Source organism: Paraburkholderia elongata (assembly GCF_013177735.1).
GTDB lineage: Bacteria > Pseudomonadota > Gammaproteobacteria > Burkholderiales > Burkholderiaceae > Paraburkholderia > Paraburkholderia elongata.
Genome location: NZ_WOEZ01000210.1, coordinates 172,454 through 214,949, shown reverse-complemented (window position 1 = coordinate 214,949; position 42,496 = coordinate 172,454). Strand labels below are relative to the sequence as shown.

The following is a 42,496-nucleotide window of genomic DNA, read 5'->3' as shown; positions in this document are numbered from 1 at the left end:
TGCCGTACGAACCGTCGTTCTTCAGGAACACCTGCTTGTTCGCCCAGTCGTGACGGTATTCCACCTTGACCGTGATCTGCTGGGTCGGGTAGAACAACAGGTCGAGCGAAACGTCCTGACGGGTGGCGCCCTTGCACTCGAAGCCGAGGCCACCGTTCGCCTTCGAATTGGCGAGGCAGTCCGCGCCGATGCCGAAGCCGTCAGCCGTGTCCATGCCGTTCGCGTTCAGCGCGATGCCGCCGCCGCCGCCACCGTTCTTGCTGTCGACGAGCACGTCATAACGCACCGTCGCGCCCATACGGCCCACCATCGGCAGACTGAACTTGCGGTGCGCGAGCAGCGAGAGGCCGTACCACTGCGCCTGGCCACCGTTGAACGCGCCGTTCTGCTGCTGGCCGTAGTCGAGTTCGGCGTTGTACTGCACGTCGGCGAGGGTGTAGGTCAGGTCGGCTTCGCCGAAGAAGAACGTACCGCCTGCGCTAGGCGAGTTGCCGCCTACGCCGTAAGAGACCGTGCCGGTGGCCGGATTGATTGCGCTAGCCAGCGTCTGACGCCCGATATTGAACGAACCGCCGATATCCAGTGCGCTCGACCACGTGTAGTCGGTACGCGCGGTGAACGTCGGGATCTTGTTGCTGGTCGTGATCGGATCGCCCAGCGCGTTGGTGCCGATCTGCGTCGTCGCGCCGTACGTGCGGTACTGCTCGTTGCCGAGGAAGAACTTCCACGCCCAGTTGCCCGACGTGTAGTTCGCACCGGCCCCGATGTAGCTGCCCGGATCCGAGAAGTCATACAGCAGGTTGTGCGTGAGCGTGAGCATCTGGTTCGACTGCTGCACTTCGTAGCCGCCGAAGCTCGGAATCAAACCGGCCACGAACGTCGTGGTCGCCGTGATCGGCACATTGACGACCGCCGTGTTCAGGATGTTGTTGCCGATGCTGCCATGCTCGTTCGTCAGCAGCGTAATACCGTTGCCGCGGTTCGGCATCAGGGTGATTTCGGCCGACGGCGCCATCGGGCCGACACCGAAGGTCTTCTTGATGTCGAGGTAGAGATCGCCGAACGTGCTGTTGAAGTAGTTGTAGCTGCTTTCGTGGTTCGCGAACAGGAACGACGAACTGCTTTGCGCGCGGTTATAGATGTAGGTCGGATCGATATAGCCCGTCACCGACAGGCCCGCGATCGGCCCCGTGTTCGCCGCGTCCACCAACGAATCGACCTTCAACTGCTGATTGGCGATCTGCTGCTTCATCGAATCGACCTGATCGTTGGTCAGCGTCGCTTGCGCCTTGCCGTAATCCGGCGAGGAAATGTCGACCGGCGCGGCAACCACTGCCGGGGCAGGGGCCGCCGTCGCCGCAGCCGCCGCTTTAGGCTTGCTGGCGACTTCCGAGCGCAACTGCTTCACCTCCTTTTGCAGCGCGTTGAGCTGGGCCTGGAGCGCCTTGATCTGGTCGCTGGTGGCATCTGCCATGGCAAAGCCTGGCAAACTCCCCGCCACCAACAGACAGATGAGCTTCTTTCTCATGCAAATTCTCCTTATTGGTCGTATTGCAAAAGGACTTCTTATGCGCTTGCCGTATCGAGCGATTTCCGTACGGCGGCTTGTTGTGGTGCTAATGGCAAGGGGTCGGCGGCTTCGGCGAGTGCGAAAGCCATTTGCATATCGCGGTTACGCTTGCGTTCACGCACCTGCATCCAGCGGTTGACGGCGATCACACCGATCGTCACCGTGGTGATGAAGATAGTGGCGAGCGCATTCATTTCCGGATTCAAACCGAGACGCACACGCGAGAACACGACGAGCGGCAGCGTGGTGGAGCCCGGACCCGACAGGAACGCGGATAGCACGAGGTCGTCGAAAGACAGCGTGAACGACAGCAGCCAGCCGGACATCAGTGCCTGCGAGATCAGCGGCAGCGTGATCAGGAAGAACACCTTGAGAGGCGTGGCGCCGAGATCGAGCGCGGCCTCTTCGAGCGACTTATTGAGCTCCTTCACCCGCGATTGCACGATGATCGCCACGTACGAGACGCACAGCATCACGTGACCGATCCAGATCGTGAAGAGACCACGGCCCTTCGGCCAGCCGAGCATCTGTTCGAGCGCGACGAACAGCAACAGCAGCGAGATGCCCTGAATCACTTCAGGAATCACGAGCGGCGCGTTGACCATGCCGGCGAACAGCGTGAAGCCGCGAAAGCGTCCGAAGCGGGCGAGCACAAAGCCTGCCCATGTACCGATCACGACGGATGCGCATGCGGTCAACAGACCGATCTTCAGTGACAACCACGCTGCACTGAGCAGTTCGCCGTCTTGCAGCAGCGCGCCATACCACTTGAGCGAGAAGCCGGACCAGACCGTGACGAGCTTCGACTCGTTGAACGAATACACCACCAGGCTGATGATCGGGATATACAGAAACAGAAATCCGAACGTCAGCACGCTATTGGAAAGCGTTCTATTAGGCTTGATCATTTCGCACCTTCCAGTTCCTTGACCTGGTAGTACTGGAACACGGCCATCGGCACGAGCAGCAGTAGAACCATCGCGACGGTGACAGCGGATGCCATCGGCCAGTCCATATCGTTGAAGAATTCATCCCACATCACGCGGCCGATCATCAGCGTGTCGGCGCCGCCAAGCAGTTCAGGAATCACGTACTCGCCCACCGCCGGAATGAACACCAGCAGACTGCCGGCGATAATGCCGTTCTTCGACAGCGGCAAGGTGATACGCGTGAACGCCGTCCACGGTTTGCAACCGAGGTCGTAGGCCGCTTCGAGCAGTGTCAGATCCATCTTCACCAGGTGGGCATACAGCGGCATCACCATGAACGGCAAGTACGAATAAACCATGCCGATATAGACGCCAATATCTGTGTGGTAGAGGCGCAACGGCGAATGAATCATGCCGATTGCCATCAGCGTGTGATTGAGCAGGCCGTCGTCCTTCAGAATGCCGATCCACGCGTAGACGCGAATCAGGAACGACGTCCAGAACGGCAGCATCACGCCCATCATCAGCAGGTTGCGCTTGGTGGGCTCCGAGCGGGCGATATAGTACGCAATCGGATAGCCGATCAGCAGGCAGAAGAAGGTCGAGACCCCGGCCATCTTCAGCGAGCTGATATACGTCGCGACGTACAGATCGTCTTGCAGCAGGAACGCGTAGTGACTGAGTTGCATCGCGAAGTGCACCATGCCGTCCTTGACCGTCACGAGATCCGTGTACGGCGGAATGCCAAGGCGCAGATCGGCGAAGCTGATTTTCAGCACCAGCACGAACGGCAACGCGAAGAACACGAAGAGCCATAGGAACGGCACGCCGATTACGGTCGTGCGGCCCGACGGCACCAGTACCGAGAGGCGTTTTTTCAGCGAGCCGAGCAATCGGCTGCCGGACGGCGCGCCGAGCGCCGCGGGGGAGGAGGTAGTGGGATTGCTCATTGCGTCAGCACCACGCCGCTAGCCGGCGACCAGTAGACGAACACGTCGTCGTTATAGGAAGGGGCACCTTCGCTCATCAGGTGCGAGCTGGAGAGATTCGATACGACCGTCTTGCCGCTTGGCAGGCGCACGTGATACAGCGAATAGCTGCCCATGTACGCGACGTCCGAGACCACGCCGCGCGCCCAGTTGTGCGGCGTGGAGGGTTTGTCGAGCGAGACCTTCACGCGTTCCGGGCGCACCGAGATGCCCACCGGCATGCCGAGCGGGCCGGTAATGCCGTGGCTCACGTAGATGCGCGATTCGAGGTCTTCGCTTTCGACGAAGATATGGTCCGGTTCGTCCGCGACCACGGTGCCTTCGAACAGGTTGGTCGAGCCGATGAACTCCGCCGAGAAGCGGCTATTCGGAAACTCGTACACCTGGCTGGGCGAGCCGATCTGCACGATGCGGCCTTCGCTCATAACAGCGAGGCGCCCGGCCATCGTCATGGCTTCTTCCTGATCGTGGGTGACCATCACGCAGGTCACGTCAACTTTCTCGATGATGTTCACAAGCTCGAGCTGGGTCTTCTGGCGGATCTTTTTATCGAGCGCCGACATCGGTTCGTCGAGCAGCAGCAGCTTGGGGCGCTTGACGAGCGAGCGGGCCAGCGCCACACGCTGCTGCTGTCCACCGGACAACTGATGCGGCTTGCGTTGCGCGTATTTGCTCATCTGCACGAGATGGAGCGCGTCGGCAACACGTTCCTTGATCTCGTTCTTCGGCGTGCCTTCCTGCTTGAGGCCGAAGGCGATATTCGCTTCCACGCTCATGTGCGGGAACAGCGCATACGACTGGAACATCATGTTGACCGGCCGCTTGTACGGCGGCATCGCGGCGAGATCTTCGCCGTCGACGAAAATGCGCCCGGAGGTGACCGACTCGAGCCCTGCGAGCATGCGCAGCAGCGTGGATTTACCGCAGCCGGAGCTGCCGAGCAGTGCGAACAGTTCGTTCTTCGCAATGCTCAGATTGACGTTGTCGACAGCGGTGCTGTCGCCGAATTTCTTCACGACATTTTCGATGCGAACGAATTCGTCCGATTTCGATTTTGTCGTCGGGGCGGGGCGGGCCATCTGGGTGGCGCCGGCTACGCTATTTAATGTCGTCGAGTTCATGATGTAACCATTCCTTGCGGATCGCGAGCGCAAGTGTCTCCATACGAGCCGCTGGGAGCGGCTCGCAAGATGCGCTGCGATCGGAAAACATGGGACTGCGCGCGGGCAGATGGGATCCTGAAAACGCGCAGGCTGACTACCGTTACTGCTATTCATGCGCTCAGGGTTCGAGCGATCCCTGAGCGCGGAATCGATTCTTTTTAGTTTGGCTTAATCAATGGCCGGTTTTAAGCTGCGCCCAAAGACGGTTTTCAAGGCGCAGAATGTCGGTGGGCATCGGCTTCATGAGCGTCATCTTGCTCAACACTTCGTCGCCCGGATAAACGGTCGTATCCTGTGCGACGCCCGGCGTGACGAACTGGCGCGCGGCCTTGTTCGCGGTCGGGTAGAACACTTCATTTGTGATCGCAGCGTTGACTTTCGGGTCTTCGATGTAATTGATCCACTTCAGCGCGGCTTCCGGATGCGGTGCGTCTTTCGGAATCACCATCACGTCGAACCACAGCAGACCGCCTTCCTTGACGTTCGAGAATTTCACCTGATACGAACGCTTGGCTTCAGCGGTCCGGCGGCTGGCGATGCCTACGTCGCCTGACCATGCAACCGCGACGCACACGTCGTTGTTGGCGAGGTCGTTGATGTAGCCGGAAGAATTGAATTGGGTGATATACGGGCGGACTTTCTTCAGCACTTCAAAGGCGGCCTGATAATCGGCGGGGTTCGTGCTGTTCGGATCCTTATGCATGTATTGCAGCGTGGCGGCGAACACGTCGACAGCCTGATCGAGGAACGACACGCCGCAGCCTTTCAGCTTCGACAAATTGGCCGGGTCGAACACGAGTGCCCAGCTATCGACCGGCGCATTCGCACCGAGTGCCTTCTGCACGGCCTGCACGTTGTAGCCGATACCGTCGGTGCCGTAGGCCCAAGGCACCCCGTACTGGTTGCCCGGATCGGCGTCCGAGATCATCTTCATCAGCACAGGGTCGAGGTTCGTGAGGTTCGGCAGCTTCGACTTGTCGAGCTTCTGATACACGCCGGCCTGAATCTGCTTGGCCATGTAGTTCGACGTCGGGACCACGATATCGTAACCGGAGCTGCCCGCGAGCAGTTTGGCCTGCAACGTATCGTCGCTATCGTAGTTGTCGTACTTGACGTGGATGCTGCTCTGCTTCTCGAAGTTCGGAATCGTGTCCTTCGCGATGTAGTCCGACCAGTTGTAGACATTCAGTTCCGTGTCGGCCGCAAGGGCCGGCGTAACCGACAACGCCGCAAAACCCGTGAAGGCGAGAAGCGCGGCCCCCGCGACCGCATGACGAAGATGACAAACGCTCATGGTTTTTTCCCTTGATGTGAAGAACCGGCATGAGCATGTATCGTGGGTGTGCCCATGCCGGAACGAACTGCCGTTACGAAATTCCAAGTTGTTGTGCAGTCGCGTCGATGGCTTTCTTGGCCTTCGAAACGATTTCGTCGATTTCCAGCTTGTTGATCACGAGCGGCGGCGAGAGCAGCATCCGGTCGCCGGTGGCGCGCATGATCAGGTTGCCGTTGAAGCAGAAGTCACGGCAGATCGTGCCGACGTCACCGCCATTGGCGAAGCGCTTGCGAGCTTTCGGGTCTTCCGCGAGTTGCAGGCCGGCCACCAGACCCGCGCCGGATATTTCACCGATGATCGGGTGATTGGCGAAGGTGTCGCGTAACTTCTTCTGGAAGTACGGACCCGTGTCGGTCTTGACGCGTTCGACGATCTTCTCGTCGCGCAGCAGCTTCAGATTGGCGAGCGCCACCGCCGCGGCCACCGGGTGGCCGGAGTAGGTGAGGCCGTGATTGAAGTCGCCGTGCTCGATGATTGCCTTGGCCACCCGATCATGCAGGCCGACCGCGCCCATCGGCACATAGCCGCTCGTCAGGCCCTTGGCCAGCGTGATCAGATCGGGCTCGAAACCGAAGTGCTGATGCGCGAACCATTCGCCGGTCCGGCCGAAGCCGCCGATCACTTCGTCGGCGACCAGCAGGATGTCGTACTTGCGGCAAATGCGCTGGATTTCCGGCCAGTAGGTCGAGGCCGGGAAGATCACGCCGCCCGCGCCCTGGAAAGGCTCACCGATAAACGCGGCGACATTGTCCGCGCCGATTTCGAGGATCTTCGCTTCGAGTTGTTGCGCACGGGCCAGCGCGAATTCTTCCGGCGTCAGATTACCTTCTGCTTCACCGAAGAAATACGGCTGGTCGATATGAACGATGTTCTCGACCTTCGAGGGCATCTGGTCATGCATGTAGCCCATGCCGCCCAGCGTGCCGCCGGCGATCGTCGAACCGTGATAGCCGTTCTTGCGCGAGATGACGAACTTCTTCGAATGCTTGCCTTGCGTCGCCCAGTATTGATGGACGATGCGCAGCACGGTGTCGTTGCCTTCCGAACCGCTGTTGCAATAGAAGAAGTGATTGAACGGTTCCGGCGCCAGCTCCGCGAGCAAGGCCGACAGTTCGATCACCGGCGGGTGCGTCGTCTTGAAGAAGGTGTTGTAGAAAGGCAGTTCCTGCATCTGCCGGTACGCGGCGTCAGCCAGTTCCTTGCGGCCATAACCGACGTTCACGCACCACAAACCGGCCATGCCGTCGATGATCTTGTTGCCTTCCGAATCCCACAGATACACGCCTTGGGCTTTGACGATCACGCGGCTACCGGCGCGATTGAGCGAACCCATGTCCGAGAACGGATGGATGTGGTGTGCCGCGTCGAGCGCGCGGTATTCGGCGGTGCCGCGTTGTTGCGTGGCTTGTGCGGTGGCGCTGGGTTGTGCCGGTTGCACGTAAGCGACTTCTTCTGTTCTGTAGCTCATACTGCCTCCAATTTTTTCGCGTTTGCGGGCGACGTCATGAATCAAGACCCTGAATCCGGTCTTAAACGTGCAGCAGCAAATGCCGGCGTTCCCACGAGCTGATCACGCGGAAAAATGCTTCATATTCGGTTTCTTTCAGTGCCAGGTAGGCTTTGACGAATTTCTCGCCGAGAATCTCGGCCATCGGTTCGCACGCGCCCATCAGCGTCAGCCCCTCTTCCAGATTGCGCGGCAACTGGTAGGGCAGTTCGTAACCGTCGCTGAGCAGCGGCTCGGTCGGCTCCAGATTTTGCGTCATGCCAAGATACCCGGCAGCCAGCGTTGCTGCGATCGCCAGATACGGATTGCAGTCCACGCCCGGGATGCGGTTCTCGATACGGCGCGCAGCCGGCCCCGAATGCGGAATCCGGAAACCCACCGTGCGGTTGTCGTAACCCCATGCCACATTGATCGGCGCAGCCATGAAACGCGACAGGCGGCGATACGAGTTGATGTACGGCGCGAAGATTGGCATCAGCGCCGGCGTGTATTTCTGCAGGCCCGCGATATAGCCGGTGAACATTGACGTTGGCTTGCCGTCCGGACCGGTGAACAGGTTCTGGCCGGTTTCTTCGTCCACGAGGCTCTGGTGCATGTGCATCGCCGAGCCCGGTTCGCCTTCCATCGGCTTGGCCATGAAGGTCGCGTACATCTTGTGACGCAGCGCGGCTTCACGCACCGTGCGCTTGAACAGGAACACGCTGTCGGCGAGCTTCAGCGGATCGCCGTGCATGAAGTTGATTTCCATCTGCGCGGCGCCGACTTCGTGAATCAGCGTGTCGACTTCCAGTTCCTGCACTTCGCAGTATTCATAGATGTCTTCGAACAGCGGATCGAATTCGTTGACCGCTTCGATCGAATATGCCTGACGTCCGGTCTCGGGACGGCCCGTACGACCGATAGGCGGTTGCAGCGGCAGATCGGGGTCCTTGTTCATGTCGACCAGGTAGAACTCGAGCTCGGGCGCGATAACCGGCTTCCACCCCTTGGCCTTGTAGAGTTCGAGTACGCGGCGCAGCACACGGCGCGGCGAGATCGCGACGGGCGTGCCGTCGAAGTGAACGCAATCGTGAATGACCTGGGCGGTCGGATCGACGGCCCACGGAATCATGCGGATGGTGCTGGCGTCAGGAACGCATACCATGTCCGGGTCGGTGACGCCGGTGAGCGTGCCGTCTTCCGGATAGTCCCCTGTGACGGTCTGGATCATCACCGCCTGCGGCAAGCGCATGGACTCGCCGGATTCGAATTTGCTGCGCGGAATGATCTTGCCGCGTGCGATCCCGGCCATATCCGGAATGATCGCTTCGATTTCGGTGACGCGGTTCTGCTTCAGGAAGTCGTCGATTTCATGCATGGTTATTCTCTCAGTTTTGGTGCGCGACCGGCTCAGGCATGCGTGGCGGCGGCGGATGCCGCGCCATAGCCGGCCTTGGTGCGCATTCGATCGCGGCAGGCGTCGCCGAAGGCACGAAAGATCGCGGTGGAAAGCGCGTCGCTGGCATGCTTCCATTCCGGGTGCCACTGCACACCCAGCGCGAAGGCACGCGCATCTTTCACACTCACCGCTTCGATCAATCCGTCCGGCGCGGTGGCTTCAGCCACCAGACCCACGCCCAACCGCTCGACGCCCTGACCGTGCAATGAATTCACACGCGCTTCATTCGTGCCGCCCGCGAGGCGCTGCAACAAGCCGCCCTGCGTCAGCGTGATCGAATGCGACGGTGCGTACTGCACGTCGAGGTCGTCTTCCTTGTTCTCGCGATGGTCGTTCAAGCCGGCCACCGCGTGAACGCTTTGATGCAACGTCCCGCCGAACACCACGTTCATTTCCTGGAAGCCCCGGCATACCGCCAGCACCGGCACGCCTGCGGCGATCGCCGCGCGTAGAAGCGGCAGCGTCGTCGCATCGCGTGCGGCGTCGTGCAGCGTGCCCGGCGCGCTGGGATGACCACCGTAGCGGTGCGGCTCGACATTCGAATAGCTGCCGGTAAACATTAAGCCGTCGACGGCGTCCAGCACGTCCTCGGTGGACTGACGCTCGCCGAGCGCCGGCAACAACATGGCCAGCGCCTGCGAGCCGTCCACGATCGCGGCGATGTACTTTTCGCCGGTGACGTGCGATGGGTGGACTCCCATCATCGTTCTGTCGGCGCTGATGCCGACCAGGGGTTTGTTTCGCATAACAGGTAGACGTGTGTGTTCTCCGCGGGACGCGGCATGAACAACGTTAAACACAGCGCGGCACAATTCCGCAACCGGACGCAGGGCGTCAGGCCACCGGGTAGTGCTGGCGGTCGTCGTCAACGGAACGCGCCGCGCGTGATAGTCAGGGTGGCCGTTCGATTCGATCCGCTGCGGTGCGCAACTGATCTGATCCGCATGAAGTGCGTAGGCGGCAGACGGCGCCGCACATACACGAACGCATGACTCAAGAGAGCGCGCGCTCACGCAAACGGACAAATCGAACGGCAAAAAACGGGGGGAGGCGCTACGGCAGCAGCGAGGCGACTTCGTCCGTGCGCACGGCAATGAAGGCGCGCGCGGAGATGGAGTTGTGACGTCGAACTGAACGGCGGGACAGGATCGTGAAGACGGACAGAAAGCGGCGGAACGCAAGGCTGCCGTTGCTGCCGTCGGCGATGGCGCCGTCAGCGCGAGGACAACTCGCCTGACTTCGATTCCATCTCACCAAAGGGCCTCGGACTCTCACGATTACACTCGACTAGCGGCGTTGAAAGTATTGAACGCTTGCTCGAAAAACGCACAGGGCGTTTAAAGAAACATCACGCTGGGTTGATCGACTCTGACCGATGCGAACTGGGTTCGCTGCATCAAAAACACACTTTCGTGTTTCGTGACGTCGGCATGACGATCGCCTGAGAACCATCGTATACGAGCCAATAATGCCGTCAAATCATTTTTATAAAAGATTTATCAGGGCTTTCCCGGGGGTGTCGCTAGAATCCCTGCCCGTGGGAACATTCGTTGCGCACGTCATATTTCGGAATCCTTTCAGGGTTTTCCCCAGCGGCGCAACGATTAAAGTGATTAGAATATTCAACACTCGCGGGCACAGGTTGCCCGAGCCCACGCGCCCAGATCGTTTCCCATGTCAGAGAACCTAGCGATGTCCATAGAAGTAGCGACCCGCCTGCAGTACATCCGTAAGAAGAATGGCCTGTCCCAGCGTGAACTGGCCAAACGGGCGGGGGTGACCAACGGCACGATCTCGTTGATTGAACAGAACCGGGTGAGTCCGTCAGTTGGGTCACTGAAGAAACTGCTCGAATGCATACCGATGAGTCTCGCCGAGTTCTTCACCTTTGAAGTCGAGGTGGAACGCTCGGTCGTGTCGCGCCGCGCCGACATGCCGAATCTCGGCAATGAGTCGATCGAGTTCTATCTCGCGGGCTCCAGTGTGAAAGACCGCAACATGGGCATTCTGCGCGAGGTCTATCAGCCTCTGTCGGATACGGGGCCGGAAATGCTGGAGCACGAGGGGCACGAGGGTGGGGTGGTAGTCAGCGGTCAGATCGAACTGACGGTGGACGGCGTCACGTGGCTGCTCGACCCAGGGGACAGCTACTACTTCGAAAGCCGTCTACCGCATCGTTTTCGCAATCCCAGCGCGGAGCATCTCTGCGAGATCGTGTCGGCCAATTCGCCGCCCACGTTCTAAAGACTCCGCGCCAACGCGCCGCGACGCAGTTCCAAGCCGCCTGAAGTCGATGCCGGCGTGCGTCGAGCGCATAACATTGAGGCATCCTGATGGACAAGAAATCTCTCGCTTTCTGGCAAGACAAAGCCGCTACGCTTTCGATCGAAGGCCGTGCGTTTATCGACGGCGAGTACCGTGACGCCGCAGGCGGCCGCACCTTCGACTGCCTGAGCCCGATCGACGGCAAGTTGCTCGTCAAGGTTGCCGACAGCGGCGCGGCGGATGTCGACGCCGCCGTGGCAGCCGCACGCCGCGCGTTCGATTCCGGCGTGTGGTCCGGCCTCAATCCACGCAAGCGCAAGGCGATTCTCCTGCGCTGGGCTGCGTCGATCCGCGAGCACATGGACGAACTCGCGCTACTGGAAACGCTGGACGCAGGCAAGCCGATCGCCGACACCACCTCGGTGGATGTGCCTGGCGCGGCCTATTGCGTCGAGTGGTTCGCTGAAGCGATCGACAAGGTCGGCGGCGAAGTCGCGCCGGCCGATCATCATCTGGTGGGCCTCGTGACGCGCGAGCCGATCGGCGTGGTCGCCGCGGTGGTGCCGTGGAATTTCCCGATCCTGATGGCGTCGTGGAAGTTCGGCCCGGCGCTCGCCGCGGGTAACAGCGTCGTGCTCAAGCCTTCGGAGAAGTCGCCGCTCACCGCGATTCGGCTCGCGCAGCTCGCGCTGGACGCGGGCATCCCCGCCGGTGTGTTCAACGTGGTGCCGGGCGCGGGCGAACCGGGCAAACTGCTGGCGCTGCATCAGGACGTGGACTGCCTCGCCTTCACCGGCTCGACCAACGTCGGCAAGCTGATCATGCAATACGCCGGCCAGTCGAACCTGAAGCGCGTCTGGCTCGAACTCGGCGGCAAGTCGCCGAACATCGTGATGCCCGATTGCCCCGACCTCGACCGTGCAGCCAATGCGGCGGCCGGCGCGATCTTCTACAACATGGGCGAAATGTGCACCGCCGGTTCGCGCCTGCTCGTGCATCGCGACATCAAGGACGTGTTCCTCGACAAGCTGATCGCCGCCGCACGCAGCTACACGCCGGGCAACCCGCTCGATCCGCAAACCTCGATGGGCGCGATCGTCGATAACGTGCAACTCGAACGCGTGCTCGGTTATATCGAAGCGGGCCGCGCCGAAGCGAAGCTGCTGCTGGGTGGGTCGCGCGTCAAGCAGGAGACCGGCGGCTTCTATATCGAACCGACCATCTTCGAGATCCCGGCTTCCGGCGCGAAGGTTGCGCGCGAGGAAATCTTTGGGCCGGTGTTGTCGGTGATTACGTTCGACACGGTTGAAGAAGCGATCAAGATCGCTAACGATAGCGAATACGGTCTTGCCGCTGCCGTGTGGACCTCGAACCTGACCACCGCGCACGAAGTGTCGCGCAAGCTGCGTGCCGGTACGGTTTGGGTCAATTGCTACGACGAAGGCGGGGACATGAACTTCCCGTTCGGCGGCTACAAGCAATCGGGCAACGGCCGCGACAAGTCGTTGCACGCGTTGGAGAAGTACACCGAGCTGAAGTCCACGCTCGTTCGGCTGCGCTAAAGGATTCGCAAGCCAGCGCGGCGGCGTGCCTCATAGGCGCCGCTGCGTTCCCAATGAATCCGAGGCCGGACGTCGCACGCATCACCTGGAAGCCCCGCGTGCGGCTCCGGCATGTTTATCAGGTATCAGGTCATCCATGACTGAACTCGTTTATGGCGACGGCGCGATCCGTCGTTCGTCGCTCTATGGCTCGTCGATCGAAAACACCTATGCGGGTGTGTTGTCGTTCATGCGCCGCAAATACACTCGCGAACTCGACGGTGTCGACGTCGTGGTTTCCGGCGTGCCGCTCGATCTGGCCACCACGTTCCGCTCAGGCGCGCGTCTTGGCCCCGCGGCGGTGCGCGCGGCGAGCGTGCAGTTGTCGGAGTTGCATCCCTATCCGTGGGGCTTCAATCCGTTCGACGATCTCGCAGTGACGGACTACGGCGACTGCTGGTTCGACGCGCACAATCCCATGACGATCAAGGAGTCGATCGTCGACCATGCACGCACGATCCTGCGCTCGGATGCGAAGATGCTGACGCTCGGCGGCGATCACTACATTACGTATCCGCTGCTGATTGCGCATGCGGAGAAGTATGGCAAGCCGCTCTCGCTGATCCATTTCGACGCCCACTGCGATACCTGGGCCGACGACAGCCCGGACAGCCTGAATCACGGCTCGATGTTTTACAAGGCGGTGAAAGACGGGTTGATCGATCCGAAGACCTCGGTTCAGGTCGGCATTCGCACGTGGAACGATGATTTCATGGGGATCAATATCCTCGACGCCGCATGGGTCCACGAACACGGCACGCGGGCGGCGGTAGAGCGGATCACGTCGATTGTCGGCGAGCGGCCCGCGTATCTGACCTTCGATATCGACTGTCTCGATCCGGCGTTCGCGCCAGGCACGGGTACGCCGGTGGCGGGCGGTTTGTCGTCGGCACAGGGGCTGGCCATAGTGCGTGGGCTCGGTGCGTTGAATCTGGTGGGCGCGGATGTGGTGGAAGTGGCGCCCGCTTATGACCAGAGCGAGATCACGGCGATTGCCGCCGCGCATATTGCGTGCGATCTGTTGTGTCTTTGGCGGCAGAGGAAAGTGGCTGAACGCTAGGCGCTTCAATCGGCTAAAAACATAACCGGCTTGAAACACAGCCGGCTAGGTCCAGGCTCAGCCCATCGACGACGATCGATCGGGTTGACGCCGGCCTTCGCGTAAGCCGAGCGTGTAGGCAACGAGCGCGCCGCTCATGATCGCCAGTTGCCACATCAGCATATCGCTGCCGCGCGCTTTCATGGCGAAACCGGCGATGAGCGGCCCCACAATCGAACTTGCAGTGAAGGTGAGCGACACGAGCCGCATGTTGCGCGTGAGCGCGGCCTTGTCGCTGCATGCCGCCGCGACCATGCCGAGTGTGATGTACGCGCTGTTCATGCCGCCGAGCAGCAACGCGCTCGCGTCAGCGAGCCATGAGGCGGGCGCGGCAAGCGCGAAACCGCAGATGGCCAGCGTGCTGAGCGCGGCGCAGACGATCACCGTGGCGGCCAGGCCCGCGCGATCGGCGAACCAGCCGACCGGAAATTGCAGCGCCATGCCGCCGATACCGAATAGCGTGAGTAGTGTGGCCGTCTGTGTGGTGCTGAGGCCGTGGGCGTCGGCAAAGAGCGGGAAAAGGCCGTAGAGCGCGCCATCGCCGATGCCGCCTGCCGCGACGACCACCATGCCGAGGCTGACCAATGGGCCGATCGGGGCGCTTTTTTGAGCACGGGTTTTTGGCGCAGGCCGTGCTGCTTTAACAGCAGTGCGCCGATCGTCCGACGCGGTCAGCCACAGTGGAAGGGCCGCCGCAAACGTGAAGGCCGCGCCGGCTGCGAACGTGATGCGTCCGTCGACTGCGCACCACACCGCCAATGCCGGGCCAATTACGCCTGCGGTGGCAATCAGCGCTTCGTGCACGCCCACCACACGTCCGCTCGACTCAGGCGGCACGAGCCGGTAGAGCCACGTTTCATTAGCGATCCAGCGCAAACCGATGCCGAGCCCGGTCAACAGGCCGGGCACGAGCCACAACGGCCACCACAGCGCGTTCATCGTGGCGAACGCAACAACCGTGGCGGCGAGACCCAGCGATACCGTGCGCTTCGCGCCGATACGCTCCACCAGCCACGGCGCGAGCAACAGGCCGGCCAGCATGCCGGTCCATTGCGAAGCGGAGAAGAGGCCGGCGCGCGGTGCGTCGAGACCGTGATGAGCCAACCACACGGGCAGCACCATGAAGCCGATGCCGAACTGGCCGATCTGCGAGAGCGCCGAGACCGCGGTCAACGCGGCGATCGCCGGCCAGCGCACCGGCGCGGCGGCATTCATGTGCTGCTCCGCGCGGGCATGGGCAGACCCTGTTCGCGGCATTCGACCGGGCAGCCGGCTTTCAGGCAGGGACCGTCGTCGCAGAGGCGGCATAGTTGCATGGCGTGCGCTGGATCGCGGGTCTCATTCCACAGGATCTTGATCAGCAGGCTTTCGAGCACGTCGCGTTCGCGCTCGTCGAGCTGCCCGACGATGCGTTGGAGCATCCGGTCGCGTGCCGTTTGGAGGCGCTTGGCTTCGCGCTTGCCGGACGCGGTCAAGGCGAGCGCGACGGAACGTTTATCCGTGCCGGATTTCTTCTCGACGAGACCCGCCTCCACCAGACCCGCAACGGCGCGGACCGCGGCCGGATGCGAAAGATCGACCGCCTCGCGCAATACTTCAATGGATGAATCGGGATATTGACCGACCGCGTTGAGCATGGCGCGGGCAGTGGGGCCCGCGAGCGCTGCCACGGCAGGCTGCGCGTTCATCTCGTCCGTGACTAGCAGGGCGAGCACGCCAAGCAGGTTCTCTGTGCGCTGCGTCATAGGGGCACCTCAATGTGTGCAACATGCATATATGCATGTTGCACACATTGAGGGTGATGCGCAAGCGGTTTTTAATGCGGCCCCATGGTGTTCGAGGCGTGGGTTCAAGCGCCTGCGGTTCCCATCGTCATTTCGCCAATCTCGCCCGCACGGTGTACTCGCCCTCGTCGACTTCGTCTTCTAGCATATGGGCCATCGCCGTCTCGAAGTCGGGCGGCAGCGGCTCGACCGGATAACCGCGTTTTTCCCACGCGTCAAGGCCGCCCTTGAGCGCTTTGACGTGATGGATATTCTTTCGATGCAGCTGATTGACGATCCGCTTGGCCGTCGCTTCGTTAGGACAGACGCAGTAGACGACAATCGGCCGCTTCAGCAACTCGGGACGCAGCGGCTCCGGCGAATCGAGATCCAGCAACTGCGCGCCCGCAATCCGGTGCGATTCTTTCGCGCGTATGCTGCGTGGCCGCGCATCGAGGATCAGCGGCGGCTCATTGGATTTCATCAATTCGTCGAGTTGCTCCGGCGAGATGCGTACATGCGCGAGCCAGCGGCGAAACTGCCAACGGCGCACCCAGCGATACAGAAGCGCGGCAATGAAAATCGCCGCGAACGCGTCGAAAATCGTGCCGCCGTTATGGCGCACGAGCAGAACGAGCTGCACGATCTGATCGTGAAGCGCCGCGCCACCGATCACCCATACGCTGGCCCACAGCGCCGCGCCGACAAAATCCCACAGCAGAAACACGCCGACGTTGATTGGCGTGGTGCCGAGCAGCGGCGCCGAGATCAGACCGAGGCCGGGCAGGAACTTCGCGACGGTGAGAATCGGCGCGCCGTACCGTTCATAGGTATTGCGTGCGACGCGCACGGTGGTGTCGAGCGACAGCGAGAAGCGCACCAGATGATTCAGCAACCGCCGGCCGTACGTCCGTCCCGTGAAAAACCATAGCGAGTCTGCAATCAGCGTGGCGCAGACGGCGGCGCCAATGACGCTGGCGTAAGAGGTCTGTCCCATGGCGGCCATGGTTCCGCCGAGGATCAGCATCGGCGCCGCTGGAATTGGCAGGCCGAGTTGAGTGACGAGCACGCTCATGAATACGGCCCACACGCCCAGCGAGGGTGGAATAGCAACCGGAAAATGCCACACAACCACGCTCCTCTTGATGCTATGAAGGGATTTGAAACAGTCGGCGCCCGGTCCACCCAGCCTGCCCAGCCTGCCCAGCCGACGTGCGTTGCGAACATGTCACGCATGGCCGGTTCCTGCCGGACGGTGGGAGAGCGCACCGCTCGTTCAGCCATCCGGTACAAACGCAGCAGCACGAAGTGCGGATTTAAGCACAGGTTTGTGAAAGGGCGCTGCGGGGAGGGCCGAAAGCCTGCAAAGATTCAAGGGGGCGGGACGGCTACGCGCGCCGCGCTGCCTCCGTGCAGCCTGTCCTTGTCGCTGCTCAGCGCAGCGCGCAAGCGCGGCACCGCGAAGTCGATGAAGCTGCGCGTTTTCAGCGGCAATGGCCCTTGTCCCGCGTGCATCAGGCTGACCGGTATCGGTTCGGGTTCGAAGTCCCGTAGCACCAGTTGCAGCTTGCCTTCTTCGACGGCCCGCGCGGCCTGGTATGAGAGCACGTGCGTGAGGCCGACGCCTGCGATAGCCGCGTCGATGGCGGCTTCCACGGTATTGACGGACAGGCGCGGACGGATCGGCACGGCTTGCTGTTTCGCGCCACGCGGCGCGAAGGTCCAGATCGGCCCGGACGGCAACGAGTCGGCAATCACGCAAGCGAAGCGGGCGAGATCGGCGGGCGTGTCCGGCTTGCCGGCTTGCGCGAGGTAACGCGGACTGGCGCAGACCACCCGGCCCACCGTGCCGACCTGGGTCGCGACCATGCTGCTGTCGGGCAGTTTGCCGATGCGCAACGCAACGTCGATATGTTCGTCGAGCAGATGCAGCGTACGGTCAGCAAGCACCAGACGCACGGCGATTTCGGGGAACGTCGCGAGGAAGTCGTTGATGATGGGCAGCAGATGCAGGCGTCCGAACACCATCGGCGCCGTGACGACGAGTTCGCCGCGCGGCGTGCTGTACTCGCCTGCGGCCGCGCTTTCGGCTTCGCTCACCTGTTCGAGGATCTGCTTGCAGGCGGCGAGGTAGGCCGCGCCTGCGTCGGTCAAGGTCAGCTTGCGCGTGGAGCGCACCAGCAGTCGCGCGTTCAGATGCGCTTCGAGCTCCGCGACTTTACGGCTGACGGTGGGCAGCGGCGTGCCCAGTTTGCGGCTCGCGGCCGAAAAACTGCCGGTTTCCGCCGCGGCCACCAGAATTGACATTGCCTCCAGGCGATCCATGGACCCTCTCGGTCTGCGAGAACTGATCCATTGAAAATACAGCATTACGTGTGCTTCTGGAAGGCGGGTTACGGGTATCCGCATACCGCATGCCGTGTTCCGCAGCACGGTTGCTACAATCGTCGTGCACATACAGATACAACGGAGACACCCCATGGCAACCCTTCAACCGATCAGCCGCTACCCCGTGCCCGAGCCGGGCGAATGGCCGGATGACATCCGCGCCCGCATCCTCGAAGTGCAGGAGAAAGCCGGTTTTGTCCCGAACGTGTTCTTGACACTGGCGCATCGACCGGATGAATTCCGCGCGTTTTTTGCGTACCACGACGCGTTGATGCTGAAGGAGGGCGGCTTAACCAAAGGTGAGCGCGAGATGATCGTCGTCGCCACGAGCGCGGTGAATCAGTGCCTGTATTGTGTGGTCGCGCACGGCGCGATTCTGCGCATTTACGAAAAGGCGCCGTTGCTTGCGGATCAGGTGGCCGTCAATCATCGCAAGGCGGATATCACGGCGCGCCAGAAGGCGATGCTCGACTTCGCGCTGAAGGTCTGCCGCGAATCCGGCACGGTCGACGATGCCGATTTCCAGACGCTGCGCGAGCATGGCTTTTCGGATGAAGACGTGTGGGACATCGCGGCTATCACGGCATTTTTCGGTTTGTCGAACCGGATGGCCAACGTCATTTCAATGCGCCCGAACGACGAGTTCTACCTGATGGGGCGTGTGCCGAAAGCGGCGGCGGACGCGCCGCGGAAATAGTTCATGCACCCGCCGGCTCGGAGCGAATTGCGGGCGTGCTGACGGCCTTGTCGTCGATCGGGAAGTGCAGCATCGCGGCAATGAGTCCGGAGACGACCGTGGCTTCCCACAGCAGCGAATAGGAGCCGGTCAGATCGAACACCAATCCGCCTAGCCACGCGCCGAGAAACGAGCCGATCTGGTGGCTCAGAAAGCAGACCCCAAAGAGGCTGCCGAGGTGCCGTGTGCCGAACACTTTTGCCACGACTCCGCTCGTGAGTGGGACGGTCCCGAGCCAGGTCAGACCCATCATGGCCGCGAAGATGACGACCGACGTGGAGCTCTTCGGCAGCAGAAAGAAGGCGCCGATCGTCACGCTTCGAATCAGATAAAGCCAGCCGAGCACATGGTGCTGCCGGAACCGGCCGCCGAGCCAGCCGCATCCCCAACTGCCCGCCATGTTGAACAGGCCGATCAGCGCGAGCGCCGTGGCGCCCAGCCCGATAGGCATATGACAGAGCGTGAGATATTCAGGCAGATGGGTGGAGATGAACGCGAGTTGAAATCCACAGGTAAAGAAGCCGAGTGTCAGGAGTCGATAGCCGCGATGCCGGACCGCTTGAGCCAGTACCTTGCGAAGCGGCACAGCGGGTGGCTCCTGGACCTGCGTGCCGACACTCGCGCGCCGGTCGAGCACCATGCCGAGCGGCGCGATCAGCAGCATCAGGAAGGCCAGCGCGAAAAGCGAGGCGGCGATGCCCGAGCTGAGCCGGATACTCTGCACGAGCGGGATCAGTAGCACCTGTCCTGCCGAGCCGCCCGCGCTGACAAGACCCATCGCCATGCTGCGTTTTTCCGGGGAAGCGATGCGGCCGACCGCCGGCAACACCACGCCGAACGTCGTGCAACTGACACCGATGCCGACCAGCAGACCCATGCCGACGATCAGCATCGGGCCCGACGGTGCGACCGCCGCGACGCCCAGGCCCGCTGCGAATGTCGTCCCGCCGAACGCGACTACCGGCGCCGAACCATAGCGGTCCGCGGCGGCACCCGCGAATGGTTGCGCGAAGCCCCACACCAGGTTGTGCAGCGCGATGGCGAAAGCGATCAGCGTGACGGGCAGGCCGCGGTCGAATGAGAACGGCCCGATGAAGAGGCCGAAGGTCTGCCGGATGCCCATTGCGGCGCTCAGAATCAGCGCGCCGGCGATGATCACGAGCGTCGTTTGACTCAACGGGAAGGCGAGGCGTTTGTTACTTGTCGTGGACATGGTTCTGATCTCCTTCGACACCATGGTCGCAGCGAGCGTCAGAAGCGGCAAAAGAAAAGATTTTGACGACAGGTGAGTGCGGCTCACCTGTTCAGGTTGAGTGCTTGGTTCAGTGCCTGGCGCGGTGCAATCCCGCGGCGTCGCCATCAGATGGATTGGCGAACGGCTCAGCCTCGCTGAGCAGCCACTGTTTGAAGTCGAGCAGTTCCGGACGATGCGCCGCGCTATCCGCGTTTTGTGCGCTCACCAGCCAATAAGCCGTGGAGGAGGCGATCGTTTGTGGAGAGGCTTCGACGAGAGCACCGCTCGCGAGGTCGCGGTCCACCAGCGGCCGCCTGCCGAGCGCGACGCCGAGGCCCATGCTCGCGGCTTCGAAAGCGAGCTGGATCGTGTCGACGCGCAACCCATCGTTCAAGTCGATACCATCGATGGGGACCCCGTCTGTGGCGACCCCGTCGATCGCGACCCGGTCGATGGCGACCCCGTCGATCGCGACCCGGTCGAACCACGCCTGCCAGTCCTCGCTTGCCGAGTTCACGTGAATGAGCGTCGCGTGGCGCAGATCGACTTTGCCGTGCTCGTCGCGCAGCGTGTCTACGTAAGCGGGGCTGCACACCGGCACCAGGCGTTCGCCGAACAGACGCGTCCAGGCGGTTCCCGCGACCGGGGCGCGGCTCAGGCGAATGGCGAAATCGAAACCGTCCACGGGAAAGCCGACCTGACGGTGCGATGTATCGACCGTAACGTTCGCATTCGGCCAGCGCGAGCGAAAGGCGGCGAGGCGCGGTAGCAGCCAACGCGAGGCTAGCGTGGGCGCGCAACTCAGCGCGATCGGGCGATTCGTGCGGTGGTTCGGCAGGCGTTGCGTGCCGATCGCGATCAGCGAAAAGGCTTCGGATACGTACGATAGATAATCGGCGCCCGCTGCCGTGAGCGAAATGCCGCGCGGCTCGCGCACGAACAGTTCGACGCCGAGCGACTGCTCCAAGCCAACGATCCCGTGACTAATCGCGCTCGGCGTGACGTTCAGTTCCGCGGCGGCGAGCTTGAAACTCTGATGCCTGCCGGCCGCCTCGAAGAAGCGAAGCGCTGGCAGGGGTGGCAGACGAAGCGGCATGGTGCATCCCCAAGGTCGGCGTGGCGGGCGCCGTGACGGTGCAATAGCGCGCCGGCGCGCGCATGCTGTTTCGCGAAAGGATACCTTGCAATGCGGTTTCGATCGTTGTCCGCGGGTTGTTCACGGGATGTCCATGTTTCGGCCACGCGTTGCTAACGGCTTGTCCGCGTCTCGTCCACATGCGGAACGGAGGCGTTCGAATGCCGTCGCGACGGGCTGCAAAAAAATTCACCGGCGTTGTCGATTTGCCGGCACGCCGTTCGTCGTGGCTGTATAGGGGCGAAAATGTGCTCGTGCTCGTGCTCGCGGTTGCGGTTGCGACGCGTGCCGCTATCGCGCCCCTTATCCTTTTTACCGCAAGAGGAGGTGGCTGATGACCGAAGCAGACCCATCCACACAAACGCTGAAACCGGCCCGGCTGCTGGCCGACTCGCCTCGCCGGTTTCCGCGCGAGAGCGCTGAATATCGCAGCGCGCGCAACGACCTGCTGGCTGAGGAAATCGAGTTGCGCCGTCATATCGAACGCGTGGCCGTACAGCGTCGCGCGCTGCCGCCTGGCGGCGTCGTACCGCAGGACTATCGCTTCGAGGGTGAAGCTGGCCCGGTAACGCTTTCGGAAATGTTCGGCGCGCACGACACCCTCGTCACCTACAACTGGATGTTCGGCCCGCAGCGCGCGCGGCCCTGCTCGATGTGCACCTCGCTCCTGAGCGCGTACGACGGTGAGATGCCCGACATATTGCAGCGCGTCGCATTTGCCGTGATCGGCCGCTCGCCGATCGACAAGCTGGTGGCATTCAAGAAAGAGCGCGGCTGGCGGCATCTGCGGTTGTATTCCTCGGGCGGCAACACCTTCAACCGCGACTATGCCGCCGAAAATCCGGACGGCGACGATCAGCCTGCCTTCAACGTATTCACGCGTTCAGGCGGCACGGTGCGGCACTTCTGGGCCGATGAAATGGGGCCGTCGACAGCGGACCCAGGTCAGGATCCGCGCGGCGCACCCGACGTGATGCCGATCTGGACGGTGCTCGACATGACGCCCGGCGGCCGTGCGAGCGACTGGTATCCGAAGCTGGAATATGGTGCTGTGCCGGGTTAGTCGTGCCGTGTCATGCACGTGTGTTTTGAGCGCGGGTTTTGCACGTGTCGTGCTGATTCGCGCGAGGCACGAGGATGAGAGTACCTACGTCGCTACGACGTGACCCTGCCCGAGCGCAGCCTGCAAATAGGTCGGGACGGCGCTCGCCCGCATCGGTCTGCCGAACAGATAGCCTTGTACCGCGCGAGCGCCCAGCGCCTTGACAACGTCGGCTTGCGACGACGTTTCGAGTGAGGGCAGACGATGCACATAGCTGAGGCTCGAATAACCGGTGCCGAAATCGTCGAGCGAGACGCGGCAGCCGGCTTGCTTGATCATCGTGAGTGAGCTGCGAGCCTGCTCGAAATCGCGCGTGACCGCGGTTTCCGTGACCTCGAAGTGGACATGATGCGCGGGCACGCCGCTGTCCAGCACAATATCGACCAGGCGGCGAGCGCGCGGCGAAGTCGAAATATCGATCGCGGAGAGATTGAACGACAGGTAAAGGTCGGACGGCCAGCGCGATACTTCCTCGAGCGCTTTGCGCAGCAGCACTTCAGTGACGCGCAGAATCAGTTCGGTACGCTCGGCAATCCGGATGAATTCCTCCGGCCTGACCGCGCCTAGCCGCTCATTGTGCCATCGCCCGAGCGCCTCCATGCCGATGATGCGTTGTGTGAGCACGTCGTAAATCGGCTGAAACTCGAGGAACAGTTCGGACTCCAGGTCCGCATGGCGGAGTTCCTGGGCGACGAGACTCGAGCGCCGGATCCGCGTCTCATGTTCCGTCGAAAAGATCACCGGCGTGCCGCGGCGGCCTTCCTTGCCGACGTACAAGGCCGCGTCGGCGCGTTCGAAAACCTGCTGGACTGTCGTGCCAGCATCCGGAAACGCTGCCCAGCCGATCGTTCCTGTCAGTTCGGCGACATTGCCGGCCACCCGATACGGCTGGCTGAGCGCCTCGCAGATTCGCTCACCCAAGTCGACGAGCGTCTCGTTCGCCAGTTTGTGCTGGGCCAGCACGCCGAATTCGTCACCGCCCAGGCGTGCGAAGAAGATGCCCGGCTCGGCGAGCGCCAGCAGTCGCACGCCGACTTCCTGCAGCACGAGATCGCCGCTTGCATGTCCATAGATATCGTTGACCTGTTTGAAGCCGTCGAGATCGATCAACCCGACATTGAAGCCGCCACCGATTCCGCGTGCCTGTTCCGATAGCGCACGCAGCGAGGCGAAGAAGCTGCGCCGGTTGGGCAGGTCGGTCAGGCTGTCGATGCTCGCGAGCCGGAAGTTGTCGTCGCTGAGTCTTTGCGTTTTCTGCTGGCTCGCCTGCAATTCGCGCTGCGCGTGCACTACGCCGGCGAAAGTCCGGTAGTACAGTTCGATGATGAAGGCGAGTGCGATACCGACTAGCGTCATGTCGATGGCCATCGCGATGAAAACTGAAGAGTGCGTGTAAACCAGAAACGTCGCAAAGCTTAGGATGACGATCGAAAGCAGAAGCAGGGCGGCCGCCCGCAGATGCATCAGGCAGAACACGCAACCGACCAACGTCGTCGCCATGTAAAACGCGACTTGTGCCTGCTCATAGGTGGAGCCGTAGGGAAACAGCAGGATCGACCAAATGCTGAAGGCGCCGCCGAGGATGCCCGTGAGCCGGATCACCTTGCGCAGTTCGGGTACGGCCTTATCGTGTGTCAGAACCCGGTGCCGGACGCGCCACCAGCGCACACAACGGATGATGCACAGCGTGCAGAGCACCCCCGGGGAGTAGATGGACAACCATGCGGGCGCCGGTCCCAGATGCGTGACAGCCACGGCCATCGTGTTCACGATCAGGATGAAATAGAGCAGCGGTATCTGGCAGCCGAATGCCTGGAGTTGCGAGCGCACGAGCTCAGGGTCGCCTTCCGCGACCGACAGCGCTTCCCTCAATCTGGCTAACCGAACCATTCCCGTCCTTGTAACATTTGCGTCGCATTCGCAGATTGGTATATCGGCAGCGTCGGTGAGACCTTGAGGACGTTTTCAGTGGAAATCCGGCGCGCGCGTTGAGCGAGCGGTAAATACGCCCGGCGAGCGAGTCGGCTATGAGTCATTTGTGCCGCGTCGGCGTGCACGAAATCTGCTGATCCTCGACGTCGGGGCGTGGCCGGATTCGCCGTGCCGACCCGCGTTGCGCAGGCGGTATCGGTGGCCGCCGCGGTGGCGCAAGACCATACGCGAGCGTCGCGTATGTTGCAATCTGGAGAATTTTCATTGTTTTATTCTTTCCGGATTATTAATTGCTGAGCGCGGCGCGGTGCTGAATGCCGAATCTTTGCGATCCACCATAACATAGTAAAAAAGCGTGGCTGGAACCAGTTTGCCGCCGCTAAAGCACTGAAATTGCAACGGATTGTGATATGCCGCGGGCAGGCGTAAAGCGGGAGAAATGCGTAAGCGCGCGATTCTTATAGCACTTTGGGACAAAAAAACGTCAAATTGCCGCTGGGCGGGCGATACAAGGCTTACATCCAAGGTTTGCGCGAATATGCGCCTATGCGTTAGTGTGTCGGTCCCGGCGCAACAGATGTGGCGCCGGTTCCATGATTACCATACGGGAAGTGCTATGAACAAACAGGAACTGATTGATGCAGTCGCCGCAGCGACGGGCGAAAGCAAAGCGGCCACCGGCCAAACCATCGACGCTATCGTCGAAGCGGTGACCAAAGCCGTGGTGGGTGGTGATACGGTGCAACTGGTCGGTTTCGGTTCTTTCTCGACCGGCGCGCGCGCAGCACGCGTGGGTCGCAATCCGTCGACCGGTGCCGAGATCCAGATCGCGGCCGCCAAGACGGTGAAGTTCACCGCCGGCAAGGCTTTCAAGGAAGCCGTCAACGCGTCGTAATGCAACGCGCCTCGCGCCGGAGTATCCACGCGCATTGCTGTAGCGCGCGGCGCCCGATGCATCGGGTGTGAGGAATCACGCGCTGCCCAACCCCGGTGAACGTGTTTGATCGGTGGTTGGTGCGGCGCGTGGGACGCGCGTTGGTGCCGATTTTGATGCCAATTTGGCGCTTACGCCGTCGTTGTTTGCTTCTGGTTTTGCGTCATGCACGCTCGCCTCCCGGCTGTTGGTTCCGGTTGCTGGTAGAGCGAGATCGTGCAGGCCGCGTCGGCGAATTCAGCCCGCGCGTCGTTTTCGGGTCGCTTCGGCGAGAGTCTCGAGCACCGGTTCGGTTTGCGTCCAGCTCACGCAGGCGTCCGTAATCGATACGCCGTAACGCAGCGGCACACCGGCTTTCAGATCCTGACGGCCTTCTTCCAGATGACTTTCGAGCATGACGCCGATAATGCGGCGCTCGCGCTGCGAGAGTTGCTGCGCCAGATCCTGCACCACGTCCAGTTGACGCAAATGCGATTTGCCTGAGTTCGCATGCGAACAGTCGATCATGACCTGCTCGCGCAGGCCTGCCGATTTGAGCGCCGCGCAGGTTGCTTCGACGGACGCGCTGTCGTAATTCGGCCCTTTCTTGCCGCCGCGCAAGATAACGTGTGCGTCGTCATTGCCACGCGTTTCGAAGATCGCCGCCATACCCATCTTGGTCATACCCATGAACGCATGACTCGCGTGCGCCGCAACGATTGCGTCCGCGGCGATTTGCACGCCGCCGTCCGTGCCGTTCTTGAAGCCGATCGGGCAGCTCAGCCCCGATGCAAGCTGCCGGTGACTCTGGCTCTCCGTCGTGCGAGCGCCGATAGCACCCCAGGCGATCAGATCCGCGATGTATTGCGGACTGAGCAAGTCGAGAAATTCGGTGGCCGTGGGCAGGCCGAGACCGTTGATGTCGAGCAGCAGTTGCCGGGCGAGACGCAGACCTTCGTTGATGCGGAAGCTGCCGTCGAGCCGCGGGTCGTTGATATAGCCTTTCCAGCCGACCGTTGTGCGCGGTTTTTCGAAATAAACCCGCATGACGATCAGCAGATCGTCCTTGTAGGTCTGCGCCGCGACCTTGAGCTTATGGGCATATTCGATCGCCTGGTCGTGATCGTGAATCGAACACGGGCCGACGATCATCACGAGCCGGTCGTCACGGCCGTGCAGAATATCGGCGATTTCCGCGCGGGTTTTCTCGACGAGCGTCTGCACCGACGGCGGCACAGTCAATTCGTCCTGCAGCAGGGCAGGGGAAATCAGCGGACGTACCGCGCCGATGCGAACGTCGTCGATGCGCGTGGTGTCCTGGGTGGCGTCGGCCGAGCCAACTTCCTGATCGTGCAAAGGATTGTCGATGGCGCTCAAAATATTCTCCCGGACCTTGGATGTTGAGGGGGCCTCACGGCCTGAGTGTGTGAGTGTTGGTGCGTCGGTGCATTGGTTAGCTGCCGGGATTATGACACTCGCGCGTGCGGGCCGGATGATCGTTATTCGAGGCGCTTGATCAGTGCCATGGCGGCTGCCGGATTGCGTTCCTTGAAGCCGCTGATGACATAGAGGTAGACGTCGCGTGCCGTGGTTTTTGCGGGGGCTTCGGCCGAGGTTTCCAGGTCGTCCGGCGTCGTGCCTGCGGCGAGTTGGCGGGCGCGTTCGACCCAGGCGTCGAGGGCTTCGGTCGAATACCCGTTGGCCGCTTTGTCGCTTGTACCCATGATGCGGGCATAGACGAATGGCGCGGTGATGTCGGCGATTTGCGGGTAATCGCTGTCGGCTGCGAGCACGATGGCGACTTTGTACTTTCTGGCTAGCGCGATGAATTCGGGGGTTTTGAAGGTGTCGTTGCGGACTTCGATTGCGTGTCTTAGTTTTTGGCCTTCTATGCTCGCGGGCAGCAGTTTCAGGAAGGCTTCGAAGTCTTCGGGGTCGAATTTTTTGGTGGTGGCGAATTGCCAGTTGATCGGACCTAGCTTTTGTTTTAGCAGCAGCACGCCGCTGGCGAAGAAGCGTTCGATGGTTTCGTTGGCGTCTGCCAGGATTTTTCTGTTTGTTGCGTAGCGGGGGGCTTTTAGCGAGAAGGCGAAATCTTCCGGGGTTTCCTGATACCACTTTTCGTAGCTTGCTGGTTTTTGCAGGCCGTAGAAGGTGCCGTTGATTTCTATCGATGTGAGGTGTTGGCTCGCGTGTTGGAGTTCGCGGCTTTGCGTGAGGGTTGGTGGGTAGAATGTGCCTCGCCAAGGGGCATAGGTCCATCCGCCTATGCCGATTCGGATTTTGCCGGTTTTCGGTGATGGCATTTCTGGGTCCTCGTGGGTGGCTCCGCCGGGGAGGTAGATTAACGCATTTGTTTGGTTTGGTTTGGTTGCCTTCGCGGCGCTTTTTGTCTGTTTGCCTGCGGGGTTGGCCTTTCCTTGTTTTCTTATTGGTCTATTAGCGTCGCCCCTGTGCGGGGCAGGCACCTACTTTTCTTTGCCTGCCGCAAAGAAAAGTAGGCAAAAGAAAGCGGCTCGAACCCCCTGCTAAGCGGGTCTCTCGCACAGTAGCGGTAGTGGCGCATCTGGAATCCGTGTCCTCGCACCTTCAGCGTTAGCGACAAAGGACTCATCAACTCCCACTCCGCACTGCGTGCGTCGCGGATGGGGATGCCTGGGAAACCGGGGGCTTCGTTTTGGGGTGGTGGGAGCCATCGGCTTCGCCTAGGCGAGGCGCGGAATGCGCGAACGCGATGGGGTTTTGGAAGTGCCACCGCGCCGAGTAAAGCATGAGCCTGAAAGAATAGCGGGCGGTTTTCTGAGGTACCGCTGGGCGCGCGCAGCGCCGCCGGAAGTATGACTGCCTTGTCACTCACGCCGAATGTGCGAGAACACAGATTCCAGATGCACCACTACCGCAACTGTGCGGGGGACCCGCTTAGCAGGGGGGGGCGAGCCGCTTTCTTTTGCCTACTTTTCTTTGCGGCAGGCAAAGAAAAGTAGGTGCCTGCCCCGCACAGGGGCGACGCTAATAAACCAATATCAATTCAAGGAAAGGCCAACGCCGTAGGCACACAGACAAACAAGCGCCGCGCATGCAGACAGATCAAGAAAAGACCACCGCCGCAGGCAAACAGGCAAACAGGCAAACAGGCAAACAGGCAAACAGGCAAACAGGCAAACAGGCAAACAGGCAAACAGGCAAACAGGCAAACAGGCAAACAAGCAAACAAGCGCCGCGTAGGCAAAAAAACCCAAAAACCAAAACCACTATTCGCCGCCAGGCGCTCCACCCGTATTACGGGTCACCTCCTCAAACCGCCGGTTCGCCTCAGCCACCTCAACCCTGAACTGCTGCAAAGCACTAACCGCCAAATCCGGCGGCATCAAAGCCGCCCACAAAACATCGATCAACTGATCCGCGGTAGCGTCAATATCAATGTGCCGATTAGCCAGCGTAGCGTCCCACAACACATGTTCCATCGGCCCGAACACCATCGACCGCAGCAGCCTCAATGGCATATCAGCCCGAATCTGCCCAGTCTCCTGGCCCTGCGCCAACACCCGCATCAAAGGCGCCGTGTACCGCCGCTGCAATTCGGTCAGCGCCTCACTCAACTCATGATGCCGAGCCCGGCCCTCAGACAACACCAAAGCACATAGGTCAGTGCCATTGACCAGCATCAACCGCAAATGCGTGCGCACAATAAAAGCAAATTGCTGCCGCACATTGCCATCACGCGGTAACCCGGACTCGATCGCTTCAATGATTTCGTCGTACCAGTCGCCGATCACCCGCGCGCATAACTCACGCTTGCCGCGGAAATAACTGAATACGGTCGCCTCGGAAATGCCCAGGCGCTGCGCAATCTCCGCCGTCGTCGCGCGCTCGTAGCCCTTCTCGGAGAACACATCGCGGCCCGCCTGCAAGATCTCCTTCACGCGCTGCTGAGACTTGCGCCCGGCCGGCTGGCGGCGTGAGGCAGGTAACTCAGCCTTCAAGGCAACCGTCATATGAGTTCAGTTCAGTTTTGTGAGGCCAATAGCCCCGATGACGGCGATACTATCACGGTATGAGCGTGACCGAGCCGCATCGGAGCGTTTCTGAGTGATACTCAAAAATACCTCTTGACGCTTACGTAAATCTGGCGTGAAATGCGCCTTGAACGTTTCGCGCCTCGTGCGGCGTGGTGAAGGCGGCCCACAAGGCCGCCGCCGTCCGCTGAGCCGCACTCAGACGAGCCGGTGCCCACCCGGGCTAACCGGCCCGCCAACGAACTCTGGAGACACAGCAATGAGCAACCTGCCCGGTTTGCAATTCCCGCTCGGCGAAGAAATCGAAATGCTGCGTGACAGCATCGCAGGATTCGCTGCCAAAGAAATCGCCCCACGTGCCGCGGAAATCGATCGGTCGGATCAGTTCCCCATGGACCTGTGGCGCAAATTTGGCGACCTGGGCGTGCTCGGCATGACGGTCTCGGAGGAATACGGCGGCGTGAATATGGGCTACACGGCGCACATGATCGCGATGGAAGAAATCTCGCGCGCGTCGGCATCGGTCGGTCTCTCGTACGGCGCGCACTCGAATCTGTGCGTCAACCAGATTCACCGCAACGGCACGGCTGCGCAAAAGGAAAAGTATCTGCCCAAGCTGGTTTCCGGTGAGCACATTGGCGCACTCGCCATGAGCGAACCGAACGCGGGGTCGGACGTCGTCAGCATGAAACTGCGCGCGGATAAGAAGGGCGATCACTATGTGCTGAACGGCACGAAGATGTGGATCACCAATGGCCCGGATTGCGACACGCTCGTCGTCTATGCAAAAACCGATCTCGAAGCGAATTCGCGCGGCATTACCGCGTTTATCGTCGAGAAGGGTATGAAAGGCTTCTCGGTCGCGCAAAAACTCGACAAGCTCGGCATGCGCGGCTCCCATACCGGTGAACTGGTGTTCGAGAACGTGGAAGTGCCGGAAGAAAACATTCTCGGCCAGTTGAACGGCGGCGTGAAGGTGCTGATGAGCGGCCTCGATTACGAACGCGCCGTGCTCGCCGGCGGCCCGACCGGCATCATGGTTGCGGTCATGGACGCAGTCGTGCCGTATATCCACGACCGCAAACAGTTCGGCCAGCCGATCGGCGAATTCCAGCTGATTCAAGGCAAGGTCGCCGATATGTACACCACGCTGCAAGCGTGCCGCGCGTACCTCTACGCAGTGGGCCGGCAACTCGATACGCTCGGCAAAGAACACGTGCGCCAGGTGCGTAAGGACTGCGCGGGCGTGATTCTCTACACCGCTGAAAAAGCGACGTGGATGGCCGGCGAGGCGATTCAGATTCTCGGTGGCAATGGTTATATCAACGAGTATCCGGTCGGCCGTCTGTGGCGCGATGCCAAGCTCTATGAAATCGGCGCGGGCACGAGCGAAATCCGTCGCATGCTGATTGGCCGCGAACTGTTCGCCGAAACGGCTTGAGCCACAACACTGCGCGTCGTGCTGCTTAACTGGTCACTGCGGAAGCACTTCGGGTGCCCCGCGGGATTACCGTGGACCACTGCAGCCTACGGCGCAATACAGCGCACGACCCAATGCAGCGCGTCACTGCCGGCCTACAAAAAGCGGCGAATAGGAGAAGCCAAGCAATGCCGATCATCGAATCAAAGCTGAATCCGCGCTCGGACGATTTCCGCGCCAATGCGGCGGCGCTCGAAGCGCTGGTCGCCGATCTTCGCGCGAAGATCGCGAAACTCTCGCTGGGCGGCGGGCAAGCGGCGCGCGACAAACACACGGGCCGCGGCAAGCTGCTGCCGCGTGAGCGCATCGAGAAACTGCTCGATCCGGGCACGCCGTTTCTCGAGTTCTCGCAACTCGCGGCCTATGGCATGTACCACAACGACGCGCCGGGTGCGGGCGTCATCACCGGCATTGGCCGCATCGCGGGGCAGGAGTGCGTGATCGTTTGCAATGACGCGACGGTCAAAGGCGGCACTTACTATCCTGTCACCGTGAAAAAGCACGTGCGGGCTCAGGAAATCGCCGCCGAAAACCATTTGCCGTGTGTCTATCTGGTCGACTCGGGCGGTGCGAATCTGCCGAATCAGGACGACGTGTTCCCCGATCGCGATCACTTCGGCCGCATCTTCTTTAACCAGGCGAATCTGTCCGCGGCAGGCATTCCGCAAATCGCCGTGGTGATGGGCTCGTGCACGGCGGGCGGCGCCTACGTTCCCGCCATGAGCGATGAGTCGATCATCGTCAAGAATCAAGGGACGATTTTTCTCGGCGGCCCGCCGCTCGTCAAAGCTGCAACCGGTGAAGTGGTGAGCGCGGAAGACCTCGGCGGTGGCGACGTGCATACGCGGCTGTCGGGCGTGGTCGATCATCTCGCACAGAACGACGCGCATGCGTTGGGCATTGCGCGCAGCATCGTCGGCAATCTGAATCGCACGAAGCAGGTGCCGGTGGCGTTGCAGGAGCCGAAGCCGCCGCGCTATGACGTGAAGAGCATGTACGGCGTGATTCCCGCCGATACGCGCAAGCCGTTCGATATCCGCGAGGTAATCGCGCGTATTGTCGACGATTCCGCTTTCGATGAATTCAAGGCCCGCTACGGCACCACGCTCGTGACCGGTTTCGCGCATATCTGGGGGCATCCGGTCGGCATCATCGCGAACAACGGCATTCTGTTTTCGGAGTCGGCGCTCAAGGGCGCGCACTTCATCGAACTTTGCTGCCAGCGCAAGATTCCGCTAGTGTTCCTGCAGAACATCACGGGCTTCATGGTCGGCCGCAAGTACGAAAACGAAGGCATCGCGCGTAACGGCGCGAAGATGGTGACGGCCGTGGCCACGGCGAAGGTGCCGAAGTTCACGGTGATCATCGGCGGTTCGTTCGGCGCGGGCAACTACGGCATGTGCGGTCGGGCGTATTCGCCGCGCTTCCTGTGGATGTGGCCGAACGCGCGCATCTCGGTGATGGGCGGCGAGCAGGCGGCGTCGGTGCTGGCCACGGTCAAGCGCGACGGCATCGAAGGCAAGGGTGGTTCGTGGAGCGCCGAAGAGGAAGAGACGTTCAAGCAGCCGATCCGCGATCAATACGAGCATCAGGGGCACCCGTACTACGCGAGCGCGCGTCTATGGGACGACGGCGTGATCGATCCGGCGCAAACGCGCGACGTGCTCGGTCTCGGCCTCTCGGCGACGATGAATGCGCCGATCGAAGACACGCAATTCGGCGTGTTCAGAATGTGACAGCGCGCTAGGCGCAGGAGCTGCAACGATGCAATACGAAACGCTGAATGTCGCTTTCGCCGGTCAGATCGCCACGGTCACACTGAACCGGCCGGATGTGCGCAACGCGTTCAACGAAACGATGATCGCCGAAGTGACTTCGGCCTTCACGGCTCTGAACGCACGCGACGACGTGCGCGCGGTGGTGCTCGCCGCGAACGGCAAGGCGTTCTGTGCGGGCGCCGACCTGAACTGGATGAAGAAGATGGCCGGCTACTCGGACGACGAGAACCGTGCCGACGCGATGCTGCTCGCGAACATGCTGTCGTCGATCTATCGCTGCAACAAGCCGGTGATCGCGCGCGTGAACGGCGACGCGTACGCAGGCGGCATGGGATTGATCTCGGCGTGCGATATCGTCGTCGCGGTGGCGAGCGCGCGTTTTTGCCTCTCGGAAGCGCGTCTCGGCCTGATCCCGGCCACCATCGCGCCGTACGTGATCCGCGCGTTGGGCGAGCAGGCGTCGCGCCGCTACTTCACGACCGCCGAGCAGTTCGATTGCGCGACGGCATATCGCCTTGGTCTCGTCAGCGAAGCGGTGGGCATGGAGCAACTCGACGCCACCGTGCAGCAGATCGCTGAAACGCTTTGCGCAAACGGCCCGCAAGCCGTGCGTGCCTGCAAGCAACTCGTACAGGACATCGCCGGTCACGAGTTGAACGAGGCCATGATCGAGGACACGGCGGCGCGCATCGCGCGCACGCGGGCAGGTGCGGAAGGCCGTGAAGGCGTCGCATCGTTCCTCGAAAAGCGCACGCCGTCCTGGCGCAGTTGAAGCGCTACGAAGGCACCTATCCGAGGCGCATGCAGGCCTCACCAGAACAACACAGCCCCGAACGGGACAATCACCGAGACACTTCATGTTCAACAAGATCCTGATTGCCAACCGCGGCGAGATTGCGTGCCGCGTCGCCGCGACCTGCAAGCGGCTCGGTATCGCGAGCGTGGCCGTGTATTCCGATGCGGATGCCAACGCGAAACACGTGGCCGCCTGTGACGAGGCGGTGCATATCGGCGGATCGACCGCGGCGGAAAGCTATCTGCGCGTCGAGCGCATCATCGAAGCCGCGCGCGCCACCGGCGCACAGGCGGTGCATCCGGGCTACGGCTTCCTGTCGGAAAACGAAGACTTCGCGCATGCCTGCGAAGCGGCCGGCATCGTATTCATCGGACCGCCGGTCGAAGCGATCGCGGCGATGGGCTCGAAGGCGGCCGCGAAGGCACTAATGCATGCGGCTGCCGTGCCGCTCGTGCCGGGTTATCACGGCGACGACCAGGATCCGCAGTTGCTGCATCGCGAAGCCGATGCGATCGGTTATCCGGTCTTGCTGAAGGCGAGCGCGGGTGGCGGCGGCAAGGGCATGCGCGTTGTCGAGCGCACTGAAGACTTCGCGGCGGCGTTGGCGTCATGCAAACGCGAAGCGGCCAGCAGTTTCGGCAACGATCGCGTGCTGATCGAAAAGTATCTGACGCGGCCGCGTCACGTGGAAGTGCAGGTGTTCGCGGACCGTCATGGCGGCGCGGTGTATCTGTTCGACCGCGACTGCTCTGTGCAGCGGCGTCACCAGAAAGTGCTGGAAGAAGCGCCGGCGCCGGGGTTGTCCGCGGAAATCAAGCGCGAGATGGGCGAAGCGGCAGTCGCCGCCGCGCGTGCGGTGAATTACGTCGGGGCGGGCACGGTCGAGTTCATCATGACCGGCACGGGCGATTTCTACTTCATGGAGATGAACACGCGCCTGCAGGTCGAGCATCCGGTTACGGAAATGGTGACGGGCCAGGACCTGGTGGAATGGCAACTGCGCGTTGCTGCGGATGAACCGCTGCCGCTCACGCAGCAACAACTGAAAATCGACGGCCACGCGATCGAAGCGCGTATTTATGCCGAGCATCCTGCCCGTGGCTTCCTGCCGTCGACGGGCAGGCTCAAGCATTTGCGCATGCCGGAAGGCGTGGAATTTTCCATCGGCGAGCCGGGACGCAAAGCACCGGTACGCATCGACAGTGGCGTGCGCGAAGGCGACACCATCACGCCGTTCTACGATCCGATGATCGCCAAGCTGATCGTCCATGGCGCGACGCGTGAAGAGGCGCTCGCGCGTCTGAATCGGGCGCTGCGTGCCTGCGAAGTGGTCGGTCCGCACACCAACATCGAGTTCCTGCAACGCATCGTCACGAGCGAACCGTTCGCGACAGGCGATCTCGATACGGGTTTGATCGAGCGTCATCACGATGCCTTGTTCGCGCCCGTGAAGAAGCCTTTCAAGGAAGCCCTGGCGCTCTCCTGCGCCGCGTTGCTGACGCGCGAAGGCGGTACTGCGCACGGCGCGTCGCCGTGGGATGCACTATCGCACTGGCGCCTGAACAGCGGCTATACGCAGACGCTCGGCTGGCGCGATGTCGAGAACGATACGGCTTTCGAAGTCACGTTTGCCCGCGACGGCGCCACGCAAGCGCTCGAACACGACGGCGTGCGCGAGGACTTTACATGGTCGGGTGGCACGGGCGAGCACGAATACCGCGCGACGATCGGCGATGCGCGGGTAACAGGGCGCGTGTTCATCGACGTCGATACGTTCCACGTGTTCTGCCTCGGCGAGGCGTTAGCGTTCGAGTGGCAGAACCTGCTCGCGCATGCCGCGGATGCTGAAGGCGGCGAAGGCCGTTTGACCGCGCCGATGCCGGGCAAGGTGATCGCGGTGCTGGTCGAACCGGGCACGGTGGTGGAGAAGGGCACGCCGCTGATCGTGATGGAAGCGATGAAGATGGAGCACACAATCGGCGCACCTGCGGCTGGTACGGTGTCGGAAGTGCTGTTTGCGGTCGGCGATCAGGTCGCCGATGGGGCGCAGCTTCTGGTGCTGGATGTGGGCTAACCGCGAGGCTTAAGCGAGGCGCGCATAGCCGGTGGCACGCGCTTCGTTTTCCAGTTGCTCGATCCGTTCGTAATCGGCGAGCTGCACCGCGGAAAAGCCCTTCAAACGCAGGCGTTTGGCACGCTCAGGCCGTGCAAGGTGCGCTTCGTTCAGTGCCTCGCGCAGCGTCTCGATCGTCGCGGACGGCACGTTGTTGGAGGCAATCAAGGGCAGCCCCGGCGATGCTGCTGTCACACCGATTTGCCGAACCTGCTGCGCCAGTTCCGGCAATTCATCGCAGACAAACGCGAACGTCACACAGTCGATTGCGGCGACGTCCGCGCGATTTTCGACTACCGCTCGCAATGATTCAAGATGCGAGCCGGTGCGCAGAACCGCGCTGAAAAATGCTCCGTTGCGCGCAAGCGGCGCGACCGCGTGGCGAAACACGTTCATGCCGCTGTTGGAATCGTCCTGATTGTAGGCAGCACGTGCGCCACAGCACGCCGCAAGCGAATCGAACTGTGCCTCTGCCCGCGTGACCAGTACGCTCGAATAATCCGCGCCCTCGCAGCCCGGCGCGTCGAATCGCGGCGTTGCGATCAACTGAACCTGCTCGTTTAAACCATGCATCAAGGGATAGCCGCAGGTTTGCGAGAGCAGGACGTTAGGGCGCCGCCAGAAGCCATGCAATTCCTCGTCGGGTTCGACGATGCGGCACGCCGGCGTAACCAGGCGCAAGACGTCGTCCAGCCACTCGCGCCACGCGGTGGCGAGCGCGGGCGTCACGTTGTACATCGGCAGGGCGGCGATCCAGGTCATGGACGCGATTCTGGCATACCTAATGTCTGACCATTCGAAATTCGTCGAGTCCCAACCGTATGGGCTCGGTCTGTTTGAACGGCCATTTACACTCCACCACCTTCAATATTTCCAGTTGCGCGTCTTCGAACGCAACGAGTAAATCCTTCCGCCGCTTGCTCGCGGCCCCGCAATAGGTCATCAGTGCCTCGGCGCTGACCTCGAAGATCTGCACCCGATCGTCAAAACAGACCCGGAAGGCGACGGTTGCGCATTCCGTGACACAGGGCCTGAATCCTTCATCGACATATACCGACATAGCCATCTCCTGCCACCTACCCGAGTGATCAGGATAACCGGTTGTAAGCTTTCGGTATGTGGGAAAACCGGCATTTGAGGTGAAATGGGCATTACTGTCCCCGCTACTGTCCCCAGTTGTTAGCCCACGGCAGCCTTAGCGCGCCATGCAACTGTTCGCCTTCAAAACGAGTTGTATAGACCTTCCCTGAAACCTTGCAGTAGTGCGGGGTACCTCAACTGTTCCTCTCGCGCGCGGAGTCGCGGGGCCGATTACCGGACTTACCCGAACGCGATTCGGCCTTGTCGGAACATTGCGTCTCCGGTTGTTTGCTAAAGACGAGTGCCTCGATCATCTGCCAATACGCCTCAACGACGGCGGGATCGGACGCAGAAACATTGCTGGTCGCCAGCATTTCCGGGCCGAATCCAGACAGCGTTGATGTCAGGCTGATCATGAGATAGTGCAAGAGGATCGGTTCGACCCGGGGCAAGGCGTCTTCATCCTGCGCCGCGCGAATCTGCGGAATCAACCAGTTGATCAATGGCTTGAGCACCGTGTCGGCGAGCCACTGTAAACGAGGGCTGTACACGAGGAACTCTTGGAGCATGAAGCGGTGAAACTGGGGAAAATCAACCGTGAACTGAAACAAAGCCCGATACACAAGTTTTACGCGGTCCGCAGCCATGGCAGGGGAGGTATCGGTCAGATATGGGTCCCACTCATGGCGAATGCGTTCGAACACATACTCCGCTACCGCTTGCCAGAGATCGTCCTTGGATCGGTAATGGTATGTGATAAGCGGATGTTGCAATCCGATGCGATCCGCGATGCTACGAATACTCGCAGCCTCAAAGCCCTTCGAGGCGAATTCGGCAAGTGCAGCGTTCAGGATCGCGGAGCGGGTTTCCTGCGCCCGCTGCTGCTCTGCGCGTTTGAGTTCAGTTGGTCTGCTTTTGTTACCAACGTTCCTGGAAACTGTGCTGTCCGCCATTTAGGTTCTCGATTGGGAATTTCGATATTTCGGTACTTCTGTGCTCCAGTGCCTTCCGCCTTCTGACAGACCAACACCGTGTAGGTGTCGCAGGATCCGCGACCGTCAATGAAGGCAGGCTTCACAAACGTATCACACGCTCGCCGCCGGATCTTGACCGTCGCCGAACCCGTTGAGCACAGTCGATTTGGCCGGCACCGTAGCGCACTATTTGACTACCACCAGCCGGACGCGCCAACAACATCGAGCGAGGCAAGGCACGCCGTCCATGCCGTCCATATGGCTTTGACGCCGCCCCAGGCCGCGTGCTCAGTCGATCCGCCGTCCCATGATGTCCAATTTACTTCTAAATTGACATGTCGTAAAGTATAATTGAAATAACGCTGGTTGGTCCAGGTGTTCCACCCGGCCGAAGACAGGGCTGAATCCGACTACAAATTTGATTCACGGGTCAAGGACACATGGAAAGCAAAATCACGCTGACATCAAGTGACGACATCGCTTTCGTTACGATGGTGAACGAAGCACGCGCGAACTCGATCGACAAGGCGTTCTGCGATGAACTATTGGGCGCCCTCCACGATATTGATGGGTCGTCGAAGTATCGCGCAGTGATACTTCAAGCCAGAGGCAGAATATTTTCAGCCGGCGGAGATCTTCGGCAAATTTTTGACGGGCTGCAGCGATCCGATTCCTCCCTCGAATCGTTGATCAGCGCACTGAACACCACGATTATGGCGATGCGGCGCTTGCCGATACCTGTGATCGCTAGCGTTCAGGGGGCGGCGGCAGGTGCGGGCTTTTCGCTGGCAATGGCGTGCGACCTGGTGGTGGCGTCGAGCACTGCCCGCTTTGTCGTCGGCTATGCCAAGCTAGGAACATCTACCGACGGTGGTCTGTCTTTCCATCTGGCGCGTCGATTGGGGGCAGCGAGGGCATTAGAGATCTTGTTGACGCGGGACTCGTTGAGTGCAGACGAGGCTAGACAGCTAGGGCTCGTCCAGAGTATTGCCGAACCCGCCTCCTTGCAGGAAGCCACTCTGGCGCTCGCGCGGAAAGTCATCGATGTACCCGCGGCAGCGGTCAGAGAAATGAAATCGCTTGTTGGAATGTCGGCCGAAGATAACCTTGAGCGCCATCTTGAACAGGAAAAACGTGCGTTCCTGAGATGCGCGTCGACGAAAGCGTTCTCCCAGCGAGTCGCACAATTCGTCGCGGACTCTGATTCACCCAGAGGCGCATCGACCTGATGATGAAAATCTCGTCGTCCTCGTAAAGTCACTGCCACGCGACGTCACCATCGATCTCCGATCTGATGGGCTGCCGATTCAATCCCCTTCTGGGCCCCTGTGTGGTGTCCGACGCCCGTTCTCTTCATTCGTCAGGCGAAACATACCTGGGGATACTCCTACCCAAATTAAACTATACGACCGGAAAATTTAGACATATCCTTCTTTCAGCAGCTCTGATGTGTCAGTTGGTAGTGCATTCAAAATGACAGGGGGAGACTGGAGATGAAGAGATTGTCCTGGGCAGCGGCACTTTTTTGTGTCACGCCTGCCGTGGTATATGCGCAAAGTTCCGTGACGCTGTACGGTTTGCTGGATGAGGGCTTGACCTACACAAGCAATCAGAATGGACATTCTGCCTGGTTGCTTCAGAGCGGAGGTGGATCGCTGTCCAGATGGGGACTGCGCGGTGCCGAAGACCTGGGTGGAGGTTTCAAAGCAGTCTTTACGTTAGAAAACGGCTTTGATACGTCTAGCGGAAACCTCTCGAACAATGGGCGTCTGTTTGGACGGCAGGCGTACGTTGGCGTTTCAAGCCCGTATGGGACGATCACGCTCGGTCGTCAGTACGAGGAAGTAGCCGAAATGCTCTCCACTGTCGCTGCCGGGTTGAACTGGGCGGTCTACTTCGCTCATGCCGGTGATGTTGACAACGCTGGCGGGAGCATACGAATCAACAACTCGGTTAAATACGCCAGTCCGAAAATCGGAGGGTTCACATTTGGTGCGCTCTATAGCTTTGGTGGGCAGCCCGGACAATTCTCCACGAATAGCGTGACGTCGGTGGGACTGAGCTACACGGGAATAAGCCTCCCACTGTATGTTGCGGCTGCCTATACGATCATCAAGAATCCGTTTGCTGCCGCATTCGATAGCATCGCGCCGCGAAACATCATTTATGCCCCGTACGTGCAGAGCGCGGAGAGCGAATCCATCGCAGGGGTAGGTGCATCGTACAAGATCGGCTTCGCTTCAGTTGCCCTCGAGTACACGTCGACGCGATTCAAAAAAGGCTTCCTTGGCAATGACGTGCGGTTTGACAACTACGAGGCAAACGTCGGTTACTTCATTACGCCCTTTCTGTTCGCAGGTGCGGCATACATCTACACGCACGGCAAAGTGGATGCGACCTCTGCGACCCCAATCTATCGGGCAATCGATCTCTACACCAACTATTTCCTCTCGAAGCGGACGGACATTTACTTTGCGGCCGAACTGTTCAAAGCGGCGGGTTCGGCGACTCGGGCGCAGATCACGTTGATTCCTTCACCGTCGAGCGGACAAACTCAGGGCTTGTTGCGAGTTGGAATCCGTCACCGGTTTTAACGAACATGTGATGTCGGTGCTGTCGAGAGAGACAAGCGAAACCAGATTGACACCGGAACCAGGTGGTCGATCATCAAGGACAATGCGATGAAAAGCATAGGCTATGCCCAGCGGGATGTGCGCCAAATTTTTAACGATATGCCCGTGGGGCGAAAACAGTGGACGGTGCTCCTCATCTGCTTCGCAGCGACAGCGATCGAAGGTTTCGACACGATTGTGATCAGTTTTATCGCGCCTGCGATAAGCCAGCACTGGCAGCTTTCGAGCGCTGCTCTCTCGCCTCTGGTGGCCTTTGGATTAACCGGACTACTGATTGGCTCGATCGTTGGAGGAACACTGGCTGACCGTGTCGGTCGCCGAACGGTGAGCATAGTGGCGATCGCCTGGTTTGGAATCGCGGGTGTGGTGTCGAGCGAGGCACAGTCGATAGTTCAGCTCATTGCCTTGCGTTTCGTAACCGGCCTCGGCATCGGAGCGGCGATGCCCGCCACGTCAGCGATCGTCGCGGAATATAGCCCCGATCGTTCACGCTCAGCGATGCTTGCATCGACTTACTGCGGATTTCTTTTCGGTGCGGCAGCCGCGGGTTTTGTGACTTCCTCGGCAATCGGGACGTTGGGTTGGCGGGGCATGCTCTTACTGAGTGGTCTATTGCCACTCGTGGTTGTTGCTCTATTCGCATGGCAAGTACCGGAGTCACCGCTCTACATCGTGGCCAGTCGGAAGTCCAACGAGGAGGCGAAACGAATTCTTGGCAAAGTGTTTCCGGCCTTGGACCTTTCTGGAATGCATTTTTTCATCGCCGAAACGCGCGAATCGATAAGCGGAAGCGGGGCGCTATTGAGCGGTGAATACCGGCTTGGCACCATGTTGACGTGGTTTGCCGAGTTTGCGGGTTATCTGGCGTTCTTTCTTATTGGGAGCTGGTTGCCGACGCACCTGAAGCAGGTGGGGCTATCGATGCACGACGCCGCGCAGGTATCGTCGATGTTCCAGTTCGGTGCGCTTGGCGGTGCGGTTCTTTTCGCTATCCTTGTCCGTCGCTATAACGTGGCGTCGGTCATTTCAGCGGCTTTCGGCGTAGGCTCGCTGCTTGTCATAGCTTTGGGCATCTCCGAAACGACTCAGTGGCACGCGAGCGTGGTCTTCTTGTCCGGCATAGCTGTCGGAGGCCCGCTGATCTGCGTCAACACCATTCCGGGCATCTTCTATCCAACCGCGCTCCGTGCGTCCGGTGGTGGCTGGAACGTTGCGATCGGGCGGCTGGGATCAATCGTCGGTACTTCGTTGATTGGCCTGATAGTCATATCGGGATTTCCTTATCTGCTCACATGTGTGTTGCTGTCGATACCGCTCTTTATGGCTTGCGTATGCATGACCGTCATGGCGCGGGTTCTCTCTGCACAACGGCGAATATTGAACGAACAAGCGGTGAACATCAGTACGGTATCGGCAGGTAGTCCACCGTTGCCGAACAGCACCACACAGTGACCGTGGCGCACTAGCCGGAGAGAGTGCTTCGGTTGAAGCAGATTGTTAAAAGAAGTGCCCACTTCGGACTCTCATTGGTATCGATGCATTCGTTGATTGCGGCTCTTTGGGCTTGCGTCGGCATGTAGTTCGCCTTGCATACTTTACGAGCGTGAAGTATAGTGAATTACGGAACCTGCTTGATCATGCGTTTTGCCCAAAGAGCGAACGCGAAGCGTAGGTCGGCAGGTAAGGGATATTTTCAGATCGAACACGGCTGTCTGTTGAAGCCATACGTGCCAACGAAACAGGAGGAGACATGATTGAGGAACGTGACGTTATCGTAACGATGCGGGACGGCACCCGTCTTGCGGTAGACGTCTATCGGCCGGATGCGGCTGGCAAGTATCCCGTACTGTACGCTTCAGCGCTGCACAACAAGGATCTTCAAGGTCCAGATATTGCGGATGTCTTGCCCCCGCAGCCCGCGCATGCTCCGCTCTGGTTCGGACCTATCGAGGCCGGGGACACTCGCCGCTTTCTTGCCAACGGTTATGTGCACGTTATTGCGCAACCGCGCGGCTCCGCCAAGTCGGAAGGCCACTATGGCGAGGAGAATACTGACCATTACGACATGATCGAATGGATCACGCAGCAGCCGTGGTCCGACGGCAAGGTCGGAATGGTGGGTATCTCGGGCTTCGCCGGTGAACAGTGGCGTGCGGCGGCGCAAGGACACCCCGCGCTCAAGGCGATCTTTCCATACGACGCTTGTAGTGCGTACGGAGGTATGTTCGGGTTTCGGGACTTCAATCCTGGTGGCGTCGTCCACACATTCCCATACTTGCTCGACGTTTTCAGTACTGTGCATGAGCCGCGCGGTGTGCCGGGTACGTTACCCGATGCGCAGGAGGAACTCTGGCGCGCAGCCATGCGCAATCCCGACTACAAGATGTACATCAACTTGTACAACATTCTGACGCAGAAGGGGCAGCGAACGGGGGTGATGTACCACATCATGACGAACCCGTGGGAGCCGGAAGGAACCGTTGAACGAGCCGAAGAAATCTTCAAGTCGATCAAGGTCCCGTTCTA

Annotated in this window: 36 protein-coding genes (1 of these 36 only partly in view); 14 read left to right on the top strand and 22 right to left on the bottom strand. The window is 60.7% G+C overall.

The window, feature by feature from the left end; translation table 11 throughout:
* From GNZ13_RS38110 to GNZ13_RS38070, 9 genes are all read right to left on the bottom strand, one after another.
* Window positions 1-1,528: DUF3138 family protein (locus GNZ13_RS38110; RefSeq protein WP_172174653.1), on the bottom strand; the 1,528-nt coding region annotated here is incomplete at its 3' end.
* 38 nt (window positions 1,529-1,566) lie between these two features.
* Window positions 1,567-2,478 carry an ABC transporter permease subunit gene (locus tag GNZ13_RS38105; RefSeq protein WP_172174650.1) on the bottom strand — a complete coding sequence of 304 codons (912 nt, stop codon included), beginning with the start codon at window positions 2,476-2,478 and terminating at the stop codon, window positions 1,567-1,569.
* Window positions 2,475-3,449 (bottom strand): ABC transporter permease subunit, encoded by a 975-nt coding sequence (locus tag GNZ13_RS38100; RefSeq protein ID WP_172174647.1) that lies wholly within the window; start codon window positions 3,447-3,449, stop codon window positions 2,475-2,477. The genes GNZ13_RS38105 and GNZ13_RS38100 overlap by 4 nt, the downstream gene beginning before the upstream one ends.
* The gene (locus GNZ13_RS38095; RefSeq protein WP_154565624.1) at window positions 3,446-4,567 is read right to left on the bottom strand and encodes an ABC transporter ATP-binding protein; all 1,122 of its coding nucleotides are present in this window, start codon (window positions 4,565-4,567) and stop codon (window positions 3,446-3,448) included. Before GNZ13_RS38095 ends, GNZ13_RS38100 begins: the two co-directional genes overlap by 4 nt.
* 256 nt (window positions 4,568-4,823) lie before the next feature.
* A complete protein-coding gene (locus tag GNZ13_RS38090; protein ID WP_172174644.1) occupies window positions 4,824-5,945 on the bottom strand; it encodes a polyamine ABC transporter substrate-binding protein in 1,122 nt (373 codons plus the stop codon).
* Between the two features lie 73 nt (window positions 5,946-6,018).
* Window positions 6,019-7,455, bottom strand: a complete 1,437-nt coding sequence (locus GNZ13_RS38085) for an aspartate aminotransferase family protein (protein WP_172174641.1) — start codon at window positions 7,453-7,455, stop codon at window positions 6,019-6,021.
* A 61-nt stretch (window positions 7,456-7,516) separates the two neighbouring features.
* On the bottom strand, window positions 7,517-8,851 hold the full coding sequence (locus GNZ13_RS38080) for a glutamine synthetase family protein (RefSeq protein WP_172174638.1): 1,335 nt from the start codon (window positions 8,849-8,851) through the stop codon (window positions 7,517-7,519).
* A 32-nt stretch (window positions 8,852-8,883) separates the two neighbouring features.
* Window positions 8,884-9,678 carry a gamma-glutamyl-gamma-aminobutyrate hydrolase family protein gene (locus tag GNZ13_RS38075; protein WP_172174635.1) on the bottom strand — a complete coding sequence of 265 codons (795 nt, stop codon included), beginning with the start codon at window positions 9,676-9,678 and terminating at the stop codon, window positions 8,884-8,886.
* 307 nt (window positions 9,679-9,985) lie between these two features.
* Window positions 9,986-10,189: a hypothetical protein gene (locus GNZ13_RS38070; protein WP_035516723.1), complete on the bottom strand. Its 204-nt coding sequence runs from the start codon at window positions 10,187-10,189 to the stop codon at window positions 9,986-9,988.
* A gap of 435 nt (window positions 10,190-10,624) precedes the next feature.
* Here GNZ13_RS38070 and GNZ13_RS38065 point away from each other — a divergent pair, with 435 nt between their 5' ends.
* From GNZ13_RS38065 to speB, 3 genes are all read left to right on the top strand, one after another.
* The gene (locus tag GNZ13_RS38065; protein ID WP_054042828.1) at window positions 10,625-11,176 is read left to right on the top strand and encodes a cupin domain-containing protein; all 552 of its coding nucleotides are present in this window, start codon (window positions 10,625-10,627) and stop codon (window positions 11,174-11,176) included.
* Between the two features lie 89 nt (window positions 11,177-11,265).
* Window positions 11,266-12,759 carry an aldehyde dehydrogenase gene (locus GNZ13_RS38060; RefSeq protein ID WP_172174632.1) on the top strand — a complete coding sequence of 498 codons (1,494 nt, stop codon included), beginning with the start codon at window positions 11,266-11,268 and terminating at the stop codon, window positions 12,757-12,759.
* 136 nt (window positions 12,760-12,895) lie between these two features.
* Window positions 12,896-13,858, top strand: a complete 963-nt coding sequence (gene speB / locus GNZ13_RS38055; protein WP_172174629.1) for an agmatinase — start codon at window positions 12,896-12,898, stop codon at window positions 13,856-13,858.
* Window positions 13,859-13,915: 57 nt separating this feature from the next.
* Here the strand turns inward: speB and GNZ13_RS38050 are convergent, their stop codons facing one another.
* The 4 genes from GNZ13_RS38050 to GNZ13_RS38035 form a co-directional block, all read right to left on the bottom strand.
* The gene (locus tag GNZ13_RS38050) at window positions 13,916-15,112 is read right to left on the bottom strand and encodes an MFS transporter (RefSeq protein WP_172174626.1); all 1,197 of its coding nucleotides are present in this window, start codon (window positions 15,110-15,112) and stop codon (window positions 13,916-13,918) included.
* The gene (locus GNZ13_RS38045) at window positions 15,109-15,642 is read right to left on the bottom strand and encodes a MarR family winged helix-turn-helix transcriptional regulator (protein ID WP_172174623.1); all 534 of its coding nucleotides are present in this window, start codon (window positions 15,640-15,642) and stop codon (window positions 15,109-15,111) included. Before GNZ13_RS38045 ends, GNZ13_RS38050 begins: the two co-directional genes overlap by 4 nt.
* A 127-nt stretch (window positions 15,643-15,769) precedes the next feature.
* Window positions 15,770-16,789 carry a VTT domain-containing protein gene (locus GNZ13_RS38040; protein ID WP_172174620.1) on the bottom strand — a complete coding sequence of 340 codons (1,020 nt, stop codon included), beginning with the start codon at window positions 16,787-16,789 and terminating at the stop codon, window positions 15,770-15,772.
* A 242-nt stretch (window positions 16,790-17,031) separates the two neighbouring features.
* Entirely contained in the window at window positions 17,032-17,985 is a 954-nt protein-coding gene (locus GNZ13_RS38035; RefSeq protein WP_172174617.1) for a LysR family transcriptional regulator, read from the bottom strand.
* A 154-nt stretch (window positions 17,986-18,139) separates the two neighbouring features.
* Here GNZ13_RS38035 and GNZ13_RS38030 point away from each other — a divergent pair, with 154 nt between their 5' ends.
* Window positions 18,140-18,745 (top strand): peroxidase-related enzyme, encoded by a 606-nt coding sequence (locus GNZ13_RS38030; RefSeq protein WP_172174614.1) that lies wholly within the window; start codon window positions 18,140-18,142, stop codon window positions 18,743-18,745.
* Between the two features lies 1 nt (window position 18,746).
* Here GNZ13_RS38030 and GNZ13_RS38025 read toward each other — a convergent pair whose 3' ends face one another.
* Both GNZ13_RS38025 and GNZ13_RS38020 read right to left on the bottom strand, forming a co-directional pair.
* Complete coding sequence (locus tag GNZ13_RS38025; RefSeq protein ID WP_172174611.1) at window positions 18,747-19,997, bottom strand: MFS transporter; 1,251 nt, start codon at window positions 19,995-19,997, stop codon at window positions 18,747-18,749.
* A 109-nt stretch (window positions 19,998-20,106) separates the two neighbouring features.
* Complete coding sequence (locus GNZ13_RS38020; RefSeq protein WP_172174608.1) at window positions 20,107-21,114, bottom strand: LysR substrate-binding domain-containing protein; 1,008 nt, start codon at window positions 21,112-21,114, stop codon at window positions 20,107-20,109.
* A 373-nt stretch (window positions 21,115-21,487) separates the two neighbouring features.
* Here GNZ13_RS38020 and GNZ13_RS38015 point away from each other — a divergent pair, with 373 nt between their 5' ends.
* Window positions 21,488-22,216 (top strand): DUF899 family protein, encoded by a 729-nt coding sequence (locus GNZ13_RS38015; RefSeq protein ID WP_172174605.1) that lies wholly within the window; start codon window positions 21,488-21,490, stop codon window positions 22,214-22,216.
* 84 nt (window positions 22,217-22,300) lie between these two features.
* Here GNZ13_RS38015 and GNZ13_RS38010 read toward each other — a convergent pair whose 3' ends face one another.
* Window positions 22,301-24,145, bottom strand: coding sequence for a putative bifunctional diguanylate cyclase/phosphodiesterase (locus tag GNZ13_RS38010; protein ID WP_172174602.1), 1,845 nt, complete (start codon window positions 24,143-24,145; stop codon window positions 22,301-22,303).
* A 658-nt stretch (window positions 24,146-24,803) separates the two neighbouring features.
* Between GNZ13_RS38010 and GNZ13_RS38005 the strand changes: the two genes are divergently transcribed.
* Entirely contained in the window at window positions 24,804-25,082 is a 279-nt protein-coding gene (locus GNZ13_RS38005; protein ID WP_006049832.1) for an HU family DNA-binding protein, read from the top strand.
* A gap of 276 nt (window positions 25,083-25,358) precedes the next feature.
* Here the strand turns inward: GNZ13_RS38005 and GNZ13_RS38000 are convergent, their stop codons facing one another.
* The 3 genes from GNZ13_RS38000 to GNZ13_RS37990 all read right to left on the bottom strand — a co-directional run bounded on the left by GNZ13_RS38000 (window position 25,359) and on the right by GNZ13_RS37990 (window position 29,095).
* Window positions 25,359-26,477, bottom strand: a complete 1,119-nt coding sequence (locus tag GNZ13_RS38000) for a 3-deoxy-7-phosphoheptulonate synthase (protein WP_328807357.1) — start codon at window positions 26,475-26,477, stop codon at window positions 25,359-25,361.
* Window positions 26,478-26,599: 122 nt separating this feature from the next.
* Window positions 26,600-27,406 carry a DUF72 domain-containing protein gene (locus GNZ13_RS37995; protein WP_172174599.1) on the bottom strand — a complete coding sequence of 269 codons (807 nt, stop codon included), beginning with the start codon at window positions 27,404-27,406 and terminating at the stop codon, window positions 26,600-26,602.
* A 945-nt stretch (window positions 27,407-28,351) separates the two neighbouring features.
* On the bottom strand, window positions 28,352-29,095 hold the full coding sequence (locus GNZ13_RS37990) for a TetR/AcrR family transcriptional regulator (RefSeq protein ID WP_172174595.1): 744 nt from the start codon (window positions 29,093-29,095) through the stop codon (window positions 28,352-28,354).
* Between the two features lie 280 nt (window positions 29,096-29,375).
* On the opposite strand from GNZ13_RS37990, the gene GNZ13_RS37985 reads away from it, so the two are divergent.
* The 4 genes from GNZ13_RS37985 to GNZ13_RS37970 all read left to right on the top strand — a co-directional run bounded on the left by GNZ13_RS37985 (window position 29,376) and on the right by GNZ13_RS37970 (window position 35,244).
* The gene (locus GNZ13_RS37985; RefSeq protein ID WP_172174592.1) at window positions 29,376-30,557 is read left to right on the top strand and encodes an isovaleryl-CoA dehydrogenase; all 1,182 of its coding nucleotides are present in this window, start codon (window positions 29,376-29,378) and stop codon (window positions 30,555-30,557) included.
* A gap of 167 nt (window positions 30,558-30,724) precedes the next feature.
* Window positions 30,725-32,332 (top strand): carboxyl transferase domain-containing protein, encoded by a 1,608-nt coding sequence (locus GNZ13_RS37980; protein ID WP_172174589.1) that lies wholly within the window; start codon window positions 30,725-30,727, stop codon window positions 32,330-32,332.
* 28 nt (window positions 32,333-32,360) lie between these two features.
* Window positions 32,361-33,146: an enoyl-CoA hydratase/isomerase family protein gene (locus GNZ13_RS37975; RefSeq protein ID WP_172174586.1), complete on the top strand. Its 786-nt coding sequence runs from the start codon at window positions 32,361-32,363 to the stop codon at window positions 33,144-33,146.
* A gap of 85 nt (window positions 33,147-33,231) precedes the next feature.
* Complete coding sequence (locus GNZ13_RS37970; RefSeq protein ID WP_172174583.1) at window positions 33,232-35,244, top strand: acetyl/propionyl/methylcrotonyl-CoA carboxylase subunit alpha; 2,013 nt, start codon at window positions 33,232-33,234, stop codon at window positions 35,242-35,244.
* Between the two features lie 9 nt (window positions 35,245-35,253).
* On the opposite strand, the gene GNZ13_RS37965 is transcribed toward GNZ13_RS37970, so the two are convergent.
* The 3 genes from GNZ13_RS37965 to GNZ13_RS37955 form a co-directional block, all read right to left on the bottom strand.
* Window positions 35,254-36,045 carry a phosphate/phosphite/phosphonate ABC transporter substrate-binding protein gene (locus GNZ13_RS37965; RefSeq protein ID WP_172174580.1) on the bottom strand — a complete coding sequence of 264 codons (792 nt, stop codon included), beginning with the start codon at window positions 36,043-36,045 and terminating at the stop codon, window positions 35,254-35,256.
* A 19-nt stretch (window positions 36,046-36,064) separates the two neighbouring features.
* Window positions 36,065-36,343 (bottom strand): DUF1488 family protein, encoded by a 279-nt coding sequence (locus GNZ13_RS37960; protein ID WP_172174577.1) that lies wholly within the window; start codon window positions 36,341-36,343, stop codon window positions 36,065-36,067.
* Between the two features lie 214 nt (window positions 36,344-36,557).
* Complete coding sequence (locus GNZ13_RS37955; RefSeq protein WP_172174574.1) at window positions 36,558-37,316, bottom strand: TetR/AcrR family transcriptional regulator; 759 nt, start codon at window positions 37,314-37,316, stop codon at window positions 36,558-36,560.
* Between the two features lie 461 nt (window positions 37,317-37,777).
* Between GNZ13_RS37955 and GNZ13_RS37950 the strand changes: the two genes are divergently transcribed.
* The 4 genes from GNZ13_RS37950 to GNZ13_RS37935 all read left to right on the top strand — a co-directional run.
* On the top strand, window positions 37,778-38,566 hold the full coding sequence (locus GNZ13_RS37950) for an enoyl-CoA hydratase/isomerase family protein (RefSeq protein WP_172174571.1): 789 nt from the start codon (window positions 37,778-37,780) through the stop codon (window positions 38,564-38,566).
* Between the two features lie 264 nt (window positions 38,567-38,830).
* Window positions 38,831-39,931 (top strand): porin, encoded by a 1,101-nt coding sequence (locus GNZ13_RS37945; RefSeq protein ID WP_172174568.1) that lies wholly within the window; start codon window positions 38,831-38,833, stop codon window positions 39,929-39,931.
* A gap of 87 nt (window positions 39,932-40,018) precedes the next feature.
* Entirely contained in the window at window positions 40,019-41,422 is a 1,404-nt protein-coding gene (locus tag GNZ13_RS37940; RefSeq protein ID WP_172174565.1) for an MFS transporter, read from the top strand.
* 298 nt (window positions 41,423-41,720) lie between these two features.
* Window positions 41,721-42,496, top strand: the 5' portion of a protein-coding gene (locus GNZ13_RS37935; protein WP_172174562.1) for a CocE/NonD family hydrolase. 964 nt of this gene lie beyond the right edge of the window; 776 of the gene's 1,740 nt are visible here — the first part of the coding sequence; the start codon lies at window positions 41,721-41,723; the stop codon falls past the right edge of the window.

What these genes read in the sequence shown, in the direction of transcription:
- GNZ13_RS38105 (WP_172174650.1), bottom strand. Translation starts at nt 2,478, where the DNA reads ATGATCAAGCCTAATAGAACGCTTTCCAATAGCGTGCTGACGTTCGGA.
- GNZ13_RS38100 (WP_172174647.1), bottom strand. Translation starts at nt 3,449, where the DNA reads ATGAGCAATCCCACTACCTCCTCCCCCGCGGCGCTCGGCGCGCCGTCC.
- GNZ13_RS38095 (WP_154565624.1), bottom strand. Translation starts at nt 4,567, where the DNA reads ATGGCCCGCCCCGCCCCGACGACAAAATCGAAATCGGACGAATTCGTT.
- GNZ13_RS38090 (WP_172174644.1), bottom strand. Translation starts at nt 5,945, where the DNA reads ATGAGCGTTTGTCATCTTCGTCATGCGGTCGCGGGGGCCGCGCTTCTC.
- GNZ13_RS38085 (WP_172174641.1), bottom strand. Translation starts at nt 7,455, where the DNA reads ATGAGCTACAGAACAGAAGAAGTCGCTTACGTGCAACCGGCACAACCC.
- GNZ13_RS38080 (WP_172174638.1), bottom strand. Translation starts at nt 8,851, where the DNA reads ATGCATGAAATCGACGACTTCCTGAAGCAGAACCGCGTCACCGAAATC.
- GNZ13_RS38075 (WP_172174635.1), bottom strand. Translation starts at nt 9,678, where the DNA reads ATGCGAAACAAACCCCTGGTCGGCATCAGCGCCGACAGAACGATGATG.
- GNZ13_RS38065 (WP_054042828.1), top strand. Translation starts at nt 10,625, where the DNA reads ATGTCCATAGAAGTAGCGACCCGCCTGCAGTACATCCGTAAGAAGAAT.
- GNZ13_RS38060 (WP_172174632.1), top strand. Translation starts at nt 11,266, where the DNA reads ATGGACAAGAAATCTCTCGCTTTCTGGCAAGACAAAGCCGCTACGCTT.
- speB (WP_172174629.1), top strand. Translation starts at nt 12,896, where the DNA reads ATGACTGAACTCGTTTATGGCGACGGCGCGATCCGTCGTTCGTCGCTC.
- GNZ13_RS38050 (WP_172174626.1), bottom strand. Translation starts at nt 15,112, where the DNA reads ATGAATGCCGCCGCGCCGGTGCGCTGGCCGGCGATCGCCGCGTTGACC.
- GNZ13_RS38045 (WP_172174623.1), bottom strand. Translation starts at nt 15,642, where the DNA reads ATGACGCAGCGCACAGAGAACCTGCTTGGCGTGCTCGCCCTGCTAGTC.
- GNZ13_RS38035 (WP_172174617.1), bottom strand. Translation starts at nt 17,985, where the DNA reads ATGGATCGCCTGGAGGCAATGTCAATTCTGGTGGCCGCGGCGGAAACC.
- GNZ13_RS38030 (WP_172174614.1), top strand. Translation starts at nt 18,140, where the DNA reads ATGGCAACCCTTCAACCGATCAGCCGCTACCCCGTGCCCGAGCCGGGC.
- GNZ13_RS38025 (WP_172174611.1), bottom strand. Translation starts at nt 19,997, where the DNA reads ATGTCCACGACAAGTAACAAACGCCTCGCCTTCCCGTTGAGTCAAACG.
- GNZ13_RS38020 (WP_172174608.1), bottom strand. Translation starts at nt 21,114, where the DNA reads ATGCCGCTTCGTCTGCCACCCCTGCCAGCGCTTCGCTTCTTCGAGGCG.
- GNZ13_RS38015 (WP_172174605.1), top strand. Translation starts at nt 21,488, where the DNA reads ATGACCGAAGCAGACCCATCCACACAAACGCTGAAACCGGCCCGGCTG.
- GNZ13_RS38010 (WP_172174602.1), bottom strand. Translation starts at nt 24,145, where the DNA reads ATGGTTCGGTTAGCCAGATTGAGGGAAGCGCTGTCGGTCGCGGAAGGC.
- GNZ13_RS38005 (WP_006049832.1), top strand. Translation starts at nt 24,804, where the DNA reads ATGAACAAACAGGAACTGATTGATGCAGTCGCCGCAGCGACGGGCGAA.
- GNZ13_RS37995 (WP_172174599.1), bottom strand. Translation starts at nt 27,406, where the DNA reads ATGCCATCACCGAAAACCGGCAAAATCCGAATCGGCATAGGCGGATGG.
- GNZ13_RS37990 (WP_172174595.1), bottom strand. Translation starts at nt 29,095, where the DNA reads ATGACGGTTGCCTTGAAGGCTGAGTTACCTGCCTCACGCCGCCAGCCG.
- GNZ13_RS37985 (WP_172174592.1), top strand. Translation starts at nt 29,376, where the DNA reads ATGAGCAACCTGCCCGGTTTGCAATTCCCGCTCGGCGAAGAAATCGAA.
- GNZ13_RS37980 (WP_172174589.1), top strand. Translation starts at nt 30,725, where the DNA reads ATGCCGATCATCGAATCAAAGCTGAATCCGCGCTCGGACGATTTCCGC.
- GNZ13_RS37975 (WP_172174586.1), top strand. Translation starts at nt 32,361, where the DNA reads ATGCAATACGAAACGCTGAATGTCGCTTTCGCCGGTCAGATCGCCACG.
- GNZ13_RS37970 (WP_172174583.1), top strand. Translation starts at nt 33,232, where the DNA reads ATGTTCAACAAGATCCTGATTGCCAACCGCGGCGAGATTGCGTGCCGC.
- GNZ13_RS37965 (WP_172174580.1), bottom strand. Translation starts at nt 36,045, where the DNA reads ATGACCTGGATCGCCGCCCTGCCGATGTACAACGTGACGCCCGCGCTC.
- GNZ13_RS37960 (WP_172174577.1), bottom strand. Translation starts at nt 36,343, where the DNA reads ATGTCGGTATATGTCGATGAAGGATTCAGGCCCTGTGTCACGGAATGC.
- GNZ13_RS37955 (WP_172174574.1), bottom strand. Translation starts at nt 37,316, where the DNA reads ATGGCGGACAGCACAGTTTCCAGGAACGTTGGTAACAAAAGCAGACCA.
- GNZ13_RS37950 (WP_172174571.1), top strand. Translation starts at nt 37,778, where the DNA reads ATGGAAAGCAAAATCACGCTGACATCAAGTGACGACATCGCTTTCGTT.
- GNZ13_RS37945 (WP_172174568.1), top strand. Translation starts at nt 38,831, where the DNA reads ATGAAGAGATTGTCCTGGGCAGCGGCACTTTTTTGTGTCACGCCTGCC.
- GNZ13_RS37940 (WP_172174565.1), top strand. Translation starts at nt 40,019, where the DNA reads ATGAAAAGCATAGGCTATGCCCAGCGGGATGTGCGCCAAATTTTTAAC.